This is a genomic window from Sphingomonas sp. Leaf25, from assembly GCF_001421635.1.
In the GTDB taxonomy this organism is placed as follows: domain Bacteria; phylum Pseudomonadota; class Alphaproteobacteria; order Sphingomonadales; family Sphingomonadaceae; genus Sphingomonas.
In genome coordinates, this window is the sequence record NZ_LMKU01000023.1 from 86,970 (window position 1) to 131,312 (window position 44,343).

Below are 44,343 nucleotides of genomic sequence, written 5' to 3' on the forward strand. Positions count from 1 at the left end.
GCAAACCGCGCGATCGCGCGTTTTCAAACAGCCGCGTCAGACGGTCCGAACCAGTCCCAGCGCCTCGCGCCGGTGCCAGCGGTGGACCAGCAGCACGGCGACCACGAACAGCCCGAGGGCAAGGCCGATCCACACGCCGATCCCGGCGAGCGGCGTCCAGAAGCCGAGCGCCACCGACGTCGCGAAGCCGACCAGCCAATAGCCGATCAGCGCGATCACCATCGGCACCCGCGTATCCTGCACCCCGCGCAGCACGCCCGCCGCCACCGCCTGCGCGCCATCGGCCAGTTGGAACAGCGCGGCGATGGCGAGATAGGGCAGTGCCAGCGCGATCATCGCGGCATTGGCCGGCGCGTCGACATCGACATACACCGACAGGAAGGCGCGCGGAAACGCCCAGAGCAGCAGCGCGGTGAACCCCATGAAGCCGGTGCCGACGATCAGCGCCGACCAGCCGGCGCGCGCGATCCATGTCCGGTCGCCCGCGCCATAGGCGAGGCCGACGCGGATCGTCGCCGCCTGTGCGATGCCGAACGGCACCTGGAACAGGAACGCCGCGATCTGGAGCGCGATGGCGTGCGCCGCCACCTCGGTCACGCCGATGCGGCCCATCAGGAAACCGGCGGCGGAAAACAGCGCGCCCTCGAACGTCATTGTCGCCGCGATCGGCAGGCCGAGGACCGCGATCTCGCGCAGCCGGCCCGCCTCGATCCGCCACCAGCGGCCGAAGAGGCGGAAGCGGCGCAGCCGCCGGTCGGCGACCAGCACGACCGCATAGGCGAACATCATCGCGGTGGCGGTAACGAGGCTGGCGATCGCCGATCCCTCCAGCCCAAGCGTAGGGAAGCCGGCGTTGCCGAACACCAGCAGCCAGTTGGCGAGGATCGATACGGCAAGGCCGAGCGCGGTGATGACCATCGCCCAGCCGGGGCGGCCGAGCGCCGAGGCGGTGATCCGCATCACCGTGCCGACCAGTGCGGGGATCATCGCCCACAGCAGGATGTCGAGAAAGGCATCGGCGCGCGCGGCGACGGTCGCGTCCTGTCCGGTGGTCAGCAGCAGCGCATCGCCATGCGCCAGCAGCGCCATGAACGGCACGCTGCCCAGCACCGCGATCCATAGCGCCATGCGGAACGATCGCCGCACCTCGCGCACCGCATGCGAACGTGCCCCGCGTTCGGCGGCGATGATCGGCGCGACCGCACCGACGAGGCCCGACAGCGCGAACAGGATCACGCTGTAGGCATAGACGCCGAGCGTCGCGGCGGCGAGTTCGACCGTGCCCAGCCGGACGACGAACACCACGTCGACCGCATAGACCGCCATTTGCAGCAGGTTCGCACCGACCAGCGGCGCGGCGAGCCGCAGCGTTGCCGCCAGTTCCGCGCGGGACGTGGGCGGAGCGGCGGGGGCGGCGGCGTCGGTCATGGCGCGCCATGTAGGGCGTCGGGGCGGGCAGGAACATCCTTCCTGCGCCCGCGATGGAACACCGTGCCGGCCCGCCATGAAGCCATCTCCACTTTACTCGCCGCCATCCGCCGCTAATTATCGATCCACGATAAACTCCCCGGAAGGAACGCGCGTGAAGCTGGTACGTGGCGCATGGAAATTGCTGGTCGGCATCAAGGACGCGCTGGTGCTGCTGCTCATGCTGCTGTTCTTCGGGGGATTGTTCGCCGCGCTGTCGGCGCGGCCCAATACCCGCGTGACCGACGGGGCGCTGGTGCTCGACCTGTCGGGATCGATCGTCGAACAGCCGGCCGAGGCCGATCCGTTTGCCGCGCTGTCGGGACAGGGCGTGGCGCAGGAGCTGCGGCTGCGCGACGTGGTCCGCGCGCTGGATGCGGCGAAGAGCGACGGCCGGGTCAAGGCGGTGGTGCTCGACATGGACCGTTTCGCCGGGGGCTATCCCGCGACGCTGGCCGAAGTGGGCGACGCGGTGGCGCGGGTGCGCGCCGGTGGCAAGCCGGTGCTGGCCTATGCCACGCTCTATACCGATGGCGCGTATCGCATCGCCGCCAACGCCAGCGAGATTTGGCAGAACCCGTTCGGCGGCACGATGTTTCGTGGGCCCGGCGGGTCGCAGCTCTATTACAAGGGGCTGATCGACAAGCTGGGGGTCAACGCCCACGTCTACCGCGTCGGCCAGTTCAAGTCGGCGGTCGAGCCGTTCACCCGTGCCGACCAGTCGGAGCCGGCGCGCGCCGCCAATCAAGCGCTGTATGGCGCGATCTTCGACCAGTGGCGCTCGGCCGTCCAGAAGGCGCGGCCCAAGGCGCAGCTCGATGCGTTCCTGACCCGCCCGGCTGAGACGGTGCAGGCGGCGGGCGGCGACGTGGCGCAGGCGAACCTGCGCGGTGGGCTGGTCGACAAGCTGGGTGATCGCATCGCCTTTGGGCAGCGGGTGGCGGCAATTGCCGGGGCCGAGGCGAACAAGCCGCTCGGCAGCTTCCGCACGATCAAATACGCCAACTGGCTGGCGGCCAACCCACTGCCGACCGGGGGCGATGCGGTGGGGGTCATCACCGTCGCCGGCACCATCGTCGACGGCGAGGCGAAGGCCGGTACGGCGGGCGGCGACACCATCGCCAAGCTGCTGCTCGACGGCCTTGCTACCAAGAACCTGAAGGCGCTGGTCGTCCGGGTCGATTCTCCGGGCGGATCGGTGCTGGCGTCGGAGCGCATCCGGCAGGCGATCCTCCAGGCGAAGGCCAAGGGGCTGCCGGTCGTGGTGTCGATGGGCGGGCTTGCCGCATCGGGCGGATATTGGGTGTCGACGCCGGGGGATGTGATCTTCGCCGAGCCGAACACGATCACCGGCTCGATCGGGGTGTTCGGGGTGATCCCGACGTTCGAGAACACGCTCGCCAAGATCGGGGTCAGCGCCGATGGCGTCGCGACCACGCCGCTGAGCGGCCAGCCCGACGTGACGCGCGGCACCACGCCGGCGTTCGACGCGATCATGCAGGGCAATGTCGAGGACATTTATCGCCGCTTCACCGGGCTTGTCGCGCAATCGCGCAAGCTGCCGCAGCCGCGCGTCGACCAGATCGGGCAGGGGCGCGTCTGGGACGGCGGGACCGCGCGCCAGCTCGGGCTGGTCGACCGGTTCGGGACGCTGGGCGATGCGGTGGCCGAGGCGGCGAAGCGCGCCAAGATCGATCCGGCGAAGGCACGGGCGGTGTACCTCGACAAGCAGCCGGGTGCGTGGGAGACGATCCTCAAGAGCTATGCCGACCAGCAGCGCGATCAGGGCGATGGCGGGCAGGCGGCGACCGACCTGCTGGGCATGGCGGCGCGCGACCAGCGTGCGGTGGTGGCGCAGGCGCTGGGCGATGCCCGCGCGATGCTGTCGGGCCGCGTCGGGGTGCAGGCACGTTGCCTCGAATGCGCGGGCTTGGGACCAGTCGATGCCTCGGTGAGCGACCGGTCGCTGCTCGACCTGATCGTCGCGAGGCTGGGGCTGTGATCGCGATCCGGGGCGCGCGCAGCGACGACGCGGCGGCGATCGCCGCGATCTATGCGCCCTATGTGCTGGGCGGGACCGTGTCGTTCGAAACCGATGCGCCCGACGCGCGGGCGATCCGCCACCGGATGGCGGCGAGCGACGGGCTGTACCCGTGGCTGGTCGCGACCACCGGCGCGGCGGACGGCGATGCGGTGCTGGGCTATGCCTATGCCACCAAGTTCCGCGAGCGGCCGGCGTATCGCTATGTCGTCGAAACCTCGATCTATCTGGCCGGTGCCTCGCAGCAGAAGGGCACCGGGCGGCTGTTGTACGAGGCGCTGATCGATACGCTGCGGGCACAGGGCTTCACCCAGGCGATCGGCGTGCTGTCGCTGCCCAACGATGCGTCGATCACGCTGCACGAGGCGGTCGGCTTCCGCCGGGCGGGGGTGTACCGCGAGATCGGGTTCAAGCAGGGGCGGTGGATCGACGTCGGCTTCTGGCAGTGCCGATTGAACGAGGCTTCGGTGCCGCCGAAGGAGCCGAGGCCGTTCAGCGAGGTCGGGGTCGTTCGAGCCTGACGCGCCGGGCAAGGTGCAGCGAAGCAGCACCGCGCCGCACTAGGCGCGTCCGGCCGGCGGCGCTTGCAGCGCCGTCCGACGACGCGGGCTTTGCCCGTGGCGGGCTTCGGTCGTCGGCGATCGGACAGGAGCCGCATCGTCGGCGTGTATGGATTGCGGCCTTCGCCGGAATGGTGGCGCGGGAACGTCGCTCCAGCTCCGTAATTCCTCCCAAAGTTGACAAAGTTTACACTTGCAGCGTGTTTGTTGCGAGTGATTCTTATTTTGTCGGTGGTTCGGGACAGAAGAAGTTTTGGTTCGCGCGGAGGCACGGAGGCGCGGAGATGGTGTAGGCGCGGTGCGGTTGCGTTTCCGCTTTGGCATCGGTGTGTTGTCGGGGCGGGGAGTAAAGGGCGCTTCGCGCTGAGGCAGGAGGGCGCGGGTTTCGGCCGCCTGCGGACGGACGGCATGGTCGGGACCAACGAACATCGGGCAGGAGCGCATGGGTGCGATCCTGCCCGATGATGGCTGGTGTAGGACAGCCGGAAACGTCCTCCGGTGCGTGGTGCGCGACCGGGGGAAGGGATCAGAAGGCGGCGGTCAGCGAGACGACGCCGGTGCTCGCCGCGATCGGGCTGCCGTTGGTGGTCTTGCTGAAGTTCGGCGTCAGATAGAGCGCCTCGCGATCCGAAATGTCGGTGTCGACATAGGCGACGCCCAGCGTCAGGTTCTTGTAGGTGAAGTCGGCGCCGAGCGACCAGTCCCAATATTTGCCGGTGGGGGCAAGGCTGGTGCCGTTCGGCCCGAGGCCGGGGTTGCCGTCCGAATAGCCGATGTGCGCCTTCAGCGTCACCGGCGTGTTCGGCACACCCGCGGCGGCATCGCCCGACAGGTAGATATTGTCCTGACGGCTGCCGTCGCCCGGGATCAACGTCGGGGTGAGCGCACGGGTGAACAGGCCGAGCGAGGTCTGCTTGGGTGCGTAGAACACGCCGGCGGTGAGCGTGGCGGGGCCGGCGGTGCCCGAGAGCTTGCCGTAGAATTCGACCACGTCGGTTTCGTCCGCGCCGCCCGGATAGGTATACCAGGTGACGCCGGCATCGACGGTCGCGGTGTCGAAGGTGTGCTTGTAGCCCGCGATCAGATCGAGTTCGAGGTTCGCGCCGCCGAACGTGCCCCAGCCGGCGAGGTTCGAACCCCAGGTGCCAATGTACAGGCCGCTTTCATGGGCGATGGTGATACCGCCCTGCACCGCGACGTTCTTGTCGCTCTGCGACACGCCGCGAAAGCGATAGTCGGACGCGACCGACGCGCTGCCGCTGACGGTGATCGGTTCGGGCGGCGCGGTTTCCTGCGCCATGGCGGGAACTGCGGCGGTGGCTGCCAGAATGGCGGCCGGGAGGAAGGTCGAGAATCGCATCGTAAACCCTTTCTGCGGTTACGGGGTGATTCTCCTGCGTTGACGGTCGCCGCGATGGGGTGGACCTTGCTGGTCCGTGCGGTCTGGCCGTCGATGGCGCGAATATGTCGGTATCCGCCGCGCCGCACAATGATTATTGCGTGGCGGGCCGATGCAACGACGCTCGCTGTTGCGTGACGGCAACAGCGGGCATTGGGCTGGATGGGATTACCCTCGTCGGGGGCGGAAACGACATTCAGCCATTCCGGTACGGCGCTTGATCGACAATGCTGCCTTGTCTGTCACCCCGGACTTGTTCCGGGGTCCACCCGGCCGCGTGCGCTGTCGACAGTGCATCGAGCGGCATCGATCGCTGCGCCGTGGACCCCGGAACAGGTCCGGGGTGACGATGCGGCCGTGGATGTCGATCCGCCCTGATGGTCATCCCCGCGAAGGCGGGGACCCATTGCCGCCGACGTAGCGAATCTGTCGCGACGATGGCGTGTATGGATTCCCGCCTGCGCGGGAAGGACGATGGGGCTATGCGCGAATCGCGAGGATCGCGTCGATCTCGACCACCGCGCCTAGCGGCAGGACGGGCACGCCGACCGCGCTGCGCGCGTGGGTGCCGGCGTCGCCGAACAGCGCGACCATCAGCTCGGACGCGCCGTTCGCGACCTTGGGCTGATCGGTGAAGGTCGCCGCCGAATTGACGAACACGCCGAGCTTCACGACGCGCTCGACCCGGTCGAGGCTGCCCAGCGCCTTTTCGGCCTGTGCCAGCACCATCAGCGCGCAGCGTTCGGCGGCGCGGGTGGCATAGGCAAGGTCGCGGTCGTCGCCGGCGCGGCCGGTCATCAGCTCGCCGTCGTCGAAGGGCAACTGGCCCGAGAGGTGGAGCAGGCCGCCGGCCTCGACCGCCGGAACATAGGCCGCGACCGGAGCGGCGGCGACGGGAAGGGAGAGGCCGCGTTCGGCCAGTTTCGCAGGGATGTCATATGCCATGGGGCAGTTCCTCGTTCGGCAGGGGGGTGGCAGTCAAGCGGTGGCGGGCAGGCCGCGTTCGAAACGCGCCGCGATCCAGCGTTCAGCCTCGACCCAGTCGTCGATCCGGGCATGGGCGTGGGGCGCGGGGGGAATGTGGACCGCCAGATCGGGTTCGGACACCATGTGCAGCCGGTGAACCTCGGGCGCGGTCTGCGCGACCGATTCGTGGTGGACGGGCAGATCGTCGACGAACACGGTGACGCTCGGCCCATATTCGGCGACGAGCCGCGCGACCGGTGGCCCCTTGCCCCCCTGATTGCATTCGACGCGGTGGACGATGCCGTGGGTGGCGAGCTGATCGACGCGGTGGGTGCGGCAATGGTCCTGCAAGTTGGTCAGCACGACGATGTCTGCTTGCTCTGCCAGCCGGGCGAGCGCCTCGCGGGCGTGCGGCACCAGCGTCTGCCGGCCCATTTCGGCGGGGAAGAAGCCGTCGAGCTTTTCCCACATCGCTTCGGGTTCCAGCACGGTACCGTCGGCGCGGGTCATCGAGTCGGCGAAGCTGCCGCCCTGCATGCGGAAATCGATCGCGTGCGCTTCGCCGAGCCAGGTGCCGAAATGGCGGACCATGTGCAGCAGCACCTCGTCACAGTCGGTAATGAGCAGCGGTTTCATGGAGTCTCCAGTCGGGTGCGCGCGGCGACGAGGTCGGCGGGCGTGAGGCCCAGCGCGTCGGCGCAGGCGATCAGGTCGGGCTCATACGCTTCGAGATGGGCGAGAAGCTGGACCAGCAATATGGGGTCGCCGGCGCGGGCGCGCAGGTCGGCCGGGTCGATGCCGGTCAGCGACAGGAAGCGTTCGGCGCGCGGGGCCTCCGACATCACCCATGCGAGCGCGCCCAAGGCGGTGGTGGCCGCGTCGTGATTTGTCTCTCGTCCGCGCATCGCCTAGACAGCCTCCTTGCACTCTGGCGGGAAACGAAGCGCGTGGCAAAAAGGGTACTCGTTGTCGAGGACAACGAACTCAACCTGAAGCTGTTCTGCGACCTGCTGCGCGCGCACGGCTTCGTGGTGGAGCCGGTGCGCGACGGGCGCGAGGCGGTGGCGAAGGCGCGGGGGTTCCTGCCCGATCTCATCATCACCGACATCCAGTTGCCGCATATGACCGGGCTGGAGCTGATCGCGCTGCTGAAGGCCGACGCGCGGTTGCGCAGCGTACCGATCATGGCGGTGACGGCCTATTCGGGGCGCGACGACGAGGAGCGGGTGCGCGCCGCCGGGGCCAACGCCTATGTGACCAAGCCGATTTCGGTGGTGCGCTTCGTGGGCGAGGTGCGGGCGTTGCTGCCGGAGTAGAAGGTTGCTCCCCTCCCTGACAGGGAGGGGGTGGGGTGGGTTGGCCCGCGAGGGAACGGTGCGCCCGCCCCAGGCCTACCCACCCCCGACCCCTCCCTTGTCAGGGAAGGGAGAATCAGCGCAGCCCGGTCCTTGCCACCGCCATGGTCAGCAGCGCGGCGATGGCGGCGGCGACCCACAGCATGGCGAGGCCGAGCCAGTGCCAGCCGATCGCGCCGATCGTGACACCGGCGACGAAGCCGAGCCACAGCAGCAGTTCGGCGCGCAAGCCGGGTGCAGCGGCCTCGCCCAGCAGGCGGCGGGCGAGGCGCTGGCCGATGCGGACGAGCGTGCCGGTCATGTAGGTGAGCGCGACGCGGACCTCGCCGTCCTCGGCCACCACGCCGTTCTGCGCGCCCATCGCGACGGCGAGCGGCAGGAGCGCGAGGGGGAGCGGGGCGAAGGCGGTGAGCGCGGCGGCGATTGCGAGGAGGACGGTCACGAGGCCCATCACCGCCTCGCCGCGCCGATGCGCACCCAGCCGTTCGGTGGCGGCGGCCCCGGCGATCGTGCCGAGCATCGCCCCGCAGACGAAGGCGAGGATCAGCGCGGCGGCGGTGGCGGCGGCCCCGTTCCAGCCCTGCGCCAGCCCGAGGCCGAGGCGGGTCGAGTTGCCCGACATGAACGAGGCGAAGAAGCCGCCCAGACTCTGGAACGCCAGCGCGTCGACGATACCGGCGAGCGCGGCGAGGGCGATGGTGGCAAGGGTCGCGGCTGGGGTGAGGCGTCGCATGGGGTCTCGGCTCGGGATCGGCATCAGGGGCAATTCGCGTGAGGCCATGGTGGTTCCGCCTCGTCAACCCGCGCGCGGTGCGATAGGCGCGGGCGATGGTCCCTTCTCCGCAAGCGCTGGGGCAGATGCTCGGCGCGCTCGATCTGGTCGGTATCGCGGTGTTCGCCGCGTCGGGCGCGCTGGCGGCCACGCGGACCGCGCAGACGTTCGTCACCGCCGCGTTCTTCGCGCTCGTCACCGGGGTGGGGGGCGGCACGGTGCGCGACCTCCTGATTGGTGCGCCGGTGTTCTGGGTGCATGGCGCGCCCTATGCCGCGATCTGCGTCGCGGTGGCGACATTGGTGTGGATCACGCCCGAGGACTGGTGGCGCGAGCGCGCGCTCGAATGGCTCGATGCGGCGGGGCTGGCGGCCTATGCGGTGTTCGGTGCGGCCAAGGCGGCGAGCTTTGGCGTGCCGCCGTTCCAGGCGGCGGTGATGGGCGTGCTGACCGCGTGCGTCGGCGGAATCCTGCGCGACGTGCTGGCGGGGGTGCCGTCGATCCTGATCCGGCCCGAGCTGTATGTGACAGCGGCGGCGCTGGCGGCGGGGCTGCATGTGGTGCTGGTCGCGGCGGGCCTGCCGCCGTTCGTCGCCGCGCTGCCGGCGGCGGCGGCGGGGTTCGTGTTACGCGGGGCGGCGATCCGGTTCCGGCTGGCGCTGCCGGCGTATCGCGGGCGGCGGTAGTTTCAGCACCGGGCAGGCTCCCCTACTTGGCAAGGGAGGGGTTGGGGGTGGGTGGGTCGGTTGGGGTACGCTCACCTTTCCTCGCGGGCCTACCCACCCTCGGCCCCTCCCTTGTCAGGGAGGGGAGAGAGTATTTTACCCCCAGCGGCTGCGGTGGTCGTCGTCGTGGCCTTCGCGCAGCAGCGCGGCCTGTTCGCGCCAGCGTTCGGTGTCGATCGTGCCGGGGCGCAGGCGCAGGTCGTCCTCCAGCGCGCGCTCGTCGGCTTCGGTCAGGTTTTCGATCGCGCGATAGGTCTTGATGCCGCGCTGGCCCAGCGCCGATTCGAGGTCGGGATCGATGCCACGAATGCGCGAGAGATTGTCGCGGCCCCAGCCGAAGAAGCCGCTGCCGTGCGAGGCGTTGGCCGCCGCCGTGGCGGTCGTCGCCGCCCCGGTGCCGCGTTCCTTCGCGAAGCGGTCGCGTTCGGCCTCGACCTCGCGCAGCCGCGTCTCGCGGGTCTTGAGGTCGGCGGCGACTTCGGCGCGATACGCCTTGTGCGCGGCTTCCTCGTCGCGGAAGCGCTGCTTCCACTTCTTGCCGCCCGAGAAGGAGGCGAGGCCGAGCAGCCAGCCGGCCAAGAGGATCAGCGCGAGTACCGCGAATTGGGTCGGCGTCTGGAAGAGCATCGCACAGGTCCCCGTTTGGTTACGGGGCTAGAACGGTCGCGGTGCCGGGGTGTTCCGTGCGGATCGGGCGGCGCGCTCCCTCGCGGGCCTACCCACCCCCGGCCCCTCCCTTGTCAGGGAGGGGGGATTTATCTGGATTTATTTGAAGGCATCGCTGATGCTGCATGCCGCTGGCCCCAGGATGACGATGAACAGCGTCGGCAGGATGAACAGGATCAGCGGCACCGTCATGATCGCGGGCAGGCGGGCGGCCTTTTCCTCGGCGCGCATCATGCGCTCGTTGCGGAATTCGGCCGACAGGACCCGCAGCGCGCTGGCGAGCGGGGTGCCGTATTTCTCGGTCTGGATCATCGTCGTCACCACGCCCTTCACCGCGTCGAGGTCGATGCGGGTGGCGAGGTTCTCGAACGCCTGACGCCGTTCGGTGAGGAAGCCCAGCTCGATCGCGGTGAGGGTGAATTCCTCGCCCAGTTCGGGGTAGGCACGGCCCAGTTCGCGCGCCACGCGGTGGAAGGCGGCATCGACGGTCAACCCCGCCTCGGCGCAGATCACCAGCAGGTCAAGCGCGTCGGGCAGGCCCTTGCGGATCGCGTCCGAGCGTTTGGTGATGCGGTTCTTCAGGTAAAGGTCGGGCGCCTTGTAGCTGAGGATGGCGGTGCCCGCGACGATGCCATACGCCTGCAGCGGGCTGTAGTCGGAAAAGGCATCGGTGCCATAGACGAGGTAAAGGATCGGCAGGCCGAAGGTAATCGGCAGCACGAGCCGGCCGAAGATCACTGCGACCGCCCAGTCCTTCGAGCGGATGCCGGCCTGGAGCAACTTGATCTGCGCGGTCTTGAGCTGTTCGTCCTGCAACACCTTGAGCGAGGTGAGGAAGGCGCGGATGCGGTCGGTCGCCTCGTTCTTCTGGACCAGCTTGGCGCGGCGCTTGCTGGTCGAGGCGGTAATGCCGGCCTTCAACTGTTCGCGCCGGTCGTTGAGCGCCTTGACCCGGCGCTGCATCGGATCGCGTACCGACGTGGCGGCATAGATCGCCAGCAGCACCGCCATCGCGGCGACGCCCGACAGGATCGTCGCGACCATCAGGACGTCGATGCCGAGCAGGGTCGGACCGTTGGGGTTGCTCAGCATCGCATCAGATCTCGAAGTTAATCATCTTGGCCATGATGAAGGCACCGATGCCCATCCATACCATCCCGCCAAGGCCGGTGACGATCAGCCGGGGGTCGATGAAGAAGGTCTGCATGTAGCTGCCGTTGATGAACCAGATCATCCCGAACACGATGAACGGCAGCGAGCCGATGATATAGGCCGATGCCTTGGATTCGGACGACATCGCCCGGATCTTCAGCTTCATCTGCGAGCGTTTGCGCAGCACGTCGGCAAGGTTGGCGAGCGTTTCGGCGAGGTTGCCGCCCGTTTCGCGCTGGATGGCGATGGTGATGATGAAGAACTGGAATTCGGGCGTGCCGAGCCGGTCGCCGGTTTCCTGAAGTGCTGCATCGAGCGTGCGGCCGATCTTCATCCGGTCGTTGATGGCGCGGAATTCCTCGCCGACCGGGCCATCGACCTCGTTGCCGACGATGCCCATCGTCTCGGTGATCGGTAGCCCTGAGCGCAGGCCCCGCACCAGCAATTCGATCGCATCGGGGAATTTGGCGGTGAATTTGGCGACGCGCCGCTGGATGAGCTTGCCGACGACAAAGTGCGGGAGCCCGGCGCCCACGAACAGGCCGAACAGCAGCGCCAGCAGGAACGGCATGCCCTTGATAAGCAGCAGCAGCGCCGTCACCGCGAACAGGCCGCACGACGCCATCAAATACTGGCCGATCGTCCAGCCCTTGCCGGTCTGGACGAGGCGCAGCTTCAATTGTTCGACGTTGGGCAGGATGCGCTGGGCGGTGCGATCCGCCTTGCTGGTGCGGTTGTTGCCGATCCGGCGAAGCTGCGCGTCCATCGCGACGGTGCTGGCCGATCCGCTGTGCCGTTCGCGCACCGCCAGCAGGCGGCGGCTGGTCGCCCGCCGGGTCGACGGACCGGCGAAGGCGACCGCGATCAGCACCAGCGTGAGCGACGCGCCGGCCATCGTCAGCAGGAGCGGCAGCATCTCCATGGCTATGCGTTCGCCCCCGCCTTTGCCTTGCCCTTGGCGGGCAGGCGCGCGCGCAGCCCGGCGAGCTTGCCGAGCAGCGAGGTGCCGCCGGCCTTGCCGCGTGCCTTGGCCGTCGTCGTGTCGATGTCGTCCTCCGCCATCCGGCACAGTCGCTGGGCAAGCGAGAGCAATGGGACGACGGTCTTGCTGCCCTTGCCCGCCTCGGCGAGCGGTTTGCCGAGCTTGGCGGATTGCGCGGCGAGCTTGCCGTCGAAGGGGACGAGGAAGTCGATCTTGCGTTCGATCGATCCTTCGAAATCCTTGCGGCTGATCTCCAGCAGCGCGGCGGGCTGAACGCGGTTGGCGACGACCAGCAGCGTCGTCTGCGGCGCGTTGCTGCGGAACCACGACAGGATGCGGATCGCGTCGCGCGCCGCCGCCAGCGTCAGTTCGGTGACGATCACCGCGCTCTGCACGTCGGATAACAGGTGCGGATGCGCGACCAGCATGCCGCGCGGCATGTCGATCAGCGTACATTCGAACGCGGCGCGCATCTCTTCCTGCAACTGGTAATAGGCGGCACCGTCGGTCAGTACCGGCTGGTTGATCGGTGCCTCGGCCGAGAGGACCGAGAGGCGTTCGCCGGCGCGCACCATCGCGCGTTCGATGAACAGCCCGTCGATGCGGCTGGGATTTTCGATTGCGTCGGTCAGGCCGCGCCCGGGTTCGAGGTCGAGCGCCAGCGCGCCGGTGCCGAAATGCACGTCGAGGTCGAGCAGGGCGGTGGTGCGCTTCTCGCGGTCGCTCAGCAGCCATGCGAGCGAGGCGGCGATCGTCGTCGCCCCCGCGCCGCCGCGCGTGCCGACGACGGCGATGGCGCAGTGCGGCCGCTCGACGCTCGTCTCGACCGGCTTGGGCGCGTTGAGCAGCGCCTGCGCCTGGGTGATCGCGTCGCGCACCATGTCGGGGTTGAGTGGCTTGAGCAGATAATCGTGGATGCCGCTGCCGATCAGGTCGCGGTAGAGCCGCACGTCGTTCACCTGACCGCAGGCGATGACGACGGTGCCCGGTTCGCAGACCTCGGCCAGACCGTTGATGTCGTTCAGCGGATCGCCCGATTCGGACAGGTCGACGAACAGGACATGGGGGCTGGCGGCGACCGACAGCGACTGGACGGCGGCGCGCAGGCCCCCGCGCTGGACCTTTTCGGTCGGCCAGCCGTGTTCGGTGGCAAGGCCGCGCAGCACGTCGGTGGAATAATCGTCGCACACGAAGCCGACGAAGGGATCGCGCACGCTCGTCTTGGCGAGGGAGAAGGGGGCGTTCATTACTTGCCGCTCCCCCCGGTCGCGCTGCCGACGCTGTTGGTGATCTGTCCGCCGCCGTTGCCGCTGGGCGCGGCGCGGCGCAGCGCGCCGATCGCCTTGGTGCCGGTGATGGTGTCGGTGGTGCCCATGTCGCGCTGCCCGCGCACCAGATCGCCCGGCGCGGCGACCATCGCCGCGAGGTTGGTGTTCACCGCGCAGCCGAAGTCGGACGAGGTGTGCGCGCCATAATTGGGCTGGCTGAGCCGCGACGTGTCGGGGCAGCCGGGAACGGCGGCGGTCATCCGCGAGACGACGACGCGCACCGTGCCGGGTTCGATCGCGCCTGCGACCGGCGGGACCATGTCGGCGAGCAGCAGCCCGTGGCGCGCGGCTTCGGCGGCGACGTCGGCGCGGACCGCCGGGTCGGCCGACCCGCCGGCATCGACGCCGACCTCGTCACCGTAGCGCAGCCGCATCGTGTCGAGCCAGCCAGCGAGGCGGGCGCGTTCGCCGGTCGCGAGGCCGGCGGGACCGGCGGCGAGGTCCATCGCATAGGCAGCGCGCGAGACGACCGGCTGGTGGACCGATTCGACGCCGCGGTTGGGTGTGCCGCTGCATCCCGCCAGCAGCGCGGTGCCGGAAAGGGCGAGGGCGAGGGTACGGATAGAGAGCATCGGAATATCCCTCACTGGTTGCTGAAGCCGGGGGCGACGGCGGGAGTCGCACGGTCGCGGCGGCGGGGGGCGGGATCGGCGGGCACGGGGGCCGCCGCGCCGGTCGCGGGACGCGCGGGCAGCGGCGTGACCATCGTCGGCACCGGACGCGGGGCGGGAGTGCCGCCGCCCTGCATCTGGCCGAGCAGCACGCGCTCGACATCGTTCGGCGTCTTGTAGCTGTCGGTCGGCAGCGCGATCTGCGTCTGGCTGTCGACCGGCTTGACCAGATAGGGGGTGATGACGATCACCAGTTCGGTTTCGTTGCGGGTGAACCCGTTCGAGCGGAACAGCGAGCCGAGAATCGGCAGATCGCCCAGACCCGGTGCCTTTTCGATCGAATTGTCGTGGTTGTTCTGCAGCAGGCCGCCGATCATCATGCTCTGGCCCGAGCCCAGTTCGACCGTGGTTTCGACCCGCCGGGTCGAGAGCGCGGGGATGGTGGTGCCGTTGATCTGGACCGATCCGGCGGCGGTGAGCTGCGACACTTCGGGGCGGACGCGCATCGAGATGCGGCCGTCGGCCAGCACGGTCGGGGTATAGGCGAGGCTGACGCCATATTGCTTGTATTCGACCGACACCGCGCCCAGCCCCTGGCTGACGGGGATCGGAATCTCGCCGCCGGCGAGGAACGATCCGGTTTCGCCCGACAGCGCGGTGAGATTGGGGTTGGCGAGCGTCGTCACCTGACCCACCCGTTCGCCGAGGTCGAGCGCGCCAAGCACGTCGAGGCCGAGCAATTTACCCGCGCCAAACAGCGACGTGCCGATACTGGCCTTTGTGACCGCGGTAATGCCCGCAGTGAGTTCGGTCGACTGGCCTAGCGGACCGCCGGGGACGAACTGGGGGAAGAAGGCGCGGCCTTGCCCCACGCCGAACTTGAAGCCTCCGGTCGCGTCGGCGGAAGTCAGGTTGACGCCGATGTTCTTGACGAAGCTGCGGCTGACCTCGGCGATGCGGACCTGCAGGTTGACCTGCAGCGGGGTCGCCATCTTCAGCCGGTTGACGACGGCGATCTTGAGCAGCGCCGCCGGATCGCCGACCGCGACGCCGGGGTTGAGCAGCGAGGCGACCAGCCGTTCGACCTGCGCGCTGTCGGCGGGCGAGGCGACGGTGCCGTTGATGACCGCGATCTGCCCGACCGTCGTCACCCGCACATCGGCATCGGGGATCGCCGCGCGCAGCATCCGGTCGATGCCGGTGATGTTCTGGCCGACGCGGACGTTGGTGGCATAGACGATCTGTCCGGCGGCGTTGGTCGCGAAGATCGTCGCTTCGCCGTCGGCCTTGCCGAACAGGTGGATCTGGCGCGGATTGCCGACATAGACGTCGGCGACCGCCGGGTTCGATACCCAGACGTCGACGACGGTGCCGGGCAGCGTCACCAGTTCGCCCTGTCCGATCGAGAGCTGTACCTCGCTCGAGGGGCGGATCGATCCGGCGGGCATCGTGCCGACGCGCGCGGTGCGGGCCTGTCGGGCGGGCGTCGGCGCGGCGAGCGCGGGCATCGAGGTCGCGACCAGTGCGAGCATGAGCCCGCCCCCAAGCGTACGGCGGATGAAATCAGGGCGCATCAGTTGTTCCCCCCGACCGGCACGTCGGTCACGGTGTTGCCGCGAGTGATCCGCACCACCGGTCCGCGCGGCGCGGGCGGGGCATAGCCGGGGGCGCCGCCGGCGGGCGACGACGACGGCGCGGCCATGGGCGGCGCGGACATGCCGTCGGGGCCGGCCATGCCGCCCATGCCGCCGGGGGTCCGGCCGGGCACGGTGCTGCGCTGGAACCGCGACACGTCCGCCCCGGTCGAGAAGGTCGACGAACCGTCGATCGGCCGCGCGGCGATGCGTTCGAGCGCGGCCTTCTCCGCCTTGGGATCGCCGTTCGCGGGCAGCGTCACGTCGCCGCTGGCGATCGCTTCCTCGAGATCGGCGCCGGTGTCGGCGATCGAGCGCAGCGACAGCGACAGCGTGCCGACGGTCTGCGCCACCGCGATCTTTTCGGCGATGCGCGGCGTCGCCTCGACGGTGACGGTCGAATAGCCCGAGACGACGGTCTTGCCCTGGTCGTCGGTGTTCTTGTCGGTCCGCTGGTCGGTCGCCAGCACGCGCAGGTTGCGCAGGAACGTCTCCGATGCCTTGAGCGGCGCGCCGTCGCCGCCGCCCGTCACCGTCTGCGTCAGGACGAGGTCGACGCGGTCGCCCGGAAAGACGAAGCCCGCGACCGCGCTCTGCGCCGACACCGGCACCGTCACCGCGCGCATGCCGGGCCCAAGTGCTGCGGCAAGGAAGCCGCGGTCGCCGGGCTTCACCAGCGAGCCTTGCGTGATCGGCTGTCCCGCCGGAATGGCGAAGCGGACGACGGTGCCGGCCAGGTTGCGCGCATCGGCCGCCGATTCGAGGTAATAGGCGTTCTCGACCAGTTCCTTGGGCCATGGCTGGAACCGGAGCGAGGCGGCGTCGATGATCGTGCCGACCGGCAGCGCCTTCGTCGCCACCAGCACGCGCGGGCCGTCGACCGGGGCCTCGACCGAATTGGCGGCGGCGACCGGGGCGGGGGCGCCCATCATCAGCGATCGTGCCATGAACGCGGTGATCCCTGCGATCACCAGCGCTCCTACCAACAGGATCAGTTTACGTGCGTCCATGACGTCGATGGCCTTTCGATTCTCTGGCCGGCGGAATGGCGTTAAGCATCATCCCAGAGTGGTTAAGATCGGGTTCGCGAGGATCAGCATGCCGGCGATGGCGATGGCGACGCCGTAGGGGATCTCGGGCACCGCCGCGCTTCGCCGCCGGCGGCGATCGATGACGAACACCAGCGTGATCGCCCCGCCGACGATCGACATGACCAGCAGCATCGACAGCACCGCGCCCGGCGGCAGCCACAGCGCCAGCGCGCCGATCATCTTGACGTCGCCCCCGCCCATCTGCCCCAGCGCGAACGCGCCGACGAACAGCGCGAACACGATCAGCGCGACGAGCGCCTGCAACCCCATGTCCCATGGCGTGAGGCCGAGCGCCCACCACCACAGGGGAGCCAGCAGCGCGATCACCAGATTCTTCGCGTTCGCGATTTCGCGGGTGCGCGCGTCCTCGATCCCCGCGAACAGGAGCAGCAGCACGAGCGCCACCGCCAGACAGGGGATAAGGATGGGCGTCATGGTCCAACCCCCTAGACTTTAGGGGTTGCGAAACCGTAACCGGGCCCATGGCCGCCCATGCCCTGTACCGCCGCGCGATCCCTTCCGCCGCCACCATTACCCAATGGCAGGCGGCCGACGGCTGGGCGCACCGCCGGTTCGACTGGCCCGCCCCCGCCAATATCGCGCCGCGCGGGGTGATGTTGTTCCAGGGCGGGCGCGGCGACGTGTTCGAGAAATATCTCGAAGCCTTCGCCCATTGGCACGTGCGCGGCTGGCACATCGCGTCGTTCGACTGGCGCGGGCAGGGGGGGTCGGGGCGCTGCACCCCGGCGGGCGACTGCGGCCATATCGACCGGTTCGAGGCGTATCTCGACGATCTCGCCGCCTTCTGGACCAGCCTGCCCGCCGGGGGGCCGCGCGTCGTGATCGGCCATTCGATGGGCGGGCACCTGATGCTGCGCGCGCTGGTGGAGGGGCGGATCGATCCCGCCGCCGCTGTGCTGGTCGCGCCGATGCTGGGACTGCGCGCGCCGGTGGGGCCGCGCTTCGGCGAGGGGATGGCGCGGTTGATCGCCGCGTTCGGCCGGCGGACCCGCGCGGCGTGGAAGGGCAACGAACGGCCGCATACGCTGAAATCGCGCGAGTCGCTGCTGACGCACGACCAGGCGCGCTATGCCGACGAGGTCTGGTGGCAGGAGGCGAACGCCGCGTACCGCACCGGGCCGCCGAGCTGGGGCTGGGTGATCGATGCGTTCCGCTCGACCCGGCAGTTGCGCGCCGATCCGGCGCTGACGACGCTGCGGGTGCCGGTGCAGATGCTGGTCGCCGAAGCCGATGCGCTGGTCGATCCCGCCGCCGCACTCAAGGTCGCGGCGACGCTGCCCGATTGCGACCTGCTGCGCTTCGGCCCCGAATCGGCGCACGAGATATTGCGCGAGGCCGATCCGGTGCGGGCGGAGGCGATTGCCGCGATCGACGGTTTCCTCGACGCGCGGGCACCGGCGCGGCGGACGACCCACGCATGACCCGCCAGCGAATCGCGATCGTCGGGGCCGGCATGGCCGGGGCCAGCCTTGCCGCCGAACTGGGCGAGGCGGCGGACGTCGTCTTGCTGGAGGCCGAGTCGCAGCCGGGCTATCACGCGACCGGGCGGTCGGCGGCGTTCTGGTCGGAGACCTATGGCGGGCCGCTGGTCCAGCCGTTGACGACGGCGTCGGGGCCGCTGCTCCATGCGCCGCCGGCGGACTTTGCCGAACGGTCGTTCCTGCGCACGCGCGGCGAATTGCTGATCGCGCGCGATCCCGCCGTGCTCGACGAACTGGCGGCGGGGTTCGCCGGCAGCGGCGTGCCGATCGAACGGCGCGATCCGGGCGTGCAGGTGCCGGGGCTGCGCGGGAGATGGGACGCGCTGTGGTCGCCGGGCTGCGCCGACATCGATGTCGCGGCGCTCCATGCGGCCTATCTGGCGAAGGCGCGGCGGGCCGGCGTGGTGCTGCGTTGCGACTCGGGGCTGGTCGCCGCCGGGCGGCAGGGCGGGGCGTGGCTGCTGACGCTGGCCGACGGGGCGACGCTGGCGGCCGACGTGATGGTCAACGCCGCCGGGGCTTGGGCCGATGGCGTCGCGGAACTGGCCGGGGCAGCGCCGCTCGGCATCCGGCCGTATCGCCGGACCGTGGTGCAGTTGCGGGTCGATCCGGGCGCGCCGGCCGACCTGCCGCTGGTGATCGACGCCGCCGGCGGGTTTTATTTCAAGCCCGAGCCTGGCGGGCGGCTGTGGCTGTCGCCGCATGACGAGACGCCCGACCGCCCCCATGACGTCGCGCCCGAGGAGATCGACGTCGCGACCGCGATCGCCCGGTTCGAGGAAGCGGTCGACTGGCGGGTCGAAGCGGTCGAGCGGCGCTGGGCAGGGTTGCGCAGCTTCGCGCCCGACCGGTTGCCGGTGTACGGCTTCGATCGCGCCATGCCCGGCTTCTTCTGGTGCGCAGGCCAGGGCGGGTTCGGCATCCAGACCGCGCCCGCCGCCGCGCGGCTGTGTGCGGCGCTGCTGGGGCACGGCCTGCCGCCCGAGGGGGTCGACCCGGCGCGCTACTCGGGGCATAGATTGTCCGAGTAATGTGATGAGCCATTTACGGTAGCGCTAACAATCCCTATCTGGCGTGCAACGGACCGAGCGAGAGGACCATCATGACGATCACCGGCGAACTGTTTCTGGGCGCGAAGCGCGTTGCCCGCGACGATTTGTTCCAGGCCTATGACCCCGCCACCGGCGCGCTGTTCGGCGAAGGCTTTTCGAAGGGCACGAAGGAAGACGCGATCGAGGCATGCGATCGTGCCGCCGCCGCCGCGCCGCTCTATGCCGCGCTGCCGATCGAGCAGCGCGCAAGCTTTCTCGACGCGATCGCCGATGAAATCGAAGCGCTGGGCGACGAGTTGATCGAGCGCGGCAGCCGCGAGACCGGCCTGCCGACCGCGCGGCTGACCGGCGAGCGCGGGCGCACCTGCGGCCAGCTTCGCCTGTTCGCCAAGGAAGTGCGCGACGGCGCGTGGCAGCAGCTCCGCATCGATCATGCCGATCCGGCCCGCGCGCCGGTGGCCAAGCCCGACCTGCGGCTGCGCACCGTGCCCGTCGGCCCGGTGGTGGTGTTCGGCGCGTCGAACTTCCCGCTCGCCTTCTCGACCGCCGGTGGCGACACCGCCTCGGCGCTGGCGGCGGGCTGCCCGGTGATCGTGAAGGCGCATCAGGCGCATCCGGGCACCGCCGAACTGGTCGCTTCGGCGATCATCAAGGCGGCGGAAAAGACCGGCATGCCCGATGGCGTGTTCTCGATGGTGTCGGGGTCGGGGCAGGTGATCGGCACCGCGCTGGTCGCCGATCCGCGCGTGCAGGCGGTGGGCTTCACCGGATCGCGCGCCGGCGGCACCGCGCTGATGAAGGTCGCGCAGGAGCGGCCGCAGCCGATCCCGGTCTATGCCGAAATGTCGTCGATCAACCCGGTCGTGCTGATGCCCGCCGCGCTCAAGAACCGCGGCGAGGCGCTGGCCAAGCAATATGTCGGTTCGCTCAGCATGGGTGCGGGCCAGTTCTGCACCAATCCCGGCCTCGTCCTCGGCATCGCCGGGCCGGAACTCGATGCGTTCCTCGACGTGGCGGGCGAAGCGCTGCTCGGCACGCCCGCGCAGGTGATGCTGAGCGACGGCATCCACAAGGCGTATGAGGAAGGCCGCGCCAAGCTGGCGTCGAGCCCGGCGGTGACGATCGTCGGCGAAGGGGCCGAACCCGAAGGCCCGACGCGCGGTCGCGCGGCGATCTTCGCGGTGTCGGGCGAGGATTTCCTCGCCGATCCGGCGCATGCGCACGAAGTGTTCGGCATGTCGTCGGTGGTGGTGAAGTGCGCCGATGCCGCCGAACTGGGCGAGGTGCTGGGCAAGCTGGAGGGACAGCTTACCGCGACGCTCCAGATCGACGAGGCCGATTACGACGACGCGCGCAAGCTGATCCCGGTGCTGGAACGCACCGTCGGCCGCATCCTGTGCAACGGCTGGCCGACCGGCGTGGAAGTGGGCCATGCGATGGTCCATGGCGGGCCGTTCCCGGCGACGTCGGACGGGCGGACGACCTCGGTCGGCACGCTCGCCATCCACCGCTTCCTGCGGCCGGTGTCGTATCAGGATTTCCCCGAGGCGCTGCTCCCGGAGTCGCTGCGCGAGGGGAACCAGAACGGCGCGCTCGCCCGGATCGACGGGGCGTGGACGGTCGGTTGATAAGTTCCTAGGCCCGATCGACTTTCAACCAAGTGGCTCACCAATCTGCTCCCCTCCCTTGTCAGGGAGGGGAGCTGCCAAGAGCCGCCGTCTGGCTGAATGTCGATCGGACCTGACTGGAAATAAGGGGGCGGCGGGTCGTTGATCCGCCGCCTTTTCTTTTGGAAGCGATCCATGGACGACGACACGATCATCGACACGCCCGAGGGGCCGAAGCGCTGGGGCGACTGGAAGAAGAAGAACCCGGTGCAGCTCCCCTCGCGCCGGACCAAGGGCAAGACATTGCCGAACAAGGTGAAGCTGCGCACGGGGGAGTAAGGGGCTTGTCACCCCGGAACGATTCCGGAGTGACGAAGGGGTTTCATGCCCACCACCGATCAGGCAGAGCAGCGTCGGACAGGCGGGAGAGCAGGCGATGGCGACGGCGACACGGGTTTCCTTCGGAACGCTGGACGGTGCACCGGCCGAGGCGATCGAACTGGCGGCGGGCGCGCTGTTCGCCCGCATCCTGCCGTTCGGGGCGACGCTGCATGCGCTGCACGTTCCCGATCGGGATGGCGCGGCGGCCGATGTGCTGCTCGGCTATGACGACGTGCAGTCGTATCGCGACCGGCCGGGCTGGTATGGGGTGACGGTGGGGCGCTATGCCAACCGCATCGCCGGGGGGCGCTTCACGCTCGACGGCGTCGACTATCCGCTGGAGGTCAACAACGGCCCCAACCACCTCCACGGCGGATCGGACGGGTTCGACCAGCGGCTGTGGCATGTCGCGAAGGTCGCGGCCGACGAGGATACGGCATGGGTCCGCCTCGAACTCTACAGCCCCGATGGCGATGCCGGCTATCCCGGCACGCTGCATGCCAGCGCGACCTATACGCTGGACGAGGACGGGCTGACGATCACCTATCGCGCGACGTGCGATGCGCCGACCGTGGTGAACCTGACCAACCATGCGTTCTTCGACCTGTCGGGCATCGGCGAGGCGATGGCGCAGCGGTTGATGCTCCATGCCGACCAGTATCTGCCGGTCGATGCGACCTCGATTCCCACCGGCGAGCGGCGCGCGGTGGCGGACACGCCGTTCGATTTCCGCGTGCTGCGCCGGATCGGCGCGGGGCTGCGCGACGGGCGCGACGACCAGATCGTGATCGGGCGCGGCTACGACCATAATTTCATCGTCGACGGCACGGCGGGCGCGCTGCGCCCGGCCGCCGTGCTGGCGTGTCCGGCATCGGGGCGGGTGATGACGATGAGCGTCACCGCACCCGGCCTGCAACTCTATACCGGCAATTTCCTCGACGGGACGAAAGGCGGCAAGAACGGGCGGCTGTACCGGCAGGGCGATGCCGTCTGCCTCGAACCGCAGGCGTTTCCCGACAGTCCCAACCGGAGCGATTTCCCGAGCGCGCGGCTGAACCCCGGCGAGTCGTGGCAAAGCGTGATCCGCCTGACGTTCACCCTCGCCGACGCTGCGGCATAGCGGCGAGGCGCTGCCCGATTATTGCGTCGCCGCAGGGCTTTATTGCGTTTGCGGCATGGGTGCTTGACGAAGCGACAAGGCTTTGCGAACGGCTTTACCCCTATGAAGCACCCCCTTCTCCTCGTCGCGGCCACCGCGGCTTTCGCCCTGTCGGCCTGTGGCCAGCAGCAGCCCGATGAACTCGACACGCGCGCGCCCGATCCGCTGGCGTCGCAGCTCGCCAACCGGCCGAAGGCGGAACTGCCGCCGCCGGTGAAGGCAAGCGTCACCTTCCGCTGCAAGGACAACAGCCTTGCCTATGTCGACTTCTTCGAGGGCGACACGCAGGCGAACTTCCGCGCCGACCAGAATGCGGTCCCGACGCGGCTGAAGGCCCCCGCCACGGGCGAGCCGCTGGTCGCCGAGGGTGGCTACAAGCTGACCGGCACGCCCAAGTCGATCACCCTGACGCAGCCCGGCAAGCCCGCGCAGAGCTGCACCGCCTGATTTCCGGCGCGGCGGCTCCCCTTCCGGGCCGCCGCACCGTTTCGTACCTGACGAGGCCGGTGGAAATTCCACCGGCCTTTTTTATGGGTTCCAAAGGCTGATCGCCGGCCCTGGAACCGGCGTCCTCGTGGTGAGGAACGGGATTTTCGGCCCGATCGACCATCCTCTTCGTACCGTCACCCCGGACTCGTTCCGGGGCGACGGTGTATCCGGATCGGTCCGTTCAGTATTTCACCCGCGTCGCGCGCAGCTTGTAGCGCTTGAGCGCGTCCTGCACGCTGCCGTCGCCTGCCAGATGGCCGGCACCGACCGCGATGAACACCGTGCCCGGACGGGCCATGCGGTCCTCGATCCACTTGGCCCAGCGCGCATTGCGATCGGTCAGCAGGACGCGCTTCAATTCGGGGGTGTCGACCATCTCGGCGTTCATCGCCGCTGCCAGCGCCACCGGATCACCCTTCGCCCAGTCGGCGACCATGGTGTCGATCATCTGCCCGGCCCTGGGCAGTTCCTTCACCGTCTCGGTCAGGAACGTCACCTGCGCCGCGTCCGACAGCGAATCGAAGAAGCCGAACTGCTGTTCGAGCGTCTCCAGCCCCGTCACCGGCTTGCCCGCCGCCTTGGCCGCCGCCGAGATCGTCTGCTCGGCGCCGCTTGCCGGGTCATAGCCCTGCTTCTGGAGCGTGACGAGCATGAGCGTGGAGGCGGCGAACCACGGATCGAGCGGTTCGAGCGCGCCTTCGGGCAGGCCGGCATCGGCCACCGCCTTGGCATAGGCCGGACGTTCGGCGGCGGGGAGCTTCTCGCTCAGCTTCGGGCCGGTCATGTTGACCGCCGACTTCATTACCGCCGCCTGCGCCTGTTCGGGCGTCGGCATCGGGATTTCGAGCACGACCTCGTTCGACTTGTCGAACGCGGTTTTCACCGCTTCGTCGAACCACGACAGGCCGGGCTTCAGGACGTGGATCGTCCCGAACAGATAGATGGTGGTGTCCTTGTCCTTGACCACCCACAGCGCGGGATCGGCATCCTTCGTCGCCGGTGCGGCGGTCGCGGCGGCCGGTGCGGGCGCAGGCGCGGTCTGGGCAAGGGCGGGGCCGGACAAGAGCGCCAGCGCGGCACCGATGTACGGCAAGGTCCTGGATTTCATAACGTCCCCCGTTGGTGTCGCCTCCACCGGCGACGGCCGCAATCTAGCAGCAGGCGATGCGCCGGGGTAGCGAGCAATCGTCGTTTTTCGATATAGATTGCGCGCCCTTGGGATGGCGGAACGTCGGGCGGAGGCGCTTCGTTGACGGGGGTGAGATGCCCCCTTCCGGGGCAGCGCCGGGACCTCCGCCATGCTGCAAGCGCCGATCGATGCCGCCGTCCGTACCGCCGTTCCGTCGCCCGAGGTGGTGAGCGCCGCGCTGGCGGATGCGCTGGCGACACGCTCGGTGCTGTTCGTCGCCGCCGACGAGGGGCGTGCGGCACGGGTCGCGGCGCTGCTGGCGGCGTTCGTGCCCGAGGGCGAGGTCGTGCATCTGCCGGCGAGCGACGCGCTGCCCGGTGACGATGCGCCTGCGTCGCCAGCCAATGCCGGGGCGCGGGTCGCGGCGCTGCGGCGGTTGCGGGTGGCGAGCGCCGGGGGGCGGAGCGTGGCGTGCATCACCACGCCCGAGGCGACCGCGCTGCGCGTCGCGCCGCCGGCGGCGTTCGATGCCGCGCCGCCGGTGCTGCGGGCGGGCGATGCGATCGACATGGGCGGTTTCGCCGATCGCGCGGTGGAGCTGGGCTATGTCATCGACGACCGGGTCGACGAGCCGGGCGAGGTCGCGGTGCGCGGCGGGGTGATCGACCTGTTCCCAGCCGATGCGGCGGGGCCGGTGCGCATCACGATCGAGGACGATCGGATCGTCGCCATCCGCCGCTACGATCCGGTGACACAGCGCAGCGATGCCGATCTGGATGCCATCGTCATCGGCCGTGCCGCCGAGCCGGTCGTCGCGGACGGCGTGCCGCTGACCGATCACCTTCCCGATGCCGCGATCGTCTCCGACGCGCAGGTGGGCGAGCGTCGCCAGCGGTTTCTCGACCTTGCCCGCGATGCCACCCACAGGCGGCGGCGCGACGATGCGACGCTGGTCGATGGCGCAGGCTGGGACGCGGCGGTCGCGGCACGCGAGCGGATCGAGCTGCCGCCCGCCGGCGATTGCCCGCCGCGCTTCGTCACCGGCAACGCCCCGGCGCGTGCGTTCGGTAGGTTCGCGCGCGGGGTGTTGGCGGATGGTCGGCTGGTGCTGGCGGGCAGTCCGCGCGACCTGCGGTTTTTTGCCCCCCGGCTGGCGACGCTTGGCCGGACCGACCCGGTCATGATCGGGTCGTGGGTCGAGGCGGCGCAGGCGAAGCCCGGCAGCGCGATGCTGCTGACTGCGCCGGTCGATCGGGGCTTCGTCGCCGATGGCGTAACCGTGGTGGCGGGCGGCGACCTGCTCGGCGGACGCGCGCGTGGCGACGAACTGGCGGTGTCGAACGAGGCGTTGTTCGCGGAAGGTGGCGAACTGCGCATCGGCGACGTGGTGGTGCATGAGGATTTCGGCATCGGCCGCATTACCGGACTGGAAGCGCTGCCGGGCGAGGAAGGCGGCGACGCGATCGTGCTGGACTATGCCCGCGACGCCCGGCGGCTGGTGCCGGTGGCGGAGGCCGACCGCATCTGGCGCTATGGCGCGGAGGGCGACGGCGTGACGCTCGACGCGCTCGACGGGACCAGTTGGCAGAAGCGGCGCGGGGCGATCGACGCCGCTATCGCCGAGAGCGCGCGCGAGCTGGCCGCGATCGCCGCCGAGCGTGATGCGCGGCAGGTGCCGCCGATCGAGGCCGAGGTCGCGGCGTATGAACGCTTCGCCGCCGGCTTCGCCTTTACCGAAACGCCCGATCAGGCGCGCGCCATCGCGGCGGTCCGCGCCGATCTGGCAAGTGGGCGGCCGATGGACCGGCTGGTGATCGGCGACGTGGGCTATGGCAAGACCGAGGTGGCGTTGCGCGCCGCCGCGATCGTGGCGCTGGCCGGGCGGCAGGTGGCGATCGCCGCGCCGACGACGGTGCTGGTGCGCCAGCATCTCGACAGCTTCACCCGCCGCTTCGCCGGGACCGGCATCGCGGTCGCTGGCCTCTCGCGGCTGTCGAGCGCGACCGAGAAGAAGCGGGTGAAGGCGGGACTGGCCGACGGGTCGATCGGGGTCGTGATCGGCACGCAGGCGCTGGCCGGCAAAGGCGTGGCCTATGCCGATCTTGCGTTGACCGTGATCGACGAGGAGCAGCGGTTCGGCGCTGCCGACAAGGCGAAGCTGCGGGCCTTGAGCGATCATGTCATGACGCTGTCGGCGACGCCGATCCCGCGCACGCTGCAATCGGCGATGATCGGGTTGCAGCAATTGTCGGTCATCGCGACGCCGCCCGCGCGGCGGCAGCCGATCCGTACGACGCTGGGCGTGTTCGACGATACGACGGTGCGGACCGCCTTGCTACGCGAACGCTCGCGCGGCGGGCAGAGCTTTGTCGTGGTGCCGCGGATCGAGGATATTGCCGCGCTGGAGGAGCGGCTGCGGCGGCTGGCGCCCGAACTGGGTGTCGTTGTCGCGCACGGCAGGATGGCGGCGGCCGAGATCGATGAGGCGATGGTCGGCTTCGCGCAGGGCGATGGCGACGTGCTGCTGGCGACCAACATCATCGAGGCGGGGCTGGACGTGCCGCGCGCCAACACGATGATCGTCCACCATGCCGACCGGTTCGGCCTGTCGCAGTTGCACCAGTTGCGCGGGCGGGTGGGGCGCGGCGGGCGGCGGGGGCAGGTGCTGCTGACCACCGAACCCGACCGGCAGGTGGGCGAGGCGACGATGCAGCGGCTGCGCACGCTGCAGGCGTTCGACCGGCTGGGTGCGGGCTTCGCGATCAGCGCGCGCGACCTCGACCTGCGCGGGGCGGGCGATCTGGTCGGTGAGGCGCAGGCCGGGCACATGAAGCTGATCGGCATCGACCTGTACCAGTTCCTGCTGACCCGCGCGCTGCGCGCGGTGCGGGGCGAGACGGTCAGCCGCTGGGTGCCCGAGGTGCATCTGGGGCTGGCCGGGTGCCTGCCCGAAATATGGATTCCCGAGGCCGAGGTGCGCCTTACCCTCTATGGCCGGCTGGCGCGGATCGGCGAGGAAGGCGCGCTCGATGCGTATGAGGAGGAACTGGCCGACCGGTTCGGGGCGTTGCCGGGCGAGGTGCAACGGCTGATCGATCTGAAGCGGGTGCAGTTGCTGGCCTGTGCCGCCGGCATCGCCAGGATCGATGCCGGGCCGGCGGCAATCGCGCTCACCCCACACGGCAAGGCGGCGATGCCGGAGGCGGCCGGGCTGGCCGGGAAGAACGGCCGCTGGATACTGGCGGAGCGGATCGACGATCCGGCCGACCGGCTGGCGCGGGTGCAGGAGGTGCTGGCGGAGATCGCCGGGTAGCTGTCTGCGGTCGACGGGTCTTGGATCGGCTATGCAAGCACCCATCGTCATTCCCGCCTGCGCGGGAATGACGATGGGGGGTCGAGAATGGTCCCTCTGCGCCGATCAGTCTTCCATGATCTGGCTGTTGGTCCGCGTGTCGCGCATCCGCAGGTACACGATCAGCGAGATCGCGATCATCGCCGTCACATACCAGTAGAAGCCCTGTTCGAACTTCGCGTCCTTGAAGCGCAGCGCGACATATTCGGCGGTGCCGCCGAAGATGGTGTTGGCCAGCGCATAGGGCAGCGCCACGCCCAGCGCGCGGATATGGGCCGGGAACAGCTCCGCCTTCACCACCGCGTTGATCGAGGTATAGCCAGTCACGATGACGAGCGCCGCCATCACCAGCAACCCGGCAATCACCGGATCGCGCGTGTGCTCCAGCGTCGAGAAGATCGGATAGGTGAACAGCACGCCCGCCACCCCGAACGCGATCATCAGCGGCTTGCGCCCGATCCGGTCGCTCAGCGCCCCCGCCACCGGTTGCAGCAGCATGAAGACGAACAGCGTGACGGCGTTGATCTGGCTCGCGACCTCGCGGCTGAAGCCCGAGGTGTTGACGAGGAACTTCTGCATGTAGATCGAATAGGCATAGAAGGCGAGCGTGCCGCCGGCGGTCAGCAGCATCACCACCGCCGTTTCCTTCGGATGCTGCGTCACCAGCAGCCAGAAGCCCGATTTGGGCGCGCCCGCCGCCTTGGCGGCGGTGAAGCTGTGGCTCTCCGCCAGACCCCGCCGGATATAGAACACCACCACCGCCAGCACCGCGCCGATGCCGAACGGAATGCGCCAGCCCCATGCGTCGAGCGCGCCTTCCGACAGCGTCGATTGTAGGATCAGCAGGACGAGGATGGCGAGCAACTGGCCCGAGATCAGCGTGACATACTGGAACGACGAGAAGAACCCGCGCCGGTCCTTGCCCGCCATTTCGGAGAGATAGGTGGCGCTGGCGCCATATTCGCCGCCGACCGACAACCCCTGCATCAATCGCGCGATCACCAGCAGCACCGGGGCGGCGACGCCGATCGTCTCGTACCCCGGGGTCAGCGCGATGATGAGCGATCCGGCGCACATCAGCGTGACCGACACCGACAGCCCCGATTTGCGGCCGTGGCGATCGGCATAGATGCCCATGATCCACGCGCCGATCGGCCGCATGACGAAGCCGACCGCGAAGACGGCGGCGGTGCTCAGCAACTGCGCGGTACGATCGCCGTCGGGAAAGAAGTGCGGCGCGAAATACAGCGCGAACGCGGCATAGACATACCAGTCGAACCATTCGACCAGATTGCCGGTCGATCCGCCGATGATGGCTTTCAGCCGGGCGGCGCGGTCCGGCGCGGCGCCGGGCAGGGGAGGTTTGGTGGCCATTGCCAAAGGCTAGGCCGTGGCGGCGGCCACGCCAACCCCCGAAACGAACGACGCCGCCGACCCGCTGTGGGTCGACGGCGTCGCCATCGCGATGACGCCCGATCAGCGCAGGTCGAGCATCACCACCGATCTGGCCGGCAGCGTGACGGTGAGCGTGCCGTTCTGCACCTGCGCGCCGGTGAAGGCGGCCGGCGTCACCACGTTCGGCGCGTCGAAGCTGTTGTGCGCGGTGATCGTCGGCGCGGTCAGCACCCGGCCGGTGACATTGGTGCCGGCGATGCCGGTCAGCGCCGCCTGCACCGTGGTCGGCCGGTTGGGATCGGCGTTCGACATCGCGACATGGATCACCCCGTCCTTGCCGCGTACCGCCGAGGCCGACACCGCCGGGATCGACCACTGGTCGCGCGAATAATAGGGGCTGGCGACCGTGATCGGCAGCACCGTGCCGTCGATGAACGGCTTGTACATCTCGAACACATGATAGGTCGGCGTCAGGACCATCTTCGGCCCGTCGGTCAGGATCATCGCCTGGAGCACGTTCACCATCTGGGCGATGGCGGTCATCTTTACCCGGTCGGCGTGCTTGGCGAAGATGTCGAGGTTGATCGCGGCGACCAGGGCGTCGCGCATCGTATTCTGCTGGCGCAGGAAGCCCGGATGCGTGCCCGGGTCCTGCCCGTACCACGTCCCCCATTCGTCGACCGCCAGCCACACGCGCTTCTGCGGATCATATTTGTCCATGATCGCCGAATGCTTGGTGATGAGCTCGTCCATCTTGTAGGTCAGGCTCAGCGTCTCGGCCCAGCCCGCCTCGCCGAATTCGGTCGGCGAGGCCTTGGGCGCCCAGCCACCGGGGACGGTATAGTAATGGAGCGAGACGGCATCGATCTGGCCGATCGCCTGCCGCATCATCACTTCGGTCCAGTTATAGTCGTCGACGTTGGCACCCGAGGCGATCTTGAGGATGCGGCTGCCACGTGGGGACTTGATGAAGGTGGCGAAGCGGCGCGTCTCGTCCGCCGCATATTCGGGGCGCATGTTGCCGCCGCAGCCCCACAGCTCGTTGCCGATGCCGAAATAGGGCACTTTCCACGGCTGCTTGCGGCCGTTCTTCGCGCGCTCGTCGGCAAGCGTGCCGGCCTCCTGCGTCATATATTCGACCCACTCGGCCATTTCGCGCGGGGAGCCGTTGCCGACGTTGCCCGAGATATAGGCCTCGGCCCCGACCTGTTCGGTCAGGTCCATGAACTCGTGCGTGCCGACCGCATTGTCCTCGGTCACGCCGCCCCAATGGGTGTTGATCTTGACCGGGCGCTTGGCCTTCGGGCCGATCCCTTCGCGCCAGTGATATTCGTCGGCGAAACAGCCGCCGGGCCAGCGGATGACCGGCACGCCGAGGCGCTTGAGCGCGGCCACCACGTCGTTGCGGAAGCCGCGCGTGTTGGGGATGGTGCGGTCGTTGCCGACCCACAGTCCGCCATAGATGCCGTTGCCGAGATGCTCGGCGAACTGGGTGAAGATGCGCTTGTCGTAGGTCGGGCCGCCCTGATCGCCACGGATCGTGACCTTGGCCGGCTCGCCCGGCTGCGGGGTGGGGGCGGCGGTCTGTGCCGAGGCGGTCGTCGCGATCAGCGCGCAGGCGGTGCCCACGAGCCAGTGGCGGGCATGGCGGCGCAGGCTGCGCGCCAGTGTCGGTCGGGCCTTGGGCATGAAGCTCCCCTCTCCTGTTTTACTTGTCTGACTAATGGATAGCCATGCTTTCCCCGGCGATCAAGCGCCAAGTCGGACCGAGCGCGCTTTGCGTCCGGCGGGCGGGCGGGGTATGGGACCGGCTTTCCCCCGTTCAACGAAGCGAGTCCTTGCCCTTGAATCCTGTTTCCCAGTCGTGCGGCCTCGTCGCGGTTCTCGGCGCCCCCAATGCCGGCAAGTCGACGCTGGTCAATGCGCTGGTCGGGCAGAAGGTGGCGATCACCAGCCCCAAGGCGCAGACGACCCGCACCCGGCTGATGGGCATCGCGATCGAGGGCACCACGCAGTTGCTGCTGGTCGACACGCCGGGCATCTTCGAACCGAAGCGCCGGCTCGACCGGGCGATGGTGTCGGCGGCGTGGGAAGGAACCCACGGCGCGGATGCGGTCGCGGTGGTCGTCGACGGCCGGGGCGGCATCGGCCCCAAGGTCCGCGCGATCGTCGAGCCGCTGGCGGATCGCAAGGAGCCGAAGCTGCTGATCCTCAACAAGGTCGACATCGCCGACAAGCCGCGCCTGCTCGACCATGCCGCGCGGCTGCACGAGATGGCGGCGTTCGAGGAGACGTTCTTCGTCAGCGCGACGACCGGCGACGGCCTCCCCGAAATGAAGGCGGCGCTGGCGAAGCGGATGCCCGAGGGGCCGTGGCATTTCCCCGAGGATCAGGTGAGCGACGCCACCGACCGGATGCTGGCGGCCGAGGTGACGCGCGAACAATTGTATCACCAGCTGCACGAGGAACTGCCCTACGCCAGCGCGATCGACACCGAACGCTATCTGGAGCGCGAGGACGGATCGGTCGAGATCCACCAGCAGATCTATGTCGCGCGCGAGACGCAGCGCGCGATCGTGCTGGGCAAGGGCGGGCAGCGGATCAAGGAAATCGGCGCGACCGCGCGCAAGGAGTTGCAGGAGCTGCTCGGCGTGCGCGTCCACCTCTATCTCCACGTCAAGGTGAAGCCCAATTGGGAAGAGGACCGGATGCTTTACCGCGACATCGGGCTCGACTGGGTGGAGTGACCGCTGAGGAGTTCGTCGACCCACGCCGGCACCAGCACGCCGGCCGGGCCGAGGCGGCTTTCATCGAACCGGTCGGATCCGGCCGAGCGATCGAGGTTCAGCTCCAGCGTCGCCGCGCCGACATGGTTGGCAAGCTCGACGAAGCCGGCGGCGGGATAGACCGCGCCCGACGTGCCGATCGAGACGAACAGGTCGCACACCGCGATCGCGTCCTCGATCCGGTCCATCTGGTACGGCATCTCGCCGAAGAACACGATGTCGGGGCGCAGCCGCGGCGCACCGCACGCCGGACATTCGCTGCCGGGTGGCAGATCGCCATCGCGCGGCCGCCGGTCGCCGCAGCGCGCGCACAGTTGCGACTTCAACTCGCCGTGCATGTGGAGCAGCCGCTTCGCGCCCGCGCGTTCGTGCAGGTCGTCGACATTTTGGGTGACGATCAGCAGCTCGCCCGGCCATGCGGCATCGAGCCGGGCGAGCGCGTCGTGCGCCGGGTTGGGGCTCACGCCGCCAAGTGCGGCGCGGCGCAGGTCGTAGAAGCGGTGGACGAGATCGGGATCGGCGCGGAGCGCTTGCGGGGTGCAGACGTCCTCGACGCGGTGTCCTTCCCATAGGCCGCCGGGGCCGCGAAATGTGGCGATGCCCGATTCGGCGGAGATGCCCGCGCCGGTGAGGATGACGATGTTGCGGATGGTCGTTCTCGCGAAAACTGGGGCGATTTCTGTCGCTTGCGTCGATCGCCTATGAAACCGGTATGATGCTGAAAAAATCGCTGCCGGTTGCATTTGAAAGGCAGGGACCCAGCATTCGTGCGTCCGCTGCACCTGCATCCTGATAGATTGAGAAGCAATACCGGCGGGCTTCGTCAAACGCTTCTGGACGGGACCGAATGCTGTCAAAGGGAAGGTAGCCGGATTCTTTGACAATGGCGCGGCGCGCGTTCGTCTCCGAGTGATTGGCCGCTATCAGGGAATAGTCCTGCTCATCGAAGCATATGATGTTTGCTTCGTATCGTTCGATGCAGAATCGATACGCACGATCCCGCATGGTTCTGGTATTCTTCGACCAGTTTGCGTCGGAAATTTTCCAATCGGCAGTTGATCCAAATTTTGAAGCACGTTGCGCAGCATCGATCCGGTCGGATGTTGCGTCGCCAGGCAAGGACGAGCAACCGGCAAGGATGGACAACAGAAAAATCTGTGGCTGAATTCTGCCCATCCTGAACCCGTTGCCCGTCGAGCAGCTAACACCGAAAGCATGTATCGATCCTTGGCAGCCGCGTCGGGTTGAGGGGGAAGGCCATGACCCGACGCAACCGGATCGACGGAACGATCCGCCGCCGCGACTCACGGTAGCGGCAGGGTATCCTTCGTTTCGATGTGTTCGATCTGTCCGGCGGTATGGAGAACCGAATAGATGGTGGCCGCCGCCAATAGTGCCAATGTGCTGATTGCTATCAACATTGTCTTGCCTCTCTTCCGATGACTGGCATCGGGCTGGAGTTCAAGGTATGATTATTATCACCTATTCGTGGCCCTTCAAAACGGCTTCCCGGCGGGGTGAAGTATTTTCTTGGAAAGCCGGTCGCCAGAGGATGCGGCGACCGGGCGGCGCGCCCCTCGACAAGCGGCGGGGCGTTGCGCCAGACGGGCGGCATGGCCCGGCTGATCCTGTTTAACAAACCCTATGGCGTCCTGTCGCAGTTCACCGATCGCGGCAGTCCGACCGCGCGCGCGACGCTGAGCGATCATATCGCGCTGCCCGGCGTCTATCCCGCCGGACGGCTCGACCGCGACAGCGAGGGGTTGCTGCTGCTGACCGATGACGGCCGGTTGCAGGCGCGGATCGCCGATCCCCGCTTCAAGCTGGCCAAGACCTACTTCGTGCAGGTGGAAGGCGCGGTCGACGAGGCGGCGATGGCGCGGTTGCGGCAGGGGGTGGTGCTGAACGACGGGCCGACCCTTGCCGCAGAGGTTTCCGCGATCGATCCGCCGGTGTTGTGGGAGCGGGTGCCGCCGGTGCGGTTCCGCAAGTCGGTGCCCGATCACTGGCTGTCGATCACGATCCGCGAGGGGCGCAACCGGCAGGTGCGGCGGATGACGGCTGCGGTCGGGTTGCCCACGCTGCGGCTGGTGCGCTGGCGGGTGGGGGAGTGGTCGTTGGACGGGTTGGAGTCGGGGGAGTGGCGGGAGGCGTAGCGCACTGCCCCTCTCCCAACCCTCTCCCCTGAAGGGGAGAGGGCTTCAGGCGGCGTTCTGGTCGATGCCGAGTTCGCCCAGCTTGCGATAGAGGGTGGAGCGGCCGATGCCGAGGCGGCGGGCGACTTCGGTCATGCGGCCGCGATAATGGCCGATGGCGAGGCGGATGACGTCGGCCTCGATCTCGTCCAGCGCGCGCAGATTGCCGTCGGGGCGGAACAGCGTGACGCCGCCGGCATCGCCGTGGCGCGGCGGGGCGGTGGCGGGCCGTGCCTCGCCGCCGTCGGCGATCTGTGCGATCTGCGGGAAATCGGCACGGGTCAGCGCATCGCCGTCGCACAGCACCGCCGCGCGGAACAGCGCATTCTGTAGCTGGCGGACGTTGCCCGGCCACGCATAGGTCGACAGCAGCGCGATGGCATCGTCGGTGATGCCCAGTTGGCGCAACCCCGGCTGTTGCGCGATCCGCGCCATCAGGTGGCGGGCGAGCGCCGGAATGTCGCCGCTGCGGTCGCGAAGCGGCGGGATCGTCACCTGCACCACGTTCAGCCGGTAATACAGGTCTTCGCGGAAGCGCCCGGCCTCCACCTCGACGCTGAGCGTCTTGTTGGTCGCGGCGATGACCCGCACGTCGACCTCGCGCGGATGGCGCGCGCCGACCGCATGGACCTCGCCCGATTGCAGCACGCGCAGCAGCTTCACCTGCGCCTCGAACGGCATTTCGCCGACTTCGTCGAGGAACAGCGTGCCGCCGTCCGCCTCCTGAAACCGACCGGTCTTGCGTTCGAACGCGCCGGTGAACGCGCCCTTTTCGTGACCGAACAGCTCGCTTTCGACAAGGTTGGTGGGGATCGCGCCGCAATTGACCCGGACGATGGGCTTGCGCGCACGGGGGGAGGCGGCGTGGATCGCCTCGGCGACCACTTCCTTGCCGACGCCGCTCTCACCCTCGATCAGCACCGGCACGCGGGCGCGTGCCGCCTTGGCGGCGATGGCGAGCGCGGCACGGAAGCGCGGGGCCGAGCCGACGATCTCGTCGAACGCCAGCGGGGCGGAGAGTTTTTCGGTGAGCGGGCGAAGCTCGCCGCTCGCCTCGCCGCCGGCCGCTACGTCGAGCGCGGCGAGCAGCCGTTCGGCGGCGATCGGCTTGACCAGGAAATCGCTCGCCCCGCTGCGCATCGCCGCGACCGCGCCCGCGACCGATCCGTTGGCGGTGAGCATCAGGATGGGGAGCGCGGGGCGGTGGCGGTGCAACTCGCCGATCAGCGCGCCGGCATCGGCATCGGGCGACCAATGGTCGAGCAGCACCGCGTCCAGCGCCGCGCCGTCGGGCGTGGCGAGCATCGCGATCGCCGCCTCGGCATCGGCGGCGAACACCGTGCGCCAGCTACGCCTGGCGGCGATGGCGGCGACCAGCCGGCGCTGCGCCGGTTCGTCGTCGATGACCATCAGCACTCGCTGTCCGCCTCGCATCATCGCCCATCCCCGTTGTCCATCGTCCCGTACCGGGGCAGTTCTAGGCGGCATCGTGTAAAAACGCCCTTAATGGCGCGGATGGCCTGCAGGGCTTGGCGACGGGCGACGGGCACGGTACGGTGCGTCCAAAGAGCCGTCCGACAAGCGGACGCACAGGAGAGCCGACCATGGCGACCAACGGCCGACCGCCCGCACATCCGGGCACCTACACCAGCTTTCTGCGCTGGTTCACCTGGGGGACCGTTTTCTGCGCGTTGCTCGCGGCGCTGGTCGTCTGGCTGATCGCATCCTGAGATGCGGATCGCCGTTCTTGCCGAACAGGCCGCCGATGAACGCCGCGTTGCCGCCACCCCCGAAACCGTCCGCAAGCTGATCCAGCTCGGCGCGACCCTTGCCGTGGAGGCGGGGGCCGGCGCCGGGGCGTCGATCGACGACGCTGCCTATGCCACCGCTGGCGCGACCCTTGGCGACCGGGCGGCGGTGCTGGCCGATGCCGATGTCGTGCTCGGCGTACAGGGGCCGGCGCCCGACAGTCTGGGCGGGGTGAAGCCGGGCGCATGGCTGGTCGCCGCGCTCAATCCCATCGGGGAGCGTGCGCGGGTCGACGGCTATGCCGCGCTTGGGCTCGAGGCGCTGGCGATGGAGTGGATGCCGCGCATCACCCGTGCCCAGTCGATGGACATATTGTCGTCGCAGGCGAACCTTGCCGGGTACAAATCGGTGCTCGACGCCGCCGCCGCCTATGGCCGCGCGTTCCCGATGATGATGACCGCCGCCGGCACGATCAGCGCCGCGCGGGTGTTCGTGATGGGCGTGGGCGTGGCCGGGCTACAGGCGATCGCGACCGCACGGCGGCTCGGCGCGCAGGTGAGCGCCACCGACGTCCGCTCTGCGACGCGCGAGCAGATTCAGTCGCTCGGCGCCAAACCGATCTTCGTCGAGAAGGTGGCGGGGATCGAGGGCGAGGGCGCGGGCGGCTATGCCGGCGAGATGAGCGCCGAATACAGGGAAGCACAGGCCGAGCTTGTGTCGGGCCATATCGCCAAGCAGGACATCGTCATCACCACCGCGCTGATCCCCGGCCGCCCCGCGCCGCGCCTCATCACCGACGCGCAGGTCGCGAGCATGCGCGCTGGCAGCGTGATCGTCGATCTGGCGGTCGAGCAGGGTGGCAATGTCGAGGGCAGCGTGGCGGGGGAGAGCGTGGTGCGCCACGGCGTCACCATCGTCGGCCACCGCAACGTGCCGAGCCGGCTGGCGGCCGATGCCTCGGCGTTGTTCGCGCGCAACCTCTACAACTTCCTCGCCGCCTATTGGGACAAGGAGGCGGGCCGCCCGGTGCTGCCAAGCGACGACGAAGTGACCCAGGCGATCGTGCTGACGCGCGGCGGGCAGGTCGTGAACCCGCGCCTGTCGACCTGACCCGAGCCAGAGGACACGGACCCATGGACTTTCTCTCAATCCTGTCGATCTTCGTGCTGGCCTGTTTCGTCGGCTATTATGTCGTGTGGTCGGTGACGCCCGCGCTGCACACCCCGCTGATGGCGGTGACGAACGCCATCTCCTCGGTCATCATCGTCGGCGCGCTGGTGGCGGCCGCCGCCGCCGGGGTGCCGGGGGCCAAATGGCTGGGGCTGCTCGGCGTGGTACTGGCCAGCATCAACATCTTCGGCGGGTTCGCCGTCACCGAACGCATGCTCGCCATGTACAAGAAGAAGGGCTGAGGGGATGCACGAGGCTGCACCGGTCAATCCATGGGTCGCGCTCGCCTATCTGGTGGCGGGGGTGTGCTTCATCCTGGCGCTGCGCGGACTGTCGTCGCCCGCCACCAGCCGGCGGGGCAATCGCCTCGGCATGATCGGCATGGGGATCGCGGTGGTCACGACGCTGGTGACGCACGTGCCGGGCACCGCCATCTGCATATCCGAGGAATGTTCGGTAGGCCGTTTCGACATCGACTGGATCACCGTCGTCGAGATTCTCGGCGCCATCGGCCTCGGCGCCGTCATCGGCCTCGTCACCGCGCGGCGGATCGCGATGACGGCCATGCCGCAGCTCGTCGCCGCGTTCCACTCGCTGGTGGGCCTTGCCGCCGTGCTGGTCGGGATCGCCGCCTATCTCAATCCGGCGGCCTTCGGCATTTCGTCGCTGGTCGTGCCGATGATCGGCGAGCCGTTCGCGGTCATCAACCCCGTCGCCAAGGTCGAGATGGCGTTGGGCGTCGCGATCGGGGCGATTACCTTTTCCGGGTCGGTCATCGCGTTCCTGAAACTGAACGGCAACATGGGGGGCAAACCGATCCTGCTGCCCGGTCGCCATGGCATCAACCTAGGGGTGCTGGTCGGAATCCTCCTATGCGTCGTGGTATTCGCGCATGGCCAGGATGCGTGGCCGTTCTGGACCATTCTGGTGGCGTCGTTCGCGATCGGCTTCCTGCTCATCATCCCGATCGGCGGGGCGGACATGCCGGTCGTCGTCAGCATGCTCAACAGCTATTCGGGCTGGGCGGCGGCGGCGATGGGCTTCACGCTTGGCAACACCGCGATGATCGTCACCGGCGCGCTGGTCGGATCGTCGGGCGCGATCCTCTCCTACATCATGTGCCGGGCGATGAACCGCAGCTTCATCAGCGTGATTGCCGGCGGCTTCGGCGCGACCGACAGCGGTGGCGCGGGCGGCGGTGCGGCGATCGACCGGCCGTGGAAGCGGGGATCGGCCGAGGATGCCGCGTTCCTGATGAGCCAGGCCGAACAGGTCATCATCGTGCCCGGATATGGCATGGCGGTGGCGCAGGCGCAGCACGCCCTCAGGGAGATGGGCGACAAGCTGAAGGAACATGGCGTCCGCGTGAAATATGCGATTCATCCGGTCGCGGGGCGGATGCCGGGGCATATGAACGTGCTGCTCGCCGAGGCGAATGTGCCCTATGACGATGTGTTCGAACTGGAGGACATCAACGCCGAATTCGCGCAGACCGACGTCGCCTTCGTCATCGGCGCCAACGACGTGACCAATCCGGCGGCCAAGACCGACAAGACCTCGCCGATCTACGGCATGCCGGTGCTCGACGTCGAAAAGGCGAAGACGGTGCTGTTCATCAAGCGGTCGATGGGCGGCGTCGGCTATGCCGGGGTCGATAACGAGCTGTTCTACCGCGACAATACCATGATGCTGCTGGCCGACGCCAAGAAGATGGTCGAGGAGATCGTCAAGTCGATCGAATAGACCGTCCGCTGCCGGCTGGCCTTTGCCCCGATCCGCGGCCATGGCGGCGCGATTCAACCAGGGAGAATGACGGGTGGGGCTGGGGTTTGACGGGTTTTCGAGCGGGGCGACGGACGTGCGACGGGCGATCGTTATCGCCTTCGATCGCGCGGGCGGCGACATGGCGGTGCGCGCGGCGGCGCATGGCGGGGTGCAGGTGGTGGCGACTATCACCAGCGGCGACGACGTCGCGGCGGCGCTGGATGGGATCGCCCATGCCGACCTTCACCTGATCGAAACTGCCGGGGCTGGCGCCGACCTGCTCGATACCGTCCTGCCGGTCCTGCGCGAGCGGGCGGTGCGCGACCGGGCGCGAATGGTCGTGGCGTTCGGCGCAGAGCAGATCGACACGGTGACGCTGCATCTGCTCGGCGGCCCGGCCGATCTGCTGTGCGATGCCGGCCTGTCCGACCGGGTGGCGGCGATCGCGCTGGGCCGGGCGGCGGTGGGGGGCGTGCAGGACCGCGACCCCGACAGCGAGCGGCTGCGGCGGCTGAACGAGGAGGTCGCGCGGATCGCCGAGGTGCTGGCGCGGCTGGCGCGCGGCGAGGGCGATGCCGGCGGGAGCGTGCGCGACCGCTCGAAGGACTATGCCGCCCCGCCGCCCGCCGGGGTGATGGGAACCGTGACCGCCGCCGAGGTGCGCGGCGCGATCCGCGCGCGGCGGCTGCGCGGGCAGTATCTGCCGGCCGAGCTGTTCGCCGATCCGGCGTGGGATATGCTGCTCGACCTGTTCGCCGCATGGCTGGAGCGCACGCAGGTATCGGTGTCGAGCCTGTGCATCGCCGCCGCGGTGCCGCCGACGACCGCGCTGCGCTGGATCGGGACGCTGGTCGATGCCGGCCTTGTCGAGCGGCGCGACGATCCGGCCGACCGCAGGCGCGCGTTCATCGTCCTGACCGCGCGGGCGGTGGCGGGGATGAACGGCTATGCCGGGGCGGTGGCGAGCGCTGGACTGGGCTGGGCGTAGGCATCTGTCTGAAACGCGCTGACGCGCGTTTTGCGGTGCCGGCCCGCTCCCCCGCCCGGCCACTCACTCAGGATACGCTGTGGGTGGCCGGGCGGGGGAGTGGGCCGGCACCGCCTCCACGTCAGTGGAGCGGACTCCAACAAGGGGGCTTGCAACTGGCGGAAACCACGGTATTCCGCCGGTTCCCCGCTAAGGGGCGCTTAGCTCAGTTGGTAGAGCATCTCGTTTACACCGAGAGGGTCGGCGGTTCGAGCCCGTCAGCGCCCACCACGCAAGGACCGTCCGAACCCGGAGCACGGCGATGCGGCGACTGACCGACAGGATTTGTGTCGTGACCGGCGGTGCGCGCGGTATCGGCCGGGCGATCGTCGAACGCTTCCATGGCGAAGGCGCGCGGGTCGTGCTGACCGACATCGATGCCGCAGCCGGACAGGCGGTGGCCGAGGCGATTGGCGTGCGCTTCGTGGCGCTCGACGTGCGCGAGGAAGGCGATTGGGCGCGGCTGGCCGAAGCGGTGCCGGTGGCCGATGTCGTGGTCAACAATGCTGGCGTGACCGGGTTCGAGCAGGGCATGGTGCCGCACGATCCCGAACATGCCAGCCTTGCCGACTGGCGCGCGGTCCATGCGGTCAACCTCGACGGAACGTTCCTTGGCTGTCGCTATGCGATCGGGGCGATGAAGGCGGCGGGCGCGGGGTCGATCGTCAATATCTCGTCACGATCGGGACTGGTCGGTATTCCCGGCGCGGCGGCCTATGCCGCGTCGAAGGCGGCGGTGCGCAACCATAGCAAGAGCGTGGCGCTGTATTGCGCGCAGCAGGGGTGGCGCATCCGCTGCAACTCGGTCCACCCCGCCGCGATCCTGACGCCGATGTGGGAGGCGATGCTGGGCGACGGGCCGGACCGCGCGGGACGGATGGCGGCGCTGGTCGCCGACACCCCGCTCAAACGCTTCGGTACGGTCGAGGAAGTCGCCGCCGTCGTGGCGATGCTGGCGTCGGACGAGGCGGCGTATATGACCGGCAGCGAGGTGCATCTCGATGGCGGACTGCTCGCCGGATCGGCCGCGTCGCCCGGATAGCGCGGCGGCGGTTTCCGACGTAAGACGGCGCGATGCGGCAGGGGACATAGCGTTTGAACGGGATCGTGCTGTTCGCGGTCGCGATCGGCTATGCCGCCGTGTTGTTCGCGGTGGCGTGGGCCGCGCGGGCGCGGCGACCGGGTCCGCGCGAACGGCGGATCGTCTATACGCTGGGCCTAGCGGTCTATTGCAGTAGCTGGACCTTCTATGGCGCGGTCGGCAGCGCGGTGGCCGATGGCTGGGCCTATCTGCCGATCTATCTGGGCCCGATCCTCGTCTTTGCGTTCGCGCCCCGGCTGCTCGCGCGATTGGTCGCGGCGGTGCAGGCCGATGGCGCGACCTCGATCGCCGACTTCATCGGCGCGCGCTTCTCGCGCAGCCGGGGGGTGGCGGCGCTGGTGACGCTGATCGCGCTGCTCGGCACGATTCCCTATGTCGCGCTCCAGTTGCGCTCGGTCGGCACGACCTATGCCGCGCTGGCGGGGATGGCCGATGCGACGCGGCCGATGATCGCGACCTCGCTGGTGCTGGCCGGGTTCGCGATCGGCTTTGGCACGCGGGTCGACGGGCGCGGGCGGGCGGACGGCGCACTGCTGGCGGCGGTGTCGGTCGAATCGCTGGTGAAGCTGGCCGCGTTCGCCGCCGTCGCGCTGTTCGCGGTGCTGCTGGTGACAAATGCCGATTCCGGCGTGCGCGCGGCGGGCATCGCGCGGTTGCGACAGGGTTTTGCGCAGCCGCCCGCCGCGCTCGACTTCGCGGTGGTGACGATGCTGGCCGCCGCCGCCGTGCTGTGCCTGCCGCGCCAGTTCCACGTGAGCGTGATCGCCGCCGCCAGCCCCGCCGATCCGGTGCGGGCGCGCTGGCCGTTCGTCGGCTATCTGGCGTTGTTCGCGGTGCTGGTGGTGCCGGTGACGCTGGCCGGGCTGACCGATCCGGCGGGGGTGCGGCCCGACCTGCTGGTCATCGGGCTGCCGCTGTCGGGCGGCGCGCCGGGGCTGGCGCTGCTCGGGTTCGTCGGCGGGTTTTCGGCGGCGACGGGCATGGTCGTGGTCGAGACGGTGGCGCTGGCGACGATGGTGTCGAACGACCTGATCGCGCCGCTGCTGCTGCGCCATCCGCGCCTCGGGCGATCGGCGCAGGTCGGGCGGGTGCTGCTGTGGGTGCGGCGCGGCGTCATCCTCGGCATGATGGCGGTGGCGCTGGGTTATGCGCTGCTGACGCCTGCCGGGCAGGGGCTGGCGGCGAGCGGCATCGTCGCCTTTGCCGCGATGGCGCAGTTCGCCCCCGCGCTGCTGCTGGCGGTGGCGCATGGCGGGCGCGATCCCAAGGCGGCGATGGCGGGGCTGGCGAGCGGGCTGGCGGCATGGGGGCTGTTGCTGTTCGTGCCGGTGCTGGTCGGCCACCCGATCGTCGTGCTGCCGTCGGTCGGCGGGGCCGGGCCGCTGACGATGGGCGCGCTGGCCGCGCTGGCGATCAACGCGCTGGTGCATTGGACGGTGGCGCGCAGCCGGGCACCGCGGCTGGCGATCGTGCGTGACGAACGGGTGGCACCGGTGCGCGACCTGCCCGAACTGGTCCGGCTGGTCGCGCGCTTCGTGGGCGAAGAGCGGGCGGCGAGCGAACTGGGCGAGGGCACCCATGTCGATGCCCGCGCCGCACGGCGGGCCGAACGGCTGGTGGCGCAGGTGGTCGGCGTATCGTCGGCCCGGCGGCTGGTGGCCTCCGCGCTGTCGGGCGAGGGGCTGGACGTGGCCGAGGTCGCGCGGATGCTCGATGCCAGCGGGCAGAGCCTGCAATTCTCGCAAGGGCTGCTGGCGGCGACGCTGGAGCATATCGATCCGGGGGTCAGCGTGGTCGATGCCGCGCTGAACCTCGTCGCGTGGAATCAGCGCTATATCGATCTGTTCGGCTTTCCGGCGGGCATGATCCGGGTGGGCGCGCCGGTGGCCGATGCGATCGCGTTCAACGCGCTGCGCGGCGATTGCGGGCCGGGCGAGGTCGACGATCATGTCGCGCGGCGGCTGGCGCATATGCGGCGCGGGCGGCGGCACAGTTTCGAACGGGTGCGCAGCGACGGGCGGGTGCTGAAAACGGTCGGCGGACCGATGCCCGGCGGCGGCTATGTGATGTGTTTCTCCGACATCACCGCCGAAGCGCAGGCGTTGCGCGCGGTGGAGACGGCGCGTGCCGAGCTGGAACGGCGGGTCGCCGAACGGACCGTCGCGCTGACGCACGCCAATGCCGCGCTGGCGCGGGCGACCGCCGACAAGACCCGGTTCCTCGCCGCCGCGAGCCATGACCTGTTGCAGCCGCTGCATGCCGCGCGGCTGTTCACCGCCGCGCTGGCGCGCGGGGCGGACGATCGCCAGCAGCCACTGGTGACGCGGATCGACCAGTCGATCGCGGCGGCGGACCAGCTTTTGCGCGCGCTGCTCGATATTTCCAGGCTGGACGCCGGGGGGATCGTGCCGGTGGCGACGCGGTTTGCGGTGCGTGACCTGCTCGCCGAACTGGTCGACAGTTTTGCCGATCAGGCGCGGGCCAAGGGACTGCGGTTGCGGCTGGGGGCGGGCGATGCGGTGGTCGGGACCGACCGGGTGCTGCTGCGATCGATCGTGCAGAACCTGCTGGGCAATGCGGTGCGCTATACGGCCCGGGGGGGTGTGGTGATCGGGGTGCGGCGGCGCGGGGGGCTGGCGCGGATCGAGGTGTTCGACAGCGGGCCGGGTATCCCCGAGGACGCGCGGGGCCGGGTGTTCCGCGAGTTCGAGCGGCTGGCGACGGCCGAGGATGCCGGGCTGGGGCTGGGCCTCGCCATCGTCGCGCGGACCGCGACGCTGCTGGGGGCGGCGGTGGACCTCGACAGCCGGGTCGGGCGGGGCAGCCGGTTCGCGGTGTCGCTGGCGATCGGGCAGGGGCCGGTGGTGACGGCACCGGTGCGCGCGGTGCCGCAGGCGGTGCGGCCGCTGTGCTGCCTGATCGTCGACGACGATGCCGGGGTGCGGCGCGGGATGGCGGCGCTGGCGGCCAGCCGGGGGCATGGGGTGCGGATCGCGGCGGGGGCGGACGAGGCGCTGGCCCAGGTGGACGGCGTGGCGGTGGCGTTCGTCGACCATGATCTGGGCGGGACGATCGACGGGCTGACGCTGATCGGGCAGCTTCGGGAGCGGGTGCCGGGGCTGCGCGCGGCGCTGGTGACGGCGGATGCCAGCCGAACGCTGGCGGAGGCGGCGCGGGACATGGGGGTGGCGGTGTTGCTCAAGCCGTTGTCGGGGGAGGTGTTCGATGCGTGGGTAGCCGCGCCGGGCAAGGCGTAGCGCAGCTACGCCGAGCCGCCCGAGGCGCGGCCGGCCGGCGGCGCGGTGAGCGCCGTCCGACGACACGGGCTTTGCCCGTGGCGGGCTTGGGGGTGATCGGAACGGCTTCCGGCTGGGAGCCGCGTCGTCAGTGGGTATGGATTCCGGCCTTCGCCGGAATGACGAAGCGCGCCGGGCAAGGCGTAGCGCAGCTACGCCGAGCCGCCCAAGGCGCGGCCGGCCGGCGGCGCTGCCAGCGCCGTCCGACGACACGGGCTTTGCCCGTGGCGGGCCTGGGGGTGATCGGAACGACTTCCGGTCAGGAGGCGCGTCGTCAGTGTGTATGGATTCCAGCCTTCGCCGGAATGACGAAGCGCGCCGGGCTGCCCATGGCGGGGCCGTCACGACCCGGCCAAAGTTTACAAAGTTTACACTAACGACGGGTTTGTTGCGATCGGTTCGCGACTGGCTCGTTCCTGTATCTGGCGAGGTTCGCGGG

40 protein-coding genes and 1 tRNA gene are annotated in these 44,343 nt (G+C 69.3%); 21 read left to right on the forward strand and 20 right to left on the reverse strand.

The genetic code is table 11. The features are described from left to right. Window positions 1-36: 36 nt before the first annotated feature. On the reverse strand, window positions 37-1,428 hold the full coding sequence (locus ASE78_RS08300) for an MATE family efflux transporter (protein ID WP_056495640.1): 1,392 nt from the start codon (window positions 1,426-1,428) through the stop codon (window positions 37-39). A gap of 154 nt (window positions 1,429-1,582) precedes the next feature. On the opposite strand from ASE78_RS08300, the gene sppA reads away from it, so the two are divergent. Both sppA and ASE78_RS08310 read left to right on the forward strand, forming a co-directional pair. Further along, complete coding sequence (gene sppA, locus ASE78_RS08305; RefSeq protein ID WP_056495643.1) at window positions 1,583-3,469, forward strand: signal peptide peptidase SppA; 1,887 nt, start codon at window positions 1,583-1,585, stop codon at window positions 3,467-3,469. Further along, complete coding sequence (locus tag ASE78_RS08310) at window positions 3,466-4,029, forward strand: GNAT family N-acetyltransferase (RefSeq protein WP_056495647.1); 564 nt, start codon at window positions 3,466-3,468, stop codon at window positions 4,027-4,029. The genes sppA and ASE78_RS08310 overlap by 4 nt, the downstream gene beginning before the upstream one ends. 565 nt (window positions 4,030-4,594) lie before the next feature. On the opposite strand, the gene ASE78_RS08315 is transcribed toward ASE78_RS08310, so the two are convergent. The 4 genes from ASE78_RS08315 to ASE78_RS08330 all read right to left on the reverse strand — a co-directional run bounded on the left by ASE78_RS08315 (window position 4,595) and on the right by ASE78_RS08330 (window position 7,338). Beyond that, window positions 4,595-5,428: a TorF family putative porin gene (locus tag ASE78_RS08315; RefSeq protein ID WP_056495650.1), complete on the reverse strand. Its 834-nt coding sequence runs from the start codon at window positions 5,426-5,428 to the stop codon at window positions 4,595-4,597. 519 nt (window positions 5,429-5,947) lie between these two features. Then, window positions 5,948-6,412: a RidA family protein gene (locus ASE78_RS08320; RefSeq protein ID WP_056495652.1), complete on the reverse strand. Its 465-nt coding sequence runs from the start codon at window positions 6,410-6,412 to the stop codon at window positions 5,948-5,950. Window positions 6,413-6,445: 33 nt separating this feature from the next. Continuing rightward, the gene (locus ASE78_RS08325; RefSeq protein WP_056495656.1) at window positions 6,446-7,069 is read right to left on the reverse strand and encodes a hypothetical protein; all 624 of its coding nucleotides are present in this window, start codon (window positions 7,067-7,069) and stop codon (window positions 6,446-6,448) included. Continuing rightward, entirely contained in the window at window positions 7,066-7,338 is a 273-nt protein-coding gene (locus tag ASE78_RS08330) for a DUF3572 family protein (RefSeq protein ID WP_056495659.1), read from the reverse strand. Before ASE78_RS08330 ends, ASE78_RS08325 begins: the two co-directional genes overlap by 4 nt. Before the next feature lie 42 nt (window positions 7,339-7,380). On the opposite strand from ASE78_RS08330, the gene ASE78_RS08335 reads away from it, so the two are divergent. Beyond that, on the forward strand, window positions 7,381-7,749 hold the full coding sequence (locus ASE78_RS08335) for a response regulator (protein WP_056495662.1): 369 nt from the start codon (window positions 7,381-7,383) through the stop codon (window positions 7,747-7,749). A gap of 115 nt (window positions 7,750-7,864) precedes the next feature. Here ASE78_RS08335 and ASE78_RS08340 read toward each other — a convergent pair whose 3' ends face one another. Then, entirely contained in the window at window positions 7,865-8,521 is a 657-nt protein-coding gene (locus ASE78_RS08340; protein ID WP_056495665.1) for a YoaK family protein, read from the reverse strand. Window positions 8,522-8,616: 95 nt separating this feature from the next. Here ASE78_RS08340 and ASE78_RS08345 point away from each other — a divergent pair, with 95 nt between their 5' ends. After that, window positions 8,617-9,246 carry a trimeric intracellular cation channel family protein gene (locus ASE78_RS08345; protein WP_056495668.1) on the forward strand — a complete coding sequence of 210 codons (630 nt, stop codon included), beginning with the start codon at window positions 8,617-8,619 and terminating at the stop codon, window positions 9,244-9,246. Between the two features lie 135 nt (window positions 9,247-9,381). Here the strand turns inward: ASE78_RS08345 and ASE78_RS08350 are convergent, their stop codons facing one another. From ASE78_RS08350 to ASE78_RS08385, 8 genes are all read right to left on the reverse strand, one after another. Beyond that, window positions 9,382-9,912: a hypothetical protein gene (locus tag ASE78_RS08350; protein ID WP_056495671.1), complete on the reverse strand. Its 531-nt coding sequence runs from the start codon at window positions 9,910-9,912 to the stop codon at window positions 9,382-9,384. A gap of 138 nt (window positions 9,913-10,050) precedes the next feature. Further along, entirely contained in the window at window positions 10,051-11,043 is a 993-nt protein-coding gene (locus ASE78_RS08355) for a type II secretion system F family protein (RefSeq protein ID WP_056495674.1), read from the reverse strand. A 4-nt stretch (window positions 11,044-11,047) separates the two neighbouring features. Further along, window positions 11,048-12,025: a type II secretion system F family protein gene (locus tag ASE78_RS08360; protein ID WP_055761170.1), complete on the reverse strand. Its 978-nt coding sequence runs from the start codon at window positions 12,023-12,025 to the stop codon at window positions 11,048-11,050. A gap of 2 nt (window positions 12,026-12,027) precedes the next feature. Then, window positions 12,028-13,332, reverse strand: coding sequence for a pilus assembly protein CpaE (locus ASE78_RS08365; RefSeq protein WP_056495677.1), 1,305 nt, complete (start codon window positions 13,330-13,332; stop codon window positions 12,028-12,030). After that, window positions 13,332-13,985 carry a CpaD family pilus assembly protein gene (locus ASE78_RS08370; protein ID WP_056495680.1) on the reverse strand — a complete coding sequence of 218 codons (654 nt, stop codon included), beginning with the start codon at window positions 13,983-13,985 and terminating at the stop codon, window positions 13,332-13,334. The genes ASE78_RS08365 and ASE78_RS08370 overlap by 1 nt, the downstream gene beginning before the upstream one ends. Before the next feature lie 11 nt (window positions 13,986-13,996). Further along, complete coding sequence (locus ASE78_RS08375) at window positions 13,997-15,598, reverse strand: type II and III secretion system protein family protein (protein ID WP_082467085.1); 1,602 nt, start codon at window positions 15,596-15,598, stop codon at window positions 13,997-13,999. Then, complete coding sequence (gene cpaB / locus ASE78_RS08380) at window positions 15,598-16,668, reverse strand: Flp pilus assembly protein CpaB (protein WP_055761159.1); 1,071 nt, start codon at window positions 16,666-16,668, stop codon at window positions 15,598-15,600. Before cpaB ends, ASE78_RS08375 begins: the two co-directional genes overlap by 1 nt. Before the next feature lie 48 nt (window positions 16,669-16,716). Beyond that, the gene (locus tag ASE78_RS08385; RefSeq protein WP_056495683.1) at window positions 16,717-17,184 is read right to left on the reverse strand and encodes a prepilin peptidase; all 468 of its coding nucleotides are present in this window, start codon (window positions 17,182-17,184) and stop codon (window positions 16,717-16,719) included. 47 nt (window positions 17,185-17,231) lie between these two features. Here ASE78_RS08385 and ASE78_RS08390 point away from each other — a divergent pair, with 47 nt between their 5' ends. The 6 genes from ASE78_RS08390 to ASE78_RS08410 all read left to right on the forward strand — a co-directional run bounded on the left by ASE78_RS08390 (window position 17,232) and on the right by ASE78_RS08410 (window position 22,897). Next, window positions 17,232-18,191 carry an alpha/beta fold hydrolase gene (locus tag ASE78_RS08390; protein ID WP_056495686.1) on the forward strand — a complete coding sequence of 320 codons (960 nt, stop codon included), beginning with the start codon at window positions 17,232-17,234 and terminating at the stop codon, window positions 18,189-18,191. Then, window positions 18,188-19,282: an NAD(P)/FAD-dependent oxidoreductase gene (locus tag ASE78_RS08395; protein ID WP_056495689.1), complete on the forward strand. Its 1,095-nt coding sequence runs from the start codon at window positions 18,188-18,190 to the stop codon at window positions 19,280-19,282. Before ASE78_RS08390 ends, ASE78_RS08395 begins: the two co-directional genes overlap by 4 nt. A 71-nt stretch (window positions 19,283-19,353) precedes the next feature. Then, entirely contained in the window at window positions 19,354-20,931 is a 1,578-nt protein-coding gene (locus tag ASE78_RS08400; RefSeq protein ID WP_056495693.1) for an aldehyde dehydrogenase (NADP(+)), read from the forward strand. A gap of 174 nt (window positions 20,932-21,105) precedes the next feature. Next, entirely contained in the window at window positions 21,106-21,249 is a 144-nt protein-coding gene (locus ASE78_RS19075; protein WP_164490756.1) for a hypothetical protein, read from the forward strand. A gap of 97 nt (window positions 21,250-21,346) precedes the next feature. Further along, window positions 21,347-22,411 carry an aldose epimerase family protein gene (locus ASE78_RS08405; protein ID WP_056495696.1) on the forward strand — a complete coding sequence of 355 codons (1,065 nt, stop codon included), beginning with the start codon at window positions 21,347-21,349 and terminating at the stop codon, window positions 22,409-22,411. A gap of 102 nt (window positions 22,412-22,513) precedes the next feature. Continuing rightward, a complete protein-coding gene (locus tag ASE78_RS08410; protein ID WP_055761145.1) occupies window positions 22,514-22,897 on the forward strand; it encodes a hypothetical protein in 384 nt (127 codons plus the stop codon). 223 nt (window positions 22,898-23,120) lie between these two features. On the opposite strand, the gene ASE78_RS08415 is transcribed toward ASE78_RS08410, so the two are convergent. Beyond that, window positions 23,121-24,047, reverse strand: coding sequence for a TraB/GumN family protein (locus tag ASE78_RS08415; RefSeq protein ID WP_056495698.1), 927 nt, complete (start codon window positions 24,045-24,047; stop codon window positions 23,121-23,123). 190 nt (window positions 24,048-24,237) lie between these two features. On the opposite strand from ASE78_RS08415, the gene ASE78_RS08420 reads away from it, so the two are divergent. After that, complete coding sequence (locus tag ASE78_RS08420; protein ID WP_056495702.1) at window positions 24,238-27,381, forward strand: helicase-related protein; 3,144 nt, start codon at window positions 24,238-24,240, stop codon at window positions 27,379-27,381. 105 nt (window positions 27,382-27,486) lie between these two features. On the opposite strand, the gene ASE78_RS08425 is transcribed toward ASE78_RS08420, so the two are convergent. After that, entirely contained in the window at window positions 27,487-28,794 is a 1,308-nt protein-coding gene (locus tag ASE78_RS08425) for an MFS transporter (RefSeq protein WP_056495705.1), read from the reverse strand. Between the two features lie 102 nt (window positions 28,795-28,896). Further along, window positions 28,897-30,483: an alpha-N-arabinofuranosidase gene (locus ASE78_RS08430; RefSeq protein WP_056496392.1), complete on the reverse strand. Its 1,587-nt coding sequence runs from the start codon at window positions 30,481-30,483 to the stop codon at window positions 28,897-28,899. Between the two features lie 176 nt (window positions 30,484-30,659). Here ASE78_RS08430 and era point away from each other — a divergent pair, with 176 nt between their 5' ends. Next, window positions 30,660-31,562 (forward strand): GTPase Era, encoded by a 903-nt coding sequence (gene era / locus ASE78_RS08435; protein WP_414886841.1) that lies wholly within the window; start codon window positions 30,660-30,662, stop codon window positions 31,560-31,562. On the opposite strand, the gene ASE78_RS08440 is transcribed toward era, so the two are convergent. Next, window positions 31,529-32,344: an NAD-dependent deacylase gene (locus tag ASE78_RS08440; RefSeq protein WP_082467087.1), complete on the reverse strand. Its 816-nt coding sequence runs from the start codon at window positions 32,342-32,344 to the stop codon at window positions 31,529-31,531. The two genes, era and ASE78_RS08440, sit on opposite strands and share 34 nt — an antisense overlap. Continuing rightward, entirely contained in the window at window positions 32,301-32,747 is a 447-nt protein-coding gene (locus ASE78_RS18650; RefSeq protein WP_156349207.1) for a hypothetical protein, read from the reverse strand. Before ASE78_RS18650 ends, ASE78_RS08440 begins: the two co-directional genes overlap by 44 nt. Window positions 32,748-33,214: 467 nt before the next feature. Between ASE78_RS18650 and ASE78_RS08445 the strand changes: the two genes are divergently transcribed. Further along, window positions 33,215-33,757 carry a pseudouridine synthase gene (locus tag ASE78_RS08445; RefSeq protein WP_056495710.1) on the forward strand — a complete coding sequence of 181 codons (543 nt, stop codon included), beginning with the start codon at window positions 33,215-33,217 and terminating at the stop codon, window positions 33,755-33,757. A gap of 45 nt (window positions 33,758-33,802) precedes the next feature. On the opposite strand, the gene ASE78_RS08450 is transcribed toward ASE78_RS08445, so the two are convergent. Then, entirely contained in the window at window positions 33,803-35,233 is a 1,431-nt protein-coding gene (locus ASE78_RS08450) for a sigma-54-dependent transcriptional regulator (RefSeq protein WP_055761127.1), read from the reverse strand. 167 nt (window positions 35,234-35,400) lie between these two features. On the opposite strand from ASE78_RS08450, the gene ASE78_RS18265 reads away from it, so the two are divergent. The 8 genes from ASE78_RS18265 (at window position 35,401) to ASE78_RS19765 (ending at window position 43,865) form a co-directional block, all read left to right on the forward strand. Continuing rightward, the gene (locus ASE78_RS18265; protein ID WP_082448469.1) at window positions 35,401-35,526 is read left to right on the forward strand and encodes an aa3-type cytochrome c oxidase subunit IV; all 126 of its coding nucleotides are present in this window, start codon (window positions 35,401-35,403) and stop codon (window positions 35,524-35,526) included. A 1-nt stretch (window position 35,527) separates the two neighbouring features. Continuing rightward, the gene (locus ASE78_RS08455; protein ID WP_056495712.1) at window positions 35,528-36,655 is read left to right on the forward strand and encodes a Re/Si-specific NAD(P)(+) transhydrogenase subunit alpha; all 1,128 of its coding nucleotides are present in this window, start codon (window positions 35,528-35,530) and stop codon (window positions 36,653-36,655) included. 23 nt (window positions 36,656-36,678) lie between these two features. Further along, complete coding sequence (locus ASE78_RS08460) at window positions 36,679-36,957, forward strand: proton-translocating transhydrogenase family protein (RefSeq protein ID WP_055761122.1); 279 nt, start codon at window positions 36,679-36,681, stop codon at window positions 36,955-36,957. A gap of 4 nt (window positions 36,958-36,961) precedes the next feature. Further along, window positions 36,962-38,458 carry an NAD(P)(+) transhydrogenase (Re/Si-specific) subunit beta gene (locus ASE78_RS08465; protein WP_056495714.1) on the forward strand — a complete coding sequence of 499 codons (1,497 nt, stop codon included), beginning with the start codon at window positions 36,962-36,964 and terminating at the stop codon, window positions 38,456-38,458. Between the two features lie 73 nt (window positions 38,459-38,531). Continuing rightward, window positions 38,532-39,467, forward strand: a complete 936-nt coding sequence (locus ASE78_RS08470; RefSeq protein ID WP_056495716.1) for a winged helix DNA-binding protein — start codon at window positions 38,532-38,534, stop codon at window positions 39,465-39,467. 194 nt (window positions 39,468-39,661) lie between these two features. Further along, window positions 39,662-39,737: transfer RNA gene (locus ASE78_RS08475), tRNA-Val, on the forward strand. A 31-nt stretch (window positions 39,738-39,768) separates the two neighbouring features. Next, on the forward strand, window positions 39,769-40,548 hold the full coding sequence (locus ASE78_RS08480; protein WP_056495717.1) for an SDR family oxidoreductase: 780 nt from the start codon (window positions 39,769-39,771) through the stop codon (window positions 40,546-40,548). A 53-nt stretch (window positions 40,549-40,601) separates the two neighbouring features. Next, window positions 40,602-43,865 (forward strand): PAS domain-containing hybrid sensor histidine kinase/response regulator, encoded by a 3,264-nt coding sequence (locus ASE78_RS19765; protein WP_268795704.1) that lies wholly within the window; start codon window positions 40,602-40,604, stop codon window positions 43,863-43,865. The last annotated feature ends 478 nt before the right edge of the window (window positions 43,866-44,343 follow it).

What these genes read in the sequence shown, in the direction of transcription:
- ASE78_RS08300 (WP_056495640.1), bottom strand. Translation starts at nt 1,428, where the DNA reads ATGACCGACGCCGCCGCCCCCGCCGCTCCGCCCACGTCCCGCGCGGAA.
- ASE78_RS08315 (WP_056495650.1), bottom strand. Translation starts at nt 5,428, where the DNA reads ATGCGATTCTCGACCTTCCTCCCGGCCGCCATTCTGGCAGCCACCGCC.
- ASE78_RS08320 (WP_056495652.1), bottom strand. Translation starts at nt 6,412, where the DNA reads ATGGCATATGACATCCCTGCGAAACTGGCCGAACGCGGCCTCTCCCTT.
- ASE78_RS08325 (WP_056495656.1), bottom strand. Translation starts at nt 7,069, where the DNA reads ATGAAACCGCTGCTCATTACCGACTGTGACGAGGTGCTGCTGCACATG.
- ASE78_RS08330 (WP_056495659.1), bottom strand. Translation starts at nt 7,338, where the DNA reads ATGCGCGGACGAGAGACAAATCACGACGCGGCCACCACCGCCTTGGGC.
- ASE78_RS08340 (WP_056495665.1), bottom strand. Translation starts at nt 8,521, where the DNA reads ATGCGACGCCTCACCCCAGCCGCGACCCTTGCCACCATCGCCCTCGCC.
- ASE78_RS08345 (WP_056495668.1), top strand. Translation starts at nt 8,617, where the DNA reads ATGGTCCCTTCTCCGCAAGCGCTGGGGCAGATGCTCGGCGCGCTCGAT.
- ASE78_RS08350 (WP_056495671.1), bottom strand. Translation starts at nt 9,912, where the DNA reads ATGCTCTTCCAGACGCCGACCCAATTCGCGGTACTCGCGCTGATCCTC.
- ASE78_RS08355 (WP_056495674.1), bottom strand. Translation starts at nt 11,043, where the DNA reads ATGCTGAGCAACCCCAACGGTCCGACCCTGCTCGGCATCGACGTCCTG.
- ASE78_RS08360 (WP_055761170.1), bottom strand. Translation starts at nt 12,025, where the DNA reads ATGGAGATGCTGCCGCTCCTGCTGACGATGGCCGGCGCGTCGCTCACG.
- ASE78_RS08365 (WP_056495677.1), bottom strand. Translation starts at nt 13,332, where the DNA reads ATGAACGCCCCCTTCTCCCTCGCCAAGACGAGCGTGCGCGATCCCTTC.
- ASE78_RS08370 (WP_056495680.1), bottom strand. Translation starts at nt 13,985, where the DNA reads ATGCTCTCTATCCGTACCCTCGCCCTCGCCCTTTCCGGCACCGCGCTG.
- ASE78_RS08375 (WP_082467085.1), bottom strand. Translation starts at nt 15,598, where the DNA reads ATGCGCCCTGATTTCATCCGCCGTACGCTTGGGGGCGGGCTCATGCTC.
- cpaB (WP_055761159.1), bottom strand. Translation starts at nt 16,668, where the DNA reads ATGGACGCACGTAAACTGATCCTGTTGGTAGGAGCGCTGGTGATCGCA.
- ASE78_RS08385 (WP_056495683.1), bottom strand. Translation starts at nt 17,184, where the DNA reads ATGACGCCCATCCTTATCCCCTGTCTGGCGGTGGCGCTCGTGCTGCTG.
- ASE78_RS08390 (WP_056495686.1), top strand. Translation starts at nt 17,232, where the DNA reads ATGGCCGCCCATGCCCTGTACCGCCGCGCGATCCCTTCCGCCGCCACC.
- ASE78_RS08395 (WP_056495689.1), top strand. Translation starts at nt 18,188, where the DNA reads ATGACCCGCCAGCGAATCGCGATCGTCGGGGCCGGCATGGCCGGGGCC.
- ASE78_RS08400 (WP_056495693.1), top strand. Translation starts at nt 19,354, where the DNA reads ATGACGATCACCGGCGAACTGTTTCTGGGCGCGAAGCGCGTTGCCCGC.
- ASE78_RS19075 (WP_164490756.1), top strand. Translation starts at nt 21,106, where the DNA reads ATGGACGACGACACGATCATCGACACGCCCGAGGGGCCGAAGCGCTGG.
- ASE78_RS08405 (WP_056495696.1), top strand. Translation starts at nt 21,347, where the DNA reads ATGGCGACGGCGACACGGGTTTCCTTCGGAACGCTGGACGGTGCACCG.
- ASE78_RS08410 (WP_055761145.1), top strand. Translation starts at nt 22,514, where the DNA reads ATGAAGCACCCCCTTCTCCTCGTCGCGGCCACCGCGGCTTTCGCCCTG.
- ASE78_RS08415 (WP_056495698.1), bottom strand. Translation starts at nt 24,047, where the DNA reads ATGAAATCCAGGACCTTGCCGTACATCGGTGCCGCGCTGGCGCTCTTG.
- ASE78_RS08420 (WP_056495702.1), top strand. Translation starts at nt 24,238, where the DNA reads ATGCTGCAAGCGCCGATCGATGCCGCCGTCCGTACCGCCGTTCCGTCG.
- ASE78_RS08425 (WP_056495705.1), bottom strand. Translation starts at nt 28,794, where the DNA reads ATGGCCACCAAACCTCCCCTGCCCGGCGCCGCGCCGGACCGCGCCGCC.
- ASE78_RS08440 (WP_082467087.1), bottom strand. Translation starts at nt 32,344, where the DNA reads ATGCAACCGGCAGCGATTTTTTCAGCATCATACCGGTTTCATAGGCGA.
- ASE78_RS08445 (WP_056495710.1), top strand. Translation starts at nt 33,215, where the DNA reads ATGGCCCGGCTGATCCTGTTTAACAAACCCTATGGCGTCCTGTCGCAG.
- ASE78_RS08450 (WP_055761127.1), bottom strand. Translation starts at nt 35,233, where the DNA reads ATGATGCGAGGCGGACAGCGAGTGCTGATGGTCATCGACGACGAACCG.
- ASE78_RS18265 (WP_082448469.1), top strand. Translation starts at nt 35,401, where the DNA reads ATGGCGACCAACGGCCGACCGCCCGCACATCCGGGCACCTACACCAGC.
- ASE78_RS08455 (WP_056495712.1), top strand. Translation starts at nt 35,528, where the DNA reads ATGCGGATCGCCGTTCTTGCCGAACAGGCCGCCGATGAACGCCGCGTT.
- ASE78_RS08460 (WP_055761122.1), top strand. Translation starts at nt 36,679, where the DNA reads ATGGACTTTCTCTCAATCCTGTCGATCTTCGTGCTGGCCTGTTTCGTC.
- ASE78_RS08465 (WP_056495714.1), top strand. Translation starts at nt 36,962, where the DNA reads ATGCACGAGGCTGCACCGGTCAATCCATGGGTCGCGCTCGCCTATCTG.
- ASE78_RS08480 (WP_056495717.1), top strand. Translation starts at nt 39,769, where the DNA reads ATGCGGCGACTGACCGACAGGATTTGTGTCGTGACCGGCGGTGCGCGC.